This is a genomic window from Streptomyces sp. NPDC097107 (assembly GCF_044762405.1).
In the GTDB taxonomy this organism is placed as follows: domain Bacteria; phylum Actinomycetota; class Actinomycetes; order Streptomycetales; family Streptomycetaceae; genus Streptomyces; species Streptomyces thinghirensis.
Genome location: NZ_JBIWEF010000003.1, coordinates 112806 through 169740 on the forward strand (window position 1 = coordinate 112806; position 56935 = coordinate 169740).

Annotated in this window: 49 protein-coding genes and 2 pseudogenes (1 of these 51 running past the window's edge); 33 read left to right on the forward strand and 18 right to left on the reverse strand. The window is 72.5% G+C overall.

Annotation, left to right across the window (positions count from 1 at the left end):
• Positions 1–31: 31 nt before the first annotated feature.
• On the reverse strand, positions 32–1471 hold the full coding sequence (gene gndA, locus ACIQ1J_RS07660; protein ID WP_403555011.1) for an NADP-dependent phosphogluconate dehydrogenase: 1440 nt from the start codon (positions 1469–1471) through the stop codon (positions 32–34).
• A 337-nt stretch (positions 1472–1808) separates the two neighbouring features.
• On the opposite strand from gndA, the gene ACIQ1J_RS07665 reads away from it, so the two are divergent.
• A complete protein-coding gene (locus tag ACIQ1J_RS07665) occupies positions 1809–3071 on the forward strand; it encodes a transglycosylase family protein (protein WP_403555013.1) in 1263 nt (420 codons plus the stop codon).
• Here the strand turns inward: ACIQ1J_RS07665 and ACIQ1J_RS07670 are convergent.
• Entirely contained in the window at positions 3061–4275 is a 1215-nt protein-coding gene (locus ACIQ1J_RS07670) for a DMT family transporter (protein WP_403555015.1), read from the reverse strand. The two genes, ACIQ1J_RS07665 and ACIQ1J_RS07670, sit on opposite strands and share 11 nt — an antisense overlap.
• Before the next feature lie 240 nt (positions 4276–4515).
• On the opposite strand from ACIQ1J_RS07670, the gene ACIQ1J_RS07675 reads away from it, so the two are divergent.
• The 6 genes and pseudogenes from ACIQ1J_RS07675 to ACIQ1J_RS07700 all read left to right on the forward strand — a co-directional run bounded on the left by ACIQ1J_RS07675 (position 4516) and on the right by ACIQ1J_RS07700 (position 11302).
• Positions 4516–5298 (forward strand): (2Fe-2S)-binding protein, encoded by a 783-nt coding sequence (locus ACIQ1J_RS07675; protein ID WP_403555797.1) that lies wholly within the window; start codon positions 4516–4518, stop codon positions 5296–5298.
• 38 nt (positions 5299–5336) lie between these two features.
• Entirely contained in the window at positions 5337–6512 is a 1176-nt protein-coding gene (gene glgA / locus ACIQ1J_RS07680; protein WP_403555017.1) for a glycogen synthase, read from the forward strand.
• Between the two features lie 78 nt (positions 6513–6590).
• Entirely contained in the window at positions 6591–7811 is a 1221-nt protein-coding gene (gene glgC, locus ACIQ1J_RS07685; protein WP_403555019.1) for a glucose-1-phosphate adenylyltransferase, read from the forward strand.
• 97 nt (positions 7812–7908) lie between these two features.
• Positions 7909–8135: pseudogene (locus ACIQ1J_RS07690) on the forward strand (hypothetical protein); the annotation flags it as partial.
• 177 nt (positions 8136–8312) lie between these two features.
• Positions 8313–9653 carry a wax ester/triacylglycerol synthase family O-acyltransferase gene (locus ACIQ1J_RS07695; RefSeq protein ID WP_403555021.1) on the forward strand — a complete coding sequence of 447 codons (1341 nt, stop codon included), beginning with the start codon at positions 8313–8315 and terminating at the stop codon, positions 9651–9653.
• Between the two features lie 104 nt (positions 9654–9757).
• Positions 9758–11302, forward strand: a complete 1545-nt coding sequence (locus ACIQ1J_RS07700) for an SDR family NAD(P)-dependent oxidoreductase (protein WP_403555023.1) — start codon at positions 9758–9760, stop codon at positions 11300–11302.
• Between the two features lie 124 nt (positions 11303–11426).
• Here the strand turns inward: ACIQ1J_RS07700 and ACIQ1J_RS07705 are convergent, their stop codons facing one another.
• A complete protein-coding gene (locus ACIQ1J_RS07705; RefSeq protein WP_210962985.1) occupies positions 11427–11870 on the reverse strand; it encodes a hypothetical protein in 444 nt (147 codons plus the stop codon).
• A gap of 475 nt (positions 11871–12345) precedes the next feature.
• Here ACIQ1J_RS07705 and ACIQ1J_RS07710 point away from each other — a divergent pair, with 475 nt between their 5' ends.
• Together ACIQ1J_RS07710 and ACIQ1J_RS07715 are read left to right on the forward strand one after the other, a co-directional pair.
• Positions 12346–12522 carry a hypothetical protein gene (locus ACIQ1J_RS07710; protein ID WP_210962984.1) on the forward strand — a complete coding sequence of 59 codons (177 nt, stop codon included), beginning with the start codon at positions 12346–12348 and terminating at the stop codon, positions 12520–12522.
• Positions 12523–12566: 44 nt separating this feature from the next.
• Positions 12567–13049 carry a GNAT family N-acetyltransferase gene (locus ACIQ1J_RS07715; protein WP_403555026.1) on the forward strand — a complete coding sequence of 161 codons (483 nt, stop codon included), beginning with the start codon at positions 12567–12569 and terminating at the stop codon, positions 13047–13049.
• A gap of 8 nt (positions 13050–13057) precedes the next feature.
• On the opposite strand, the gene ACIQ1J_RS07720 is transcribed toward ACIQ1J_RS07715, so the two are convergent.
• Together ACIQ1J_RS07720 and ACIQ1J_RS07725 are read right to left on the reverse strand one after the other, a co-directional pair.
• Positions 13058–14413, reverse strand: coding sequence for an amidase (locus ACIQ1J_RS07720; protein WP_403555028.1), 1356 nt, complete (start codon positions 14411–14413; stop codon positions 13058–13060).
• A gap of 219 nt (positions 14414–14632) precedes the next feature.
• Entirely contained in the window at positions 14633–15688 is a 1056-nt protein-coding gene (locus ACIQ1J_RS07725) for a LacI family DNA-binding transcriptional regulator (protein WP_403555030.1), read from the reverse strand.
• A gap of 230 nt (positions 15689–15918) precedes the next feature.
• Between ACIQ1J_RS07725 and ACIQ1J_RS07730 the strand changes: the two genes are divergently transcribed.
• The 6 genes from ACIQ1J_RS07730 to ACIQ1J_RS07755 are packed head-to-tail and all read left to right on the forward strand — an operon-like array spanning position 15919 to position 25453.
• Positions 15919–17208: an extracellular solute-binding protein gene (locus ACIQ1J_RS07730; protein ID WP_403555032.1), complete on the forward strand. Its 1290-nt coding sequence runs from the start codon at positions 15919–15921 to the stop codon at positions 17206–17208.
• Positions 17209–17213: 5 nt separating this feature from the next.
• Complete coding sequence (locus ACIQ1J_RS07735) at positions 17214–18119, forward strand: carbohydrate ABC transporter permease (protein ID WP_403555034.1); 906 nt, start codon at positions 17214–17216, stop codon at positions 18117–18119.
• Positions 18116–19030 carry a carbohydrate ABC transporter permease gene (locus tag ACIQ1J_RS07740; protein WP_403555036.1) on the forward strand — a complete coding sequence of 305 codons (915 nt, stop codon included), beginning with the start codon at positions 18116–18118 and terminating at the stop codon, positions 19028–19030. The genes ACIQ1J_RS07735 and ACIQ1J_RS07740 overlap by 4 nt, the downstream gene beginning before the upstream one ends.
• 30 nt (positions 19031–19060) lie before the next feature.
• Positions 19061–20356: a glycosyl hydrolase gene (locus ACIQ1J_RS07745; RefSeq protein WP_403555038.1), complete on the forward strand. Its 1296-nt coding sequence runs from the start codon at positions 19061–19063 to the stop codon at positions 20354–20356.
• On the forward strand, positions 20353–22398 hold the full coding sequence (locus ACIQ1J_RS07750) for an endo-beta-N-acetylglucosaminidase (RefSeq protein ID WP_403555040.1): 2046 nt from the start codon (positions 20353–20355) through the stop codon (positions 22396–22398). Before ACIQ1J_RS07745 ends, ACIQ1J_RS07750 begins: the two co-directional genes overlap by 4 nt.
• A gap of 31 nt (positions 22399–22429) precedes the next feature.
• Complete coding sequence (locus ACIQ1J_RS07755) at positions 22430–25453, forward strand: alpha-mannosidase (RefSeq protein ID WP_403555042.1); 3024 nt, start codon at positions 22430–22432, stop codon at positions 25451–25453.
• A 48-nt stretch (positions 25454–25501) separates the two neighbouring features.
• Here the strand turns inward: ACIQ1J_RS07755 and ACIQ1J_RS07760 are convergent, their stop codons facing one another.
• Complete coding sequence (locus ACIQ1J_RS07760; RefSeq protein ID WP_403555044.1) at positions 25502–26923, reverse strand: lipase maturation factor family protein; 1422 nt, start codon at positions 26921–26923, stop codon at positions 25502–25504.
• Positions 26924–27073: 150 nt separating this feature from the next.
• On the opposite strand from ACIQ1J_RS07760, the gene ACIQ1J_RS07765 reads away from it, so the two are divergent.
• The 4 genes and pseudogenes from ACIQ1J_RS07765 to ACIQ1J_RS07780 form a co-directional block, all read left to right on the forward strand.
• Positions 27074–28171 carry a DUF6777 domain-containing protein gene (locus ACIQ1J_RS07765; protein ID WP_403555046.1) on the forward strand — a complete coding sequence of 366 codons (1098 nt, stop codon included), beginning with the start codon at positions 27074–27076 and terminating at the stop codon, positions 28169–28171.
• A gap of 58 nt (positions 28172–28229) precedes the next feature.
• Positions 28230–30320: a SpoIIE family protein phosphatase gene (locus tag ACIQ1J_RS07770; protein ID WP_403555048.1), complete on the forward strand. Its 2091-nt coding sequence runs from the start codon at positions 28230–28232 to the stop codon at positions 30318–30320.
• A 41-nt stretch (positions 30321–30361) separates the two neighbouring features.
• Positions 30362–31225, forward strand: coding sequence for an Fpg/Nei family DNA glycosylase (locus tag ACIQ1J_RS07775; protein WP_403555050.1), 864 nt, complete (start codon positions 30362–30364; stop codon positions 31223–31225).
• Positions 31226–31241: 16 nt separating this feature from the next.
• Positions 31242–31444: pseudogene (locus tag ACIQ1J_RS07780) on the forward strand (sigma-70 family RNA polymerase sigma factor); the annotation flags it as partial.
• A gap of 4 nt (positions 31445–31448) precedes the next feature.
• On the opposite strand, the gene ACIQ1J_RS07785 reads toward ACIQ1J_RS07780, so the two are convergent.
• The 3 genes from ACIQ1J_RS07785 to ACIQ1J_RS07795 all read right to left on the reverse strand — a co-directional run bounded on the left by ACIQ1J_RS07785 (position 31449) and on the right by ACIQ1J_RS07795 (position 33497).
• Positions 31449–32099: a zf-HC2 domain-containing protein gene (locus tag ACIQ1J_RS07785; RefSeq protein ID WP_403555052.1), complete on the reverse strand. Its 651-nt coding sequence runs from the start codon at positions 32097–32099 to the stop codon at positions 31449–31451.
• A gap of 189 nt (positions 32100–32288) precedes the next feature.
• Entirely contained in the window at positions 32289–32801 is a 513-nt protein-coding gene (locus tag ACIQ1J_RS07790) for a hypothetical protein (protein WP_210962971.1), read from the reverse strand.
• 141 nt (positions 32802–32942) lie between these two features.
• Positions 32943–33497 carry a sigma-70 family RNA polymerase sigma factor gene (locus tag ACIQ1J_RS07795; protein ID WP_055421597.1) on the reverse strand — a complete coding sequence of 185 codons (555 nt, stop codon included), beginning with the start codon at positions 33495–33497 and terminating at the stop codon, positions 32943–32945.
• A gap of 254 nt (positions 33498–33751) precedes the next feature.
• Between ACIQ1J_RS07795 and ACIQ1J_RS07800 the strand changes: the two genes are divergently transcribed.
• Positions 33752–34906 carry a CapA family protein gene (locus ACIQ1J_RS07800; RefSeq protein ID WP_403555055.1) on the forward strand — a complete coding sequence of 385 codons (1155 nt, stop codon included), beginning with the start codon at positions 33752–33754 and terminating at the stop codon, positions 34904–34906.
• Between the two features lie 188 nt (positions 34907–35094).
• Here the strand turns inward: ACIQ1J_RS07800 and ACIQ1J_RS07805 are convergent, their stop codons facing one another.
• Positions 35095–35556, reverse strand: a complete 462-nt coding sequence (locus ACIQ1J_RS07805) for a universal stress protein (protein WP_403555057.1) — start codon at positions 35554–35556, stop codon at positions 35095–35097.
• Between the two features lie 109 nt (positions 35557–35665).
• Here ACIQ1J_RS07805 and ACIQ1J_RS07810 point away from each other — a divergent pair, with 109 nt between their 5' ends.
• Complete coding sequence (locus ACIQ1J_RS07810; protein ID WP_403555059.1) at positions 35666–36502, forward strand: polysaccharide deacetylase family protein; 837 nt, start codon at positions 35666–35668, stop codon at positions 36500–36502.
• Between the two features lie 31 nt (positions 36503–36533).
• Here ACIQ1J_RS07810 and ACIQ1J_RS07815 read toward each other — a convergent pair whose 3' ends face one another.
• Entirely contained in the window at positions 36534–37199 is a 666-nt protein-coding gene (locus tag ACIQ1J_RS07815) for a class F sortase (protein WP_210962967.1), read from the reverse strand.
• A gap of 332 nt (positions 37200–37531) precedes the next feature.
• Between ACIQ1J_RS07815 and ACIQ1J_RS07820 the strand changes: the two genes are divergently transcribed.
• The gene (locus tag ACIQ1J_RS07820; RefSeq protein ID WP_210962966.1) at positions 37532–38026 is read left to right on the forward strand and encodes a hypothetical protein; all 495 of its coding nucleotides are present in this window, start codon (positions 37532–37534) and stop codon (positions 38024–38026) included.
• A 185-nt stretch (positions 38027–38211) separates the two neighbouring features.
• On the opposite strand, the gene ACIQ1J_RS07825 is transcribed toward ACIQ1J_RS07820, so the two are convergent.
• The 3 genes from ACIQ1J_RS07825 to ACIQ1J_RS07835 all read right to left on the reverse strand — a co-directional run bounded on the left by ACIQ1J_RS07825 (position 38212) and on the right by ACIQ1J_RS07835 (position 39879).
• A complete protein-coding gene (locus tag ACIQ1J_RS07825) occupies positions 38212–38742 on the reverse strand; it encodes a hypothetical protein (protein ID WP_403555062.1) in 531 nt (176 codons plus the stop codon).
• Between the two features lie 224 nt (positions 38743–38966).
• On the reverse strand, positions 38967–39731 hold the full coding sequence (locus ACIQ1J_RS07830) for a DUF4239 domain-containing protein (RefSeq protein WP_210962964.1): 765 nt from the start codon (positions 39729–39731) through the stop codon (positions 38967–38969).
• Positions 39732–39747: 16 nt separating this feature from the next.
• Positions 39748–39879: a hypothetical protein gene (locus tag ACIQ1J_RS07835; RefSeq protein WP_282107519.1), complete on the reverse strand. Its 132-nt coding sequence runs from the start codon at positions 39877–39879 to the stop codon at positions 39748–39750.
• A gap of 828 nt (positions 39880–40707) precedes the next feature.
• Between ACIQ1J_RS07835 and ACIQ1J_RS07840 the strand changes: the two genes are divergently transcribed.
• The 3 genes from ACIQ1J_RS07840 (at position 40708) to rmdA (ending at position 44834) form a co-directional block, all read left to right on the forward strand.
• Positions 40708–41655, forward strand: coding sequence for an SCO0930 family lipoprotein (locus ACIQ1J_RS07840; protein WP_403555799.1), 948 nt, complete (start codon positions 40708–40710; stop codon positions 41653–41655).
• A 225-nt stretch (positions 41656–41880) separates the two neighbouring features.
• The gene (locus tag ACIQ1J_RS07845) at positions 41881–42693 is read left to right on the forward strand and encodes an SAM-dependent methyltransferase (RefSeq protein ID WP_403555065.1); all 813 of its coding nucleotides are present in this window, start codon (positions 41881–41883) and stop codon (positions 42691–42693) included.
• Positions 42690–44834 (forward strand): cyclic Di-GMP phosphodiesterase RmdA, encoded by a 2145-nt coding sequence (gene rmdA / locus ACIQ1J_RS07850; protein WP_403555067.1) that lies wholly within the window; start codon positions 42690–42692, stop codon positions 44832–44834. The genes ACIQ1J_RS07845 and rmdA overlap by 4 nt, the downstream gene beginning before the upstream one ends.
• Before the next feature lie 169 nt (positions 44835–45003).
• On the opposite strand, the gene ACIQ1J_RS07855 is transcribed toward rmdA, so the two are convergent.
• Complete coding sequence (locus tag ACIQ1J_RS07855; RefSeq protein WP_310869804.1) at positions 45004–45888, reverse strand: LysR substrate-binding domain-containing protein; 885 nt, start codon at positions 45886–45888, stop codon at positions 45004–45006.
• Positions 45889–46019: 131 nt separating this feature from the next.
• On the opposite strand from ACIQ1J_RS07855, the gene ACIQ1J_RS07860 reads away from it, so the two are divergent.
• The 6 genes from ACIQ1J_RS07860 to ACIQ1J_RS07885 all read left to right on the forward strand — a co-directional run bounded on the left by ACIQ1J_RS07860 (position 46020) and on the right by ACIQ1J_RS07885 (position 52176).
• The gene (locus tag ACIQ1J_RS07860) at positions 46020–46691 is read left to right on the forward strand and encodes a succinate dehydrogenase (RefSeq protein ID WP_403555801.1); all 672 of its coding nucleotides are present in this window, start codon (positions 46020–46022) and stop codon (positions 46689–46691) included.
• Between the two features lies 1 nt (position 46692).
• A complete protein-coding gene (locus ACIQ1J_RS07865; RefSeq protein ID WP_403555069.1) occupies positions 46693–48642 on the forward strand; it encodes a fumarate reductase/succinate dehydrogenase flavoprotein subunit in 1950 nt (649 codons plus the stop codon).
• On the forward strand, positions 48639–49388 hold the full coding sequence (locus ACIQ1J_RS07870) for a succinate dehydrogenase/fumarate reductase iron-sulfur subunit (RefSeq protein WP_310869802.1): 750 nt from the start codon (positions 48639–48641) through the stop codon (positions 49386–49388). Before ACIQ1J_RS07865 ends, ACIQ1J_RS07870 begins: the two co-directional genes overlap by 4 nt.
• Positions 49389–49660: 272 nt before the next feature.
• Positions 49661–50431 (forward strand): GNAT family N-acetyltransferase, encoded by a 771-nt coding sequence (locus ACIQ1J_RS07875; RefSeq protein ID WP_210962957.1) that lies wholly within the window; start codon positions 49661–49663, stop codon positions 50429–50431.
• The gene (locus ACIQ1J_RS07880; RefSeq protein WP_210962956.1) at positions 50431–51231 is read left to right on the forward strand and encodes a 1-acyl-sn-glycerol-3-phosphate acyltransferase; all 801 of its coding nucleotides are present in this window, start codon (positions 50431–50433) and stop codon (positions 51229–51231) included. Before ACIQ1J_RS07875 ends, ACIQ1J_RS07880 begins: the two co-directional genes overlap by 1 nt.
• 72 nt (positions 51232–51303) lie before the next feature.
• Positions 51304–52176: a DUF2382 domain-containing protein gene (locus tag ACIQ1J_RS07885; protein WP_403555072.1), complete on the forward strand. Its 873-nt coding sequence runs from the start codon at positions 51304–51306 to the stop codon at positions 52174–52176.
• A gap of 45 nt (positions 52177–52221) precedes the next feature.
• Here ACIQ1J_RS07885 and ACIQ1J_RS07890 read toward each other — a convergent pair whose 3' ends face one another.
• Complete coding sequence (locus ACIQ1J_RS07890; protein WP_403555074.1) at positions 52222–54579, reverse strand: ATP-binding cassette domain-containing protein; 2358 nt, start codon at positions 54577–54579, stop codon at positions 52222–52224.
• Positions 54580–54642: 63 nt separating this feature from the next.
• Positions 54643–55662, reverse strand: coding sequence for an LLM class flavin-dependent oxidoreductase (locus ACIQ1J_RS07895; protein WP_403555076.1), 1020 nt, complete (start codon positions 55660–55662; stop codon positions 54643–54645).
• Between the two features lie 58 nt (positions 55663–55720).
• Between ACIQ1J_RS07895 and ACIQ1J_RS07900 the strand changes: the two genes are divergently transcribed.
• Positions 55721–56212: a hypothetical protein gene (locus ACIQ1J_RS07900; RefSeq protein ID WP_403555078.1), complete on the forward strand. Its 492-nt coding sequence runs from the start codon at positions 55721–55723 to the stop codon at positions 56210–56212.
• Positions 56213–56374: 162 nt separating this feature from the next.
• On the opposite strand, the gene ACIQ1J_RS07905 is transcribed toward ACIQ1J_RS07900, so the two are convergent.
• Positions 56375–56590, reverse strand: a complete 216-nt coding sequence (locus ACIQ1J_RS07905) for a dodecin (protein WP_121745613.1) — start codon at positions 56588–56590, stop codon at positions 56375–56377.
• A gap of 252 nt (positions 56591–56842) precedes the next feature.
• Between ACIQ1J_RS07905 and ACIQ1J_RS07910 the strand changes: the two genes are divergently transcribed.
• A protein-coding gene (locus ACIQ1J_RS07910) for an extracellular solute-binding protein (protein WP_403555081.1) crosses the window boundary here: on the forward strand, positions 56843–56935 show its 5' portion. The gene runs 1170 nt beyond the window's last position; the window shows 93 of its 1263 coding nt (coding positions 1–93); it begins with the start codon at positions 56843–56845; its stop codon lies off the right edge, out of view.

Genomic DNA, 56935 nt, shown 5'->3' on the forward strand with positions numbered 1-56935 from the left:
ACAGGGCCTAGGCACCACGCAACACGTACGACTACGCGGTGACCTCCGACCGGTCCCCGCCCCACAGCGTGTGGAAGGCGCCGTCCCGGTCGGCCCGCCGGTACGTGTGCGCCCCGAAGAAGTCCCGCTGCCCCTGCGTCAGCGCGGCCGGCAGCCGCTCGGCGCGCAGGGCGTCGTAGTAGGCCAGGGCCGCGGCGAAGCCGGGCGTCGGCACGCCCTGGCGGGTCGCGGCGACCAGGACCTCGCGCCAGTCGTCCTGCGCGTCGGCGATCTCCTGGGCGAACGTCTCGTCCGACAGCAGGCTCGGCAGATCCGCCCGGGCGTCGTAGGCGGCGCGAATGCGGTCCAGGAAGGCCGCGCGGATGATGCAGCCGCCGCGCCAGATCGCGGAGACCGCGCCCAGGTCGATGTCCCAGCCGTACTCCTCGCTGCCCGCCGCGATCTCGTGGAAGCCCTGCGTGTACGACACGATCTTCGACGCGTACAGCGCCTGCTCGACGCGGTCGGCGAAGGCGGCCGCCTCCGACTCGCCGAGTGCCGACGCCTTCGGCCCCGCCAGCCCGCGCGAGGCCTCCCGCAGCGCCGCGTGCCCGGACAGCGACCGGGCGAAGACGGCCTCCGCGATGCCGGACACCGGCACGCCCAGGTCCAGCGCGATCTGCACCGTCCAGCGGCCCGTGCCTTTCTGCTCCGCCTGGTCGACCACCACGTCGACGAACGGCCTGCCCGTCGCCGCGTCGACGTGCGACAGCACCTCGGCCGTGATCTCGATCAGGTAGGAGTCCAGGCGACCGGTGTTCCAGGTGCGGAAGATGTCGGCGATCTGCGCGGGGGAGTACCCGGCGACATCGCGCAGCAGCTGGTACGCCTCGCCGATCAGCTGCATGTCGGCGTACTCGATGCCGTTGTGGACCATCTTCACGAAGTGCCCGGCGCCGTCCGGGCCGACGTGCGTCACGCAGGGCGCCCCGTCCGCCGCCTTCGCGGAGATCTTCTCGAGCATCGGACCGAGCGAGTCGTACGACTCCTTCGAGCCGCCCGGCATGATGCTCGGGCCGTTCAGGGCCCCCTCCTCGCCGCCCGAGATGCCGGTGCCGACGAAGTGGATGCCCTGCTCGCGCAGTTCGCGTTCCCGGCGGCGGCTGTCCGCGAAGTGGGCGTTGCCCCCGTCGATGATCATGTCGCCGGGCTCCAGCAGCGGGGCGAACTCCTGGATCACCGCATCGGTCGGGTCACCGGCCTTCACCATGATCACCAGGCGCCGGGGCCGCTCCAGCGCCGCCACGAACTCCTTGGCGGTCTCGGTCGCGACGAAGTCGCCCTCGCTCCCGAACTCATCCACCAGCGCGTGCGTGCGGGACGCCGTCCGGTTGTGCACCGCGACCGTGTAGCCGTTGCGGGCGAAGTTGCGGGCGAGGTTGCGGCCCATGACCGCGAGACCCGTGACGCCGATCTGCGCTGTAGTGCTCATTGGGTTGGCTCCTAAGTGACCTTGATGTCTGTCTGGGGTGCCCTGTGTCCGTGGTGCCCTGTGTCCGTGGCGCCGGGGTGCCGTGGTGTCCGCCAGTATTGCCGGTCTGTCCGTTCGACCATCCTGACGTGCCGGTACTCGGGCCGCACTTTCTGGTCCGGCGGACTTCAGTACGCACCGGATGGGCCCGGTGCCTCAGCGTACGGACGTCCCATCCGGCCAACGGCCACCCGTTCTTGGCCACTTGGCGTGACCAACCGGCCGATTGCCGTCTTGTCATGGCCTGTTAGCGGCGCATACTTTTGCCACTCCTGACGCAATGTCGAGGGGGACCTCCATGGCCGTACGCGGCCGGCACCGCCGGTATCAGCCGAACAGGATCAACCGCGCGTCACTGACCGTCACCGCTGGTGGTGCGGGACTGGCGCTCCCGCTCATGGGTACCGGCACGGCGCAGGCGGCCGAAGTGGAGACCTGGGACAAGGTCGCCGCCTGCGAATCCACCAACGACTGGGACATCAACACCGGCAACGGCTACTACGGCGGGTTGCAGTTCACCCAGTCCACCTGGGAGGCGTTCGGCGGCACCGAGTACGCCCCGCGTGCGGATCTGGCCACCAAGGACCAGCAGATCGCCATCGCCGAGAAGGTGCTCGACGGGCAGGGCCCCGGCGCCTGGCCGGTGTGCTCGGAGCGCGCCGGACTGTCCCGGGGCGGTGACGCGCCGGACATCCGCCCGGCCGGGGGCGCGGAGACCGGGAAGAGTCCGGAACGGACCGCCAGGAAGTCCACCGAAAGGCCCGCCGGGAAGTCCGACTCGGTGAAGGACGTCCAGCCCCAGATCACCCCGCAGTCCCGGGCCGGCAAGGCCAGGATGTACACGGTGGTCACCGGCGACACCCTGTCCGGCATCGCCGACACCCAGCAGGCCCGGGGCGGCTGGCGAGGACTGTACGACGCCAACCGTGAAGCGATCGGAACGGACCCCGACCTGATCCTGCCGGGCCAGCGCCTGGCTGTGCGCGGCGAGGCGACGGCGACCGAGCCGAAGCAGAAGCAGCAGAAACAGAAGCAGGAGCAGCAGAAGAAGCCCGCCCCGGACAGCGGCAAGGAGAAGCAGGGCGGGCCGGGCGAGAAGGAGAAGGCGGACAGGGCCGACAAGGCGACGAGCAAGGCCGACAAGGCCACCACCCGCCAAGGCGTCGTCGCGCCCGTCGACGCCTCCACCGGCACGCCGTACCACCAGGCGGGCTCTTCCTGGTCGAAGGGCTATCACACCGGCGTCGACTTCCCCGTCCCCACCGGCACCTCGGTCAAGTCGGTCGCGGAGGGCCGCATCGTCAGCGCGGGCTGGGGTGGCTCCTACGGGTACGAGGTGGTCGTACGGCACAGCGACGGCCGCTACTCCCAGTACGCGCACCTCTCGGCGATCTCGGTGAAGGACGGTCAGTCGGTCGGCGCCGGCCAGCGCATCGGCCGCTCGGGCTCCACCGGCAACAGCACGGGCCCGCATCTGCACTTCGAGGTGCGGACGGGGCCCGGATTCGGTTCCGACGTCGACCCGGTGGCGTATCTGCGGGCCGGCGGCGTCAGGATCTGATCCGCACCCGTTTCCGGCTGAGAACGGGCTGCGGGGCGAACGGACCGCCGTGGAAGAGGCCGTAGGAGAGCGGCGTGTCGTCGCTCTCCGCCGGATACCGGTCCCCGTACCGGTCCCCGTACCTGTCCCTGTCCCTGTCCCCGTACCTGTCCTCGGCGGGGTCGCTGTCGGGGGTCGCCGGTGACATCGGGGAGGGCAGGAAGACCTTGTCGGGCAGCGGGGCGACCCGCGCCCCGTCTCCGTCCCGAATCTCCCGGGCGTCCCGAATCGCCTGGACCTCCCCGGCCTCCGGGACCAGCGTCTCCTCGACCGGCACCGCCGCGGACCCGGCGGACTCGGTCGCCGCCGCAACGGCCGCGACCTCCTCGGCGGACTCCCGGGCGATCCGCTCCGTCGTCAGCAGGATCAGCCCGCCCGCGGCCACCACACCGCAGCTCAGGGCCAGCGCGGTGCCCGCCGTCCCGTAGCGGAAGGTTTCGCCGAACATCGTGATGCCGACCACCGCGGCCACCACCGGGTTCACGACCGTCAACGTGGCCAGCGGGGCCGCGAGACCGGCTCCCCGGTAGGAGGCCTGCGACAGCAGCATGCCCGCCGTGGCGAGCACACCGATCACGGCGAGGGTGGGCAGGTCGGCGGCCGACATCCCGCCGGACCAGTCGACCGCGACCGTCTTGGTGAAGACCGAGGACATACCGAAGGCTATGCCGGACGCGGTCGCCAGCAGGATGCTGCGGACCGCCGGGTGCCGGTGCGCGGCCCGGCCGGCGATCATCAGCGCCACGACCACGGCGCCGGTGACGACGGCCGCCCCGACCCGCTGCCCCGTGTCCAGCGACTGCGCGTCGGACGCGCCGACCAGGGACAGCAGCCCCGCGAGACCGACCGTCGCCATGAGCGCGCCCCGCCATGCCGTCGCGCCGGCCTTGCGGCCCACGAACAGCGCCGCCATGGGCAGCGCGAACACGATGGTGAGCGCGCCCAGCGGCTGCACCAGGCTCAGCGGGCCGAGGGCGAGTGCCACCACGTGCAGCAGGCCGCCGAGGCCGTTGAGTCCGACCGCCGCCCACCAGCCGGGCCGGCGCAGTGGAGCGTACTGAGCACCCGGAGAGGACGCCGCGACCCGCTCCTGCACGATCGCTCCGCCCGCGTACGCCACGGCGGAGACGAGCGACAGCAGCACGGACAACGCGAGGGCGCTCATCGGCTGCTCCTCTGCGTGAGGCGGGGGCCCCGGGCCCGGCGCGGCGAACGGTCGTCTTCCATGGACAACACGATGCCGTCTCAGGGTCTTCCCGTCGTCGTCCCTGAGCACTCATTGGGTCCTACTGCCGATGGAGTATGACGGCGGTGCCGTCCTCCCCAGGGTGGGCGACCGAGGGACCGGACCCCTTACCCAGGCCCCTAGGGGGCCTTGATACTACTGCTCTCCGTGGACCCCGACGTGGACTTCGACCCCGGCCTCACCGCACTCCGCCCGCTCGGCGGTTTCTTCGTCCTGCGTGGCTCGCGGCCGTCGCCGCCCCGGCCCCTGCCCACCCTCGCACATGCCTGGGCACCGGTATACGGAGCTGCGACGCCGGACGTTCACGCACCGGCTCGGGAGGACCCGCTCGCCTTCCGCGTCCGGAAGGTCGCCGCCGCACTCCGCGCCCCCGAGATCCGCGTCGCCGCCTCAGTGGCCCACCAGGGGCTGGCGGCCCGCCTGTGGTCGGTGACGCTCGGATGCGCCGTCCTCTGCGGCGGCGTCCCCGACCTCGCTCCGCGCCTGCTGCGCTGGGACCCCGACGCGGCCGCCCCCGACGACCTGTGGCTCGCCGAGGTGCGGCCCCTCCCGGGCGACGCCGGCACGATCGCGGAGCTCGTGCTCGACGGCCACCTGGCACCGCTGACGGCGGCCCTGCACGCCCGGTACCGTGTCGCGACCGGTCTGTTGTGGGGCAACGCCGCCTCCGCGCTGGCGGGTGCCGCCCGGGAACTGGAGCGCTGGTCCCGGCGCCACGGCCGGGTCGACGCCGCCGCCCACGCCCGCTCGCTCACCGCCGCCCTGATGGCCCACCCCTTGCTGACCGGGACCGGCGCCCTCACCGGTAACGGCTTCCGGCGGCGCAGTTGCTGTCTGTACTACCGGGTGCCCGGCGCGGGTGTCTGCGGGGACTGCTGCTTCTCCCACCCTCCTCGATCCCCGCAGCTCCGGCGCTCTTCCCCAGGCGCCCCGTCTGAGTGACCATGAGGGGACCAGCCGCCGAGCACGGGAGGTTCCGGGTGCGTGTGGGACTGCTGACCCGGGAGTACCCGCCGGACGTGTACGGCGGCGCGGGCGTCCACGTCGAGTTCCTCGCCCGGGAACTCGCCCGTCTCGTCGACCTGGACGTGCACTGCTGGGGCGAGGGCCGCACCGACGGAGTGCTGCGCCACCGCCCCTGGACCGCGCTCGACGGCGCCAACGACGCGCTGCGCACCTTCTCCGTGGACCTCGCCATGGCCGCCGCCCTCGAAGGCCGCGAACTGGTCCACTCCCACACGTGGTACGCGGGTCTCGGCGGCCACCTCACCAAGCTGCTGCACGGCGTCCCGCATGTGGTGACCGCCCACTCCCTGGAGCCCCTGCGCCCCTGGAAGGCCGAGCAACTCGGTGGCGGTTACGCCCTGTCCGGCTGGGCCGAGCGCACCGCGGTCGAGTCCGCCGACGCGGTGATAGCCGTGTCCGCCGCCATGCGCGAGGACATCCTCGGCTGCTACCCGGCGCTGGACCCCTCCAGGGTCCACGTCGTGCACAACGGCATCGACACCACCCTCTACCGGCCCGACCCCGGCACCGACGCGCTGGACCGGATCGGCCTGGACCGCTCCCGCCCGTACGTCCTGTTCGTCGGTCGCATCACCCGCCAGAAGGGCGTGCCCCATCTGCTGCGCGCCGTACGGGACATCGACCCCGCCGCACAGGTCGTGCTGTGCGCCGGCGCCCCGGACACCCCCGAGATCGACCAGGAGTTCCGCGACCTCTTCGCCGGGCTGAGCCGCGCCCGCGAGGGCGTGCACTGGATCCCGCGCATGCTGCCGCGCCCGGAGGTGATCCAGTTGCTGACCCACGCCGCGGTCTTCGTCTGCCCCTCGGTGTACGAGCCCCTCGGCATCGTCAACCTGGAGGCGATGGCCTGCGGTACGCCCGTGGTCGCCTCCCGGGTCGGCGGCATTCCCGAGGTCGTGGCGGACGGCGCGACGGGGCTGCTCGTCCCCAAGGACGACGACGCGACCGGCAGCCGGGACGAGGGCTTCGAGGCGGGCCTCGCCCGGGCACTGGACTCCGTCCTCGGCGACCCGGAGACCGCCCGGCGGATGGGCGAGGCGGGCCGGAAACGCGCGGTGGACGAGTTCGGCTGGGACGCGGTCGCCCGCCGAACCGTCCGGCTCTACGAGGAGATTCTCGAGCAGGCGTAGGACGAGGAGCCCGTCAAGCAGGCTTGGGCCGCCCCGCTCCGGGGCAGCCGAGGGTGAACGAGGGGGAGGGGAGCGGCCATGCGTCGTGGAGGTCCTTCGGTGCTCGGGATCGTGCTGGCGGGCGGAGAGGGCAAACGCCTGATGCCCCTGACCGCGGACCGAGCCAAACCCGCGGTCACCTTCGGTGGCACGTACCGGCTGGTCGACTTCGTGCTGTCCAACCTGGTCAACGGCGACATCCTGCGGATCTGCGTGCTCACGCAGTACAAGTCGCACTCCCTGGACCGCCACATCACCACCACCTGGCGGATGTCCAGCCTGCTCGGCAACTACGTCACCCCCGTCCCCGCCCAGCAGCGCCTGGGCCCGCGCTGGTACCTGGGCAGCGCCGACGCGATCCTCCAGTCGCTGAACCTCGTGCACGACGAACGGCCCGAGTACGTCGCGGTCTTCGGCGCCGACCACGTGTACCGGATGGATCCGCGCCAGATGCTCACCCAGCACATCGAGTCCGGCGCGGGCGTGACCGTGGCGGGGATACGGGTCCCGCGCGCCGAGTCGCCGTCCTTCGGTGTGATCACCCCGGGCTCCGACGGCCGGACCGTCACCGGCTTCCTGGAGAAGCCCGCCGACCCGCCGGGGCTGGCCGACGACCCCGAGTGCGTCTTCGCCTCGATGGGCAACTACGTCTTCACCACCAAGGTCCTCATCGAGGCCCTGCACCGGGACGCCGAGGACGAGAACTCCGTGCACGACATGGGCGGCTCGATCCTTCCCCGGCTCACCGACCGGGGCGAGGCCGCGCTGTACGACTTCAGCGCCAACCACGTGCCGGGGGAGACCACCCGGGACCAGGGCTACTGGCGGGACGTCGGCACGCTCGACGCCTACTACGACGCCCACATGGACCTGATCGCCGAGCGGCCCGCCTTCAACCTCTACAACCGGGACTGGCCGATCTACACCCACTCCACCCAGCTCTCGCCCGCCCGCTTCAACGCCGGCGGCATCGCCGGCGAGTCGATCATCAGCGCGGGCTGCCTGATCCGCGGGCAGGTCACCCGGTCCGTGCTCTCGCCGGGCGTGGTGGTCGATCCGGGAGCCGTGGTGCAGGGTTCGGTGCTGCACCACAACGTGCACATCGGCCGGGGCGCGGTCGTGCGCGGGGCGGTGCTGGACAAGAACGTGGACGTGCCGCCGGGCGCGACGATCGGCGTCAACCCGGAGCGGGACGCCGAGCTGTACAGCGTCTCCAAGGGCGGCGTGATCGCGCTGGGGAAGGGGCAGCGGGTGCCGTGACGGGCGGGTGACGGCCCCGGGTCGCGCGGTGCGTCCGGGGTCGTGGTCATGTACGTGCTGACGCGAGCGCGGCCGCCGAGGACGCCGCGGAGATCCACGCGTCGGCCTGAGCCTGGACCGCCGGTACCACCCGCGCGGCTCTGGACCATCACGGCGCCCGGCACCTCGGACACCGGCCGCTACGTCCGGTCCACCCGCACGGAAGGCACGGCGTACGACCGGACCCGCCTGACGACCGACGCCCCGCGCTCCATCCGGCCGCTCGGGTTCACGGTCGGCCCGCACCCGTCCGGGTGGGGAACGTCACCGCAGGCTGCGCCACCTCCGCCGACCTGGGCACAGACGCCCCATGAGTCCCTGGAGTCCCGCCCTGCCGCCAGGGGCGGGACTTTAATCTGTTGTTAACTGTGCGTAGCGTGATCGTCCTTGACCGTAATCGGCGGAGGGCGATTGACTGCTTGTCCACCCGTCGTTCATGCGTCGTCCTTGCGAGGCAAGCCCTTGACTCCCGATCCGCTCGCTCCCCTCGACCTCGCGTTCTGGAACATCGAGTCCGCGGAGCACCCCATGCACCTCGGCGCGCTGGGGGTCTTCACGGCCGACTCGCCCACCGCGGGCGCCCACGCGGCCGACCTGCTCGCCGCCCGCGCCCCCGCGGTGCCCGGACTGCGGATGCGGATCCGGGACACCTGGCAGCCGCCGCTCGCCCTGCGCCGGCCGTTCTCCTTCGGCGGCGCGACCCGTGAGCCCGACCCCGCCTTCGACCCGCTCGACCACGTCCGGCTGCACGCCCCGACGACGGACTTCCACGCCCGGGCGGGCCTCCTCATGGGACGCCCGCTGGAGCGCGGCCGGCCGCCGTGGGAGGCGCACGTGCTGCCGGGCGCGGACGGCGGCTCGTTCGCCGTGCTGTTCAAGTTCCACCACGCCCTCGCCGACGGACTGCGGGCGCTGACCCTCGCGGCCGGGATCCTCGACCCGATGGACCTCCCCGCACCCCGGCGCCGGCCCGAGGAGCCTCCGCGAGGGCTTCTCCCGGACGTGCGCGGGCTACCGGGGAAGCTGCGCGGCGCGCTGTCCGACGCTGGCCGAGCCCTCGACATCGGCGCCGCCGCGGCCCTGTCCACCCTCGACGTGCGTTCCTCGACCGCGCTCACCGCCGAGTCCTCCGGCACCCGCCGCACGGCGGGCGTCGCCGTCGACCTCGACGACGTGCACCGCGTGCGCAAGACCGTCGGCGGCACCGTCAACGACGTCCTGATCGCGGTCGTCGCCGGCGCCCTGCGCCGCTGGCTGGACGAGCGCGGAGACGGCAGCGAGGGCGTCGCGCCCCGAGCCCTGATCCCCGTCTCCAAGCGCCGCCCGCGCGCCGCCCACCCGCAGGGCAACCGGCTCTCCGGTTACCTGATACGGCTTCCGGTCGGCGACCCCGACCCGCTGTCCCGCCTCGGCACGGTCCGCGCCGCCATGGACCGCAACAAGGACGCGGGGCCCGGCCGGGGCGCCGGTGCCGTCGCCCTGCTCGCCGATCACGTGCCCGCGCTCGGTCACCGGCTCGGCGGGCCCCTGGTCGGGCAGGCCGCCCGGCTCTGGTTCGACATCCTGGTCACCAGCGTCCCCCTGCCCAGCCCGGGCCTGCGGCTCGGCGGCCACCCGCTCACCGAGGTCTACCCGCTGGCGCCGCTGGCCCGCGGCCACTCCCTGGCGGTGGCCGTCTCGACGTACCGCGGACAGGTCCACTACGGCCTGGTCGCCGACGCGAAGGCGGTGCCGGACCTCGACCGGTTCGCCCTGGCCGTGGCGGAGGAGGTGGAGACTTTGCTCACCGCCTGCGGTCCCTGAGGCGAACGGGTTTGGCTCCGTGCCCCGGCGCTGAATAAAATCCGCTGTTCGAAAGCGGACGCGTCTCGGAGCGCCGCGACGGTGACCAGGGAACGGCAGCGGCGATGACGGTGACACAGGACGGTTCGGCGACCACGGACGAGGTGGTGCACGCGTCCGGTGACGAGGCGGCGGCGTACCCGTCCGGCGACGAGGCGGCGTACGGCCCCGGTATCGACCCGGAGCGGCTCGCCGTCTGCCTGAGCGTGCTGGAGGAGCTCGACGGGATCGACCTCGACCACCCGGACGCGATCCGGGTCCGCCGGGCCACCTCGCACATCTACCGGATGGTCAAGCAGCGCCGCCGCCAGGAGCGCCGCGCCGCCAAGACCGCCCACGACAAGGCCGTGACCGAGGCCACCGCCACCGGATCCGCCGAGCGCATCGACGACGAGACCGAAGGCATCCTGCCCTCCTCCCGCACCGAGGAGGGCAGCATCGCGGGGATACTCCAGCGCCCCCGCTCCTGCTACATCTGCAAGCAGCGGTACGTCGAGGTCGACTACTTCTACCACCAGCTCTGCCAGAGCTGCGCCGCCGAGAACCGGGCCCGCCGCGACGCCCGCGCCGACCTCACCGGCAAGCGGGCGCTGCTCACCGGCGGCCGCGCCAAGATCGGCATGTACATCGCGCTCAGGCTGCTGCGTGACGGCGCGCACACCACGATCACGACCCGCTTCCCCAAGGACGCCATCCGCCGCTTCAAGGCCATGGACGACTCCGCGGACTGGATCCACCGCCTGGAGGTCGTCGGCATCGACCTGCGCGACCCCGCGCAGGCCGTGGCCCTGGCCGACCAGGTCACCGAGCGGGGCCCGCTCGACATCCTGATCAACAACGCCACCCAGACCGTGCGCCGCCTGCCCTCCGCGTACGCCGCGCTCGTCGAGGGCGAGAGCGCCCCGCTGCCCGCCGGTGAACTGCCGCCCCACCACGTCATCGGCGCCTTCAACTCGGGCGCGGTGGACGGCCTGGCCGCGCTGCCCGTCGGTGCCACGGGGCTCGACGCGCAGAAGGTGGCCGACCTCGCGCTGGTGGCCGGCAACGCCAGTGTGGTGCGGCACCGCGACGGCACCGCCATCGACGCGGGCGGCCTGGTCCCCGACGTCGTCGACACCAACACCTGGGTCCAGACCATCGAGCAGATCTCCCCGGTCGAACTGCTCGAGACCCAGCTGTGCAACTACACGTCGCCGTTCATCCTCATCAGCGCGCTGCGGCCGGCGATGGCCGAGGCCGCGCGCAAGGCGCCCGCGGGGCGCGCCTACGTCGTCAACGTCTCGGCGATGGAGGGCGTTTTCGCCCGCGGCTACAAGGGCGCGGGCCACCCCAACACCAACGCGGCCAAGGCCGCCATGAACATGGTGACGCGGACCAGTGCCCAGGAGATGTTCGACACCGACGGCATCCTGATGACCTCGGTCGACACCGGCTGGATCACCGACGAGCGGCCCCACTACGACAAGCTGCGGCTGGCCGAGGCCGGCTTCCACGCCCCGCTCGACCTGGTCGACGGCGCCGCCCGCGTCTACGACCCGATCGTGCGCGGCGAGGCGGGCGAGGACCTGTACGGCGTCTTCCTCAAGGACTACGCGCCCGGTAAGTGGTGACGGCCCCCACCGGGCGGACGGCGGCAGGGCACGCCGGGCGTCAACGGCGGTAATCCGCTGGTCCGTCGGCGGGGCGCCGGCCTCCTCCGGGGCGAGCGCCGGTGTGCCCGGTGCGCCGGACGCCTCAGTCGACGGCGCCGAGCCGCGAGTTCCGCGCCGCCGTCAGCTCCAGCACCGTGCGCCAGTCCTCGAGGACCCCGGCGTCGAAGACGGCGGTGCGGGCCTCCTCGTCCGCCTGGCGCAGGCTGACCAGGTCGTCGTCGTGGGTCCAGGCGGCCGGGTGGGCGTGCCGGCGCAGCAGGCGGGCGACGCGCGCGCCGAGCAGCGGCCGCACCGCGTCGGCGGTCCGGCCGGCCGGATTGCCGGGCCACAGCAGCCGGCCCACGGGCGACACCAGACCGGCGACCTGGAGCTCCTTGTCGGCGGGGCGGCGCCGGCGCAGCAGCGCGGCGGTCCGCAGCGCGTGCCCGTGCAGGTCCCCGGGCCCGCTGCCGTGCTCGGCCGCCGCCCGTTCGCCCCGGCAGGCGTACAGCAGGTCCATCAGCTCCTCGACGCTGCGCAGTTCCATGCCTCGGTCCTCCCACGAGACAGCCGTTGCCGACCGGCAGCAGACCATGGCGAGCTTGCGCCGCAGCCAACGGCAACTTAACTGCGCTACCCGTCGCCGCCGACAATCGAAGGTACGGGCGGCGATGTGGGCCGAATGGGTGAGTTGCACACGGTGCAGAGGTGGGCGAACCCGGGCAGACTGGGCCCAACTGTGCGCGCAACGAAGGGCAATGGTTCTCCCATGTTTTGAGCCCCATAGAGCGCACCCCCGCTCATTTGGTTAATCTGGAGCGGACGGACGGCAGCACAGGGCACTACCCACACCCAAGGTCCGTCATGGGACAAGCCGGTTCACAACGGCCTGCTCTCGCACGAGTGACCGGCGCCACCGCGTCCGAACTGCATTTCGACTCACACCCGAGCGGGCGCCGGGCGCCGGACAGGAGACCGGCCCGACAGGCCCCGAGGGTGATCCGACACATAAGGAGTGCGCGGTGACACCGGAGACGACGACGAATCCAGAACAACGCCCGAAGGAACGCACCCAGCGTGCGGGCCGCCGGCCCGGAGAGATCGGCAGCCTCGACGTGTGGGCCCGGTCCGCCCCCATCCGTCTCGCGGGCTACGAGGACGACCTCGCCGAGCCCCACATCCTGCCCAGCGTGGACTGACCCGCCGAAGCCGCCGCGAGCATGGGCGTGCGAGACTCACGCCCATGCTGATCAGGGAAGCGACGGCCGACGACTGGCCGCAGATCTGGCCTTTCTGGCACCGCATCGTCGCCGCCGGCGAAACCTACGCCTGGGACCCGGACACGTCCGAGGAGGACGCCCGGGCCCTGTGGACGAACCCCGCCAAACGCGTCTACGTCACCGAGGACGACACCGGCACCGTCGTCGCCTCCGCCTACGTCACCCCCAACTACGGCGGCCCCGCCGCCCGTATCGCCAACGCCGGCTTCATGGTCGACCCCGGCCGGGCCGGCCGCGGCACCGGCCGGGCCCTCGCCGAACACATCCTGGCCGCCGCCAGGGCCGACGGATACCGCGGCATGGTCTTCAACGCCGTCGTCGAGACCAACCCGGCCGTGAAGCTGTGGACCTCCCTCGGCTTCACGATCCTGGGCACGGTGCCGGACGCCTTCGACCACCCGCGGCACGGGCGGGTCGGCCTGCACATCATGTACCGGACGCTGTAGAACGCGGTTCAGTCCCAAGGCGCCGTCCGCCGCCAGGGGCGCAGCGCCTCGATCCGCCCCGCCAGCTCCAGCAGGGCCGCCTCCGACCCCGGGCGCCCCACCAGTTGTACGGCGCAGGGGGCGCCCGAGGGCAGGGCGCCGACCGGCACCGTCATCGCGGGCCAGCCGGTCAGGTTCCACGGCGGTGTGAAGGGCGAGTACGCCGAGTTGGCCAGGATGTTGAGCAGCCAGCCCCGCTCGTGCCAGGGCCCGGCCTTGGGGGAGCGGCGGGCCAGCGCGGGGGTGAGCAGGACGTCGTGCTCGGCGAAGAACGGCTCCAGGCGTTCGCGCAGCCCGTTCTGGCCCTTTCCGGTGGCGACCGTGCCTACGAAGGGCCGCCCGAGGGCAGCGTGCACCCGCGTCCGCCTGGTCAGCAGCCGCCGGTCCAGTTCCCGCGCGTCCACGGACACTCCGGCCGTCCAGTGCGTCAGGGCGGTCAGGCCCAGCGACGCCGGATAGGGCGGGTCCGCCCGCCGCACCTGGTGCCCGGCCTTCATCAGCACCCCGGCCGCCTCGCGGACGGCGTCCGTGTAGGGGCGGGAGACCGTGACGCCGGCCAGGGGGCTGCGCAGGGAGGCGGCGACCCGGAGGGTGCCGGGCTCCGCGCGGCGCGGCGGCCCGCCGTCCGCGAGGTCGTCCGCCAGCACCGCCAGCATCAGTCGCGCGTCCTCGACCGTCGTGGCCAGCGGCCCGTTCTCCGACATGCCGAACCAGTCGCCCTCGCCGATCCCGGCCGGCACCACCCCGTGCCCCGGCTTGACGGTGACCAGACCGCAGTTGGCCGCCGGTATGCGCAGCGAACCCATGCCGTCGTTGCCCAGCGCGATCGGCACCATTCCGGCCGCGACCGCGGCGGCGCTCCCGCCCGAGGAGCCGCCCGCCGAACGAGCCGGGTCCCACGGGTTGCGGGCGGTGCCGTGCACGCCCTCGCTGGTGCCGAACACGCACAGCTCGGGCACGTTCGTCAGCCCCACCACCACCGCGCCGGCCGCCCGCAGCCGGGCCACGGTGACGTGGTCGTCCGCGGCGGGCGTGTCGGGCGTCGCGGCGGAGCCGTTGCGGGTGGACTCGCCGCGCACCGAGAGATTGTCCTTGACCGCCACCGGCACGCCGGCCAGCGGCAGTTCGCCCAAGTCGCCCCGGGCGCCGACCTCCTCGGCCTCGGCGAGCGCCGCCTCGGTGCGCACCGCGCGGAAGGCGCCGACGCGGCCGTCGAGCCGCTCGATCCGGGCCAGGTGCGCCGCCACCACTTCGCGGGGCGTGGCCCGCTTCTCCCGGACGGCGGCGGCGATCTCGGCGGCGGTGCGGCCGGCCCAATCGGTCACGGAGGGCTCCTAGGGTGGTGTCGGGGCGTCATTACTGGCGAGTACGCAGGAAGCACCCTGCCCGTCCGGCGCCCTCGCGTCGAGAGCCCGGACCCGCCGACCGCTCCCGCGTCCGGACCGATCGTCTCGTTCCCCTGTGCCGGCCGCCCCCGTGCCCCGGTCGATCGTCCCGTCCCCCCGTGCCGGCCGCCCGCGCCTCCGCTCGGGCCGACGTCCCGTTCATCCCGTTCCGGTCGACCGCGCCTGCCCCGTGCTGTCCCGTTCGATCAGCCGCGGCACCGGCACCCGCACCGTCCGCGCGGGGCCGCCGTCGAGCAGGGCGGTCAGTTCCGTCGCCGCCGTGCGGCCGAACTCCACGCTGTCCCGGGAGAGCGCGGACAGCCACGGCTTGACCATGCGGCACAGTGCCGAGTCCTCCCAGGCCACCACGGACACGTCCCCAGGTACCGAGAAACCGAGACCGGCCGCGGCGGCGACCCCGGCGACGGCCATCACGTCGTTGTCGTAGATCAGGGCGGTCGGCGGAGCGGGGGCCTCCAGGACCCGGCGGGTGACGGCGGCGCCCTCCGCGTCGGAGTAGTCCGTGGGCACCGACTGCACCTCTGTCAGGCCCCGGCGTCCCGCCTCGGCGCGCAGGGCGCGGATGCGGCGCTCGGTGTGCGCGAGGCCCGGCAGCCCGGCGATGTGCGCGATCCGCCGGTGGCCGAGCGCGTGCAACCCGTCCACCAGCGCGGCCATCGCGCCCGCGTCGTCCGCCCACACCGACGAGAGCCCCGGATGGCGCTGGCCGGGCGCCCCGCCGATCACCACGGCGGGCAGGCCGAGTTCGTCGAGCAGGTCCGGACGCGGGTCGTCGGTGCGCGGGTCGACCACCAGGACGCCGTCCACCCGGTGCTCGGCCCACCAGCGCCGGTAGACCGCGCACTCGTCGTCGACGTCCTGCGCCACCTGGAACAGCAGGCCGAGATGCCGCCGTGCCAGCACCTCCTGGATGCCGGAGACCAGTTGCAGGAAGAAGGAGTCCACGCCGAGGGTGTGCGCGGGCCGGGCCAGCACGAAGCCGACCGTCGCCGCGCCCTCACCGGACAGTGCGCGGGCCGCCGTACTGGGCCGCCAGCCGAGCTGCTCGGCCACCCGGCGCACCCGGTCCCGGGTGATCTCGGAGACCCCCGGCCGGTCGTTGAGCGCGAAGGAGACCGCGCTCTCGGAGACCCCGGCCCGCCGCGCGATGTCCTTCATCGTCGGCCGGCGCGCGGCAGGCCGCTTGGCCGGCATGTACGCCCCTTTCCCCAGTGCGTAAGTTGAAGCCCGAGCTAAAGCGCTTGAGCGGAATGATCCTAAAGCGCATTAGTAGCTCGTGCCAAGTCGCCTCTCACCCTCGCTGTGACCTGGACTGATGCCGCGCGTTTCGCTTTAGTTCCACTGAATCCATTGACTTTGCGGGAACTCGCCGTGCATGGTCGCTGGCATCCAGCCGCCGACGTCCTCCAGGGAGACGTGTCACCGTGCCCACATCGCGCAGAAGCTTCGCTGTCGCAGCCGTAGCCGCCCTCGTCCTGCCGCTCAGCGCCTGCGGGTCGGGAGGGGGCGGCGGCTCGTCCGACGCCTCCGGCAAGGTCGAGGGCGACATCACCTTCCAGACCTGGAACCTGCGGGCCAACTTCAAGCCGTACTTCGAGGGCCTGATCGCGGACTTCGAGGAGAAGTACCCCGGCACCCACGTCAAGTGGATCGACCAGCCCGCCGAGGGCTACGCCGACAAGATCAGCGCCGACGCCGCCGGCGGCACCCTGGCCGATGTCGTCAACGTCTCCCCGGACCTCGCCGCCCCGCTCGCCCAGGCCGGGCTCGCCCTCGATCTGGACAAGGCCGCGGGGCAGTACGAGAAGGAGTACCTGGAGGCTGCCTGGGCCAGCCAGCAGGTACCGGGCCTGGAAGGGACCTACGCGTTCCCCTGGTACCTCAACACCGGCCCGCTCTTCTACAACAAGTCCCTGTTCGAGAAGGCCGGTCTCGACGCCGGCAAGCCGCCGACGACCTACGACGAACTCTTCGGCACCGCGCTGCAGCTCGCCAGGAAGACCGACGGCGAGGTGGCCACGCTCGCCAACGTGCCCACCATCGAGGACTTCGGCCGCTACGGCGTCCCGCTCATGAACGACGAGGGCACGGCCTTCGCGTTCGACGGCGCCAAGGGCGTCGAACTCCTCACCCGCTACAAGGAGCTGTACGACGCCGGAGGCCTGGACTCGCAGGCGCTGACGGCCACGCCCGAGTCGTCCGGGAAGAAGTTCCTGACCGGCGCGGTCGCCATGAACCCCGGCAGCGCCCTCGATCTCGCCAACTTCAGGAAGCAGGCCCCGAGCCTGTACGAGAACATCGGCATCACCGACCAGATCACCAGCACCGGCCACGTCAACATGTACGTGATGGGCCTGCTGGTGAACTCGCAGAGCGAGCGCAAGCCCGCCGCGGTCGCCTTCGCCCGCTTCGTCACCGACGCCGCCCACCAGATGTCGTTCGCGAAGCAGGTCGCCGTCTTCCCCAGCAGTGCCGGCTCGCTGGACGACCCGTACTTCACCGAGGAGGACGGGACCGACGAGACCCGGGTCCGGGTGGCCGCCGCCAAGTCGCTGAAGACCGCGGTCAACTACACGCCGGTGCTCTTCAGTGAGCAGATGAAGACCGAGCTGCGCAACGAGGTCGCCAAGGCGCTCCAGGGCAAGCAGAGCCCCGAGGAAGCTCTTGACAACGCTGTCAAGGCGTGTGACCGGCTCCTGAAGCAGCAGGGCTGAGCGCCATGGCGAGCTCCACCGTGTCCGGTGGCACACGCCGGGTCCGGCGCCAACTGCTCACCAGCCCCTGGCTGTTCGCCGCCCCCGGACTGTTGGTCGCCGGCGCCTTCATCCTCTACCCGTTCGTCTCGACGCTGGTCAACTCCTTCACCGACCGCCGCACCCTGGTGCCCGGTGGGTTCGTGGGCCTCGCCAACTTCCGCGAGCTGCTCCACGACGACATGTTCTGGATCGGCCTGCGCAACAGCACCCTGTACGTCCTCGGGGTCGTACCGGCACTCGTCCTGCTGCCGCTGCTGCTCGCGATGCTGGTGCGGAAGGCCATCCCCGGCATCACCTTCTTCCGGTCCGCCTTCTACACCCCCGTCGTCGCCTCGATCGTCGTCGTCGGGCTGATCTGGGTGTGGCTGCTGGACGAACGCGGCCTGGTCAACTCGGTGCTGGAGACCATCGGCGTCGGCCGGATCGGCTTCCTCAGCGACCAGTGGCTGATCCTGCTCAGCGCCATGGCCGTCACGGTCTGGAAGGGCCTCGGCTACTACATGATCATCTACTTGGCGGCGCTGGCCAACGTGCCCCGCGAACTGCACGAGGCCGCGGCCGTCGACGGTGCGGGCGCCCTGCGCCGCTTCGTCACCGTCACCATGCCCGCCGTGCGCTCCACCATGGTCCTGGTCGCGGCCCTCGCCTCGGTCGCCGCGTTCAAGGTCTTCTCCGAGGTGTATTTGATGGCCGGCCCGGACGGCGGCCCGGCGGGCGAGGACACCACCCTCGTCATGCTCGTCCAGCGCACCGGCACCGGCCTGACCGGCCGCGTCGGCTACGCCTCGGCCATCTCCGTCGTCGTCTTCGTCGTCACCCTCGTCCTGATGCTGCTCGTACTGCGCGCCGACCGGAAGGAGGAGTCGTGAGCGTCCTGGACAAGGTCCGGGCCGGCCCCGAGCAGCCGGCTCCGGCCCCGGCCCGAGAGCCCCGGATCACCGACGAGCACGGCCGACGGGTACGCGTCTGGGAACTCGCCCTGCGCTACCTGCTGCTGCTCGGCGTACTCGCCCTGACCATCGGCCCGTTCGTGTGGCAGCTGTCGACCTCGCTGAAGGGCCCGACGGAGGACATCTTCAGCTCCCCGCCGAAGTTCCTGCCCTCCGATCCCACCCTGCACAACTACGAGCGGGTCGCCGAGACCATCCCCGTCTGGGACTACGCGCTGAACTCGCTGAAGGTCGCCGTCGCCAACGTGGTGACCAACTGCGTCGGCGCCGCGCTGGCGGGCTACGCGCTGGCCCGGCTGCGCTACCGCGGCCGCCGCGTCGCCACCCTGGTCTTCATCCTGACCATGCTCGTCCCGGTGGAGGGCATCATCATCGCCCAGTTCACCACCATGCGGGAGCTCGGCCTCAACAACACCCTCGTCGGCGTACTGCTGCCCGGCTGCATCAGCGCCCTCAACGTCCTGCTGATGCGCAACGCCTTCCGCAACCTCCCCTACGAGATCGAGGAGGCGGCCTACGTCGACGGCGCCAACGTCTGGCAGCGGTTCCTGCGCATCGCCCTGCCCGCCGTGAAGGGCACCCTGGCGGTCGTCGCGATCTTCGCCTTCATGGGCGCCTGGGACGACTTCCTGTGGCCGCTGATCGTGCTGAGCGACCCCTCCAACTTCACGCTCACCATCGGCCTCAACTACCTGCACGGCACCTTCGCCAACGACGAACGCCTCGTCGCCGCGGGCACGATCATCGCCGTGGCGCCGCTCATCATCCTCTTCGCCTGCCTCCAGCGGTACTTCTTCCGCGGGGTCGGCGAGGGCGCCGTCAAGGGCTGACCCACCGACTCCCCCTCACAAGGACACCGCATGCCTTCTGCCGTGCGCTTCGGCGTCAACTACACGCCCAGCGAAGGGTGGTTCCATTCCTGGCTCGACTTCGACCCGGACTCCGTACGCGCCGACCTCGACTCCATAGCCGCCCTGGACGTGGACCACATCCGGGTCTTCCCGCTGTGGCCCTACTTCCAGCCCAACCGCACCCTGATCCGCGACCGCGCGGTCGGGCACCTGGTGGAGCTGGTCGACGCGGCCGGCGAGCGCGGCCTCGACGTCAGCGTGGACGGCCTCCAGGGCCACCTGAGCAGCTTCGACCACCTGCCGGCCTGGACCCGTACCTGGCACCGCCGCAACCTGTTCACCGACCCCGAGGTCGTCGACGGCCAGGCCACCTACCTGCGCACCCTCGCCGCCGCCCTCGCCGGCCGGCCGAACTTCCTCGGCATGACCCTCGGCAACGAGGTCAACCAGTTCTCCGCCGGCCCCCACCCCGACCCGGACCGGGCGACCGCCGGCCAGATCGACGCCTGGCTGGAGCGGATGCTCGCCGCCTGCGAGGAGGGCGCCCCGGGCCGGATGCACCTGCACGCCGAGTACGACGCCACCTGGTACCAGGACGACCAGCCCTTCACCCCGGCCCAGGCCGCCCGCCGTGGCGCCGTGACGGCCGTGCACTCCTGGGTCTTCAACGGCACCGCCCAGCGCCACGGCCGCACCTCCGTGCCCAGCGAGCACCACGCCGCCTACCTGATCGAGCTGAGCAAGGCCTGGGCCGACGACCCGCACCGCCCGGTGTGGCTCCAGGAGGTCGGTGCCCCCGCACCCCTCGTCCCCGCCGAGCACGCCGCCGCCTTCACCGAGGCGACCGTCGCCAACGCCCTGGACTGCCCCGGCCTGTGGGGCGTCACCTGGTGGTGCTCGCACGACGTGTCGCGGGAGCTGGCCGACTTCCCCGAGCTGGAGTACGGGCTCGGTCTGCTGACCAACGACCGCCGCCCCAAGGACACGGCCCGGGCGCTGGCCCGCGCGGCCCGCGCGGCGCGCGAGGGAGGCCACCCCGCCCCCGCCCCGCGCACGACCGCGCTGGCCGTCCCGGCCGACCCGGCGGCGCGCTCGGCCTGCGCCCCCGGCGGCACGGTCTTCGACGCCTACTTCCGGCTGGTCGCCGACGGCGCCCGCCCGACCACCGTCCTCGACACGCGTGCCGCCGACACCGCGCACCTCGCGGCACGCGGCATCACCGAGGTCGTCACCCCCGACCAGGTACTCCCCACCCCGCACGGGCCCGTCGGATCCCCGGTTCGCCAAGGAGGCACCCGCTCGTGACCCCCACCCGACGCACCGTCCTGCTCGCCGGAGCCGCGGCCGCCCTGTGGCCCGCGCTGCCCGCGCACGCCGCCCCGAAAGGCCCCGGAAAGGCCGGCACAGCGCTCCAGCCGTACGCCTCCTACTGGTTCCCCGACTCGCTGCCCTCCGGCACGCCCGGCGACGGAATCACCTGGCGCAGCCTCAAGGCGTGGCGCGCGGCCGACGACCCCGACCTCGCCTTCAACAGCGCCGCCGTACCGCTCGCCGGACGCTTCACCCCGACGCCCGCCAGCACCACGGCCCGCGCCGGGCAGGCCCGCCTCCAGTCCCTGGTCTCCTTCGGACCCACCGCGAGCAACCCCTCGCAGGGCTCCGCCACCGCCGACTACTACGCCCTCACGCACTGGGCCTACGTCGACGAACTCGTCTTCTGGGGCGGCTCCTCGGGCGAGGGGCTGATCCTCGCCCCGAACGCGCCGGTCGTCGACGCCGCGCACCGGCACGGCGTACCCGTCCTCGGCAACGTCTTCCTGCCGCCCGCCGCCTACGGCGGACAACTGGACTGGACCCGCGACCTCGTGCAGAAGGACGCCGCCGGGCGTCACCCGCTCGCCGCGCGACTGGTCGCCGTCGCCGAGGCGTACGGCTTCGACGGCTGGTTCGTCAACGCCGAGACCGGCGGAGGCGACGCCGCGCTCGGCGCGGACATGCGGAGCTTCCTGCGCGAGCTGAAGTCCCTCGCCGCGGCCAAGGGACAGCGCGTGACCTGGTACGACTCGATGACCGTGGACGGGGCGGTGAGCTGGCAGGGGGCGCTCAACGACCGGAACGAGACCTTCTTCGAGGCCGCCGACGACATGTTCGTGGACTTCCGCTGGACGGCCGACCGCCTGGCCGGCTCCGGGGAGCGGGCCGAGCGGCTGGGCCGCAGCCGCTACGAGCTGTGGGCCGGCGTGGACGTGGAGAGCGACGGCTGGAACACCTCCGAGAACTGGGACGCGATCGTGCCGCGCGACACCGCGCACATCACGTCGATCGGCCTGTACCGGCCCGAGTGGACCCGCAACCACCTGCCCGAGGACCGCCGGACGCCCGGGGACTTCCACGCCGCCGACGACCGGTTCTGGACGGGCCCGTCGCTCGACCCGTCCCGCCCGGACGGCGGGGACGACGCGGACGGCTGGCGGGCGCCCGCCGTGTCGGTCGCCGACCGGTCGACGGTGACGTCGCTGCCGTTCGCGAGCGCGTTCAACACCGGGCACGGACTGCGGTGGTACGAGGAGGGCACCGTCACCTCCGAGGCACCCTGGAACCACCTCGGCCTCCAGGACCGGCTGCCGTCCCGGCGCTGGGTGGTGCGCACGGAGGGCGAGCGCCCGGCGGTCTCCTTCGACTTCGCGGACGCCTGGCGGGGCGGCAGCAGCGTCCTGGTCGACGGCGAACTCGACCGGCCGGCGGTCCTCGACCTGTACGCGACACGGCTGCCGCTGGGTGCCGACACGGTCGTCGAGCTGACGCACCGCACGGACGCGGGCGCGGTGGACATCGAACTCGCCCTGGCCACCGCCGAAGCCGGCGAGCCGGGCGAGGCACCGCCGTACCACTGGCTTCCCGTGACGGCCGCGCGGACCGTGAAGCCGGCCAACGGCTGGCAGACGGCCACCGTGCCGCTCACCGGCCTGTCCGGCACCCTGCACGCGATAGGCGTGCGGCTCACGGCGTCCGACGGGCCCGTGCGGTGGCGGGCGGGCGGACTCGCCGTCCGCACCGGCGCGGTGACGGCGCCCGCCGCTCCCACCGCCGCCAGGGTCACCGCCGCGAACGGCACAGACCTGCGGTTCGCCTGGAACCACCCCCACGGCGACGACGTACGGCACTACGCCCTGCACCGCGTGCTGCCCGACGGCACCCGCCGCTTCCTCGGCGGCACCTGCCAGCGGGCCTGGTTCGCCGGCGGCCTGCGCCGCGAGCAGGACGAGCGCGCCGCACGATTCGAGGTACGCGCCGTGGGGGAGCTGTACACCACGTCGGCCCCCGTCACCGTGACCCACCCCTGGTAACCAACCGCCCCACCGACCCCGGAGCACCCGCATGCATGACGACCGCAATCTGGTCGAAGCCCGCCTCAAGCGCGTCCTCGACGAGCGCCTCCGCCCCGCCGTGTACCCCGAGTCCGTGCCGCTGGACGTCGCGGTGTGGAACGCCCCCGGCGAGCCCGTGCCGGTCGCCGAGGGACTCGCGGCCGACCCCGAGCCCGTCGAGGTGGGCGCCCGCTGGGGCGCTCCCTGGGGCACCAGCTGGTTCCGCGTCACCGGCACCGTGCCGCAGGAGTGGGCCGGGAGGACCGTCGAGGCGATCCTCGACCTCGGCTTCGACGAGAACATGCCCGGCTTCCAGTGCGAGGGCCTGGTCTACCGCCCCGACGGCACACCGGTGAAGGGCCTCAACCCGCGCAACCAGTGGGTGCGCGTCGGCGCCCCCGCCGAGGGTGGCGAGGAGGTGCGCCTGCACATCGAGGCCGCCTCCAACCCCGTCATCCTCGACTACCACCCCTTCGTGCCCACGCGGCTCGGCGACAAGGACACCGCGGGCGGCGAGCCGCAGTACACGCTCACCCGTATGGATCTCGCGGTCCTCGACGAGACGGTCTGGCACCTCGTGCTCGACCTGGAGGTGCTCGGCGAGCTGATGGCCGAGCTTCCGGTGGAGTCGCCGCGCCGCTGGGAGATCCTGCGCGCCGTCGACAAGGCGCTGGACGCCGTCGATCTCCAGGACGTGAACGGCACGGCGGAGCAGGCCCGTGCCCGTCTCACCGGCGTCCTCTCCGCGCCCGCCGTGCCCTCCGCGCACCGCGTCAGCGCGATCGGGCACGCGCACATCGACTCGGCGTGGCTGTGGCCGCTGCGCGAGACCGTGCGCAAGGTGGCCCGCACCACCTCCAACATGACCGCCCTCCTGGAGGACGAGCCGGACTTCGTCTTCGCCATGTCGCAGGCCCAGCAGTGGGCGTGGGTGCGCGACCACCGGCCCGAGGTGTGGGCGCGGGTGAAGAAGGCCGTGGCGGACGGCCGTTTCGTGCCGGCCGGCGGCATGTGGGTGGAGTCCGACACCAACATGCCCGGCTCGGAGGCGATGGCCCGGCAGTTCGTGCACGGCAAGCGGTTCTTCCTGGACGAGTTCGGCGTCGAGAACGACGAGGCGTGGCTGCCGGACACCTTCGGCTTCGCGGCCGGACTGCCGCAGATCATCAAGGCGGCCGGCACCAAGTACCTGCTGACGCAGAAGATCTCCTGGTCGCAGACGAACAAGTTCCCGCACCACACTTTCCGCTGGGAGGGCATCGACGGAACCCGGATCTTCACCCACTTCCCACCGGTCGACACCTACAACTGCTCGATGAAGGGCAGCGAGATCGCGCACGCCGCCCGCAACTTCAAGGACAAGGGAGTCGCCAAGCACTCCCTCGCCCCGACCGGCTGGGGTGACGGAGGAGGCGGCACGACCCGCGAGATGGTCGCCAAGGCGGCCCGGCTGCGCGACCTCGAAGGCTCGGCGACGGTCGAGTGGGAGACCCCGCAGGCCTTCTTCGAGAAGGCGGAGGCCGAGAACCCCGAGCCGCCCGTCTGGGTCGGCGAGCTGTACCTCGAGCTCCACCGCGCCACCCTCACCAGCCAGGCCAGGACCAAGCAGGGCAACCGCCGCAGCGAACACCTGCTGCGGGAGGCCGAGCTGTGGGCGGCGACGGCGGCCGTGCGCGCCGGGTTCCCCTACCCGTACGACGACCTGGACCGCGTCTGGAAGACCGTCCTGCTGCACCAGTTCCACGACATCCTGCCCGGCTCGTCCATCGCCTGGGTGCACCGCGAGGCCCGCGCGACCTACGACCGGGTCGCCGACGAGCTGAACGGGATCATCGAAGCCGCCCAGCGCGCCCTGGCCGGCGAGGGCGACACCCCGCTGGTCTTCAACTCCGCCCCGCACACCCGGTCCGGCGTCCGGGCGGGCGCCGCCGCGGCGCCGGCCGCCGAGGGCCGCACCACCCTCACCGCGCGCCCCGGCGGCGGTCACGTGCTCGACAACGGCCTGTTGCGCGTCGGGATCGACGACCGGGGACTGGTCGTCTCGGCGTACGACACCGCCGCCGACCGCGAGACGATCGCGCCGGGCGGGGCGGGCAACCTGCTCCAACTCCACCCGGACTTCCCGAACATGTGGGACGCCTGGGACGTCGACGAGTTCTACCGCAACACGGTCACCGACCTCACCGACGCCGCCGAGGTCGTCCCCGGCGACGACGGCGCCTCGGTGCGGATCGTCCGCTCCTTCGGCTCCTCCCGCGTCACCCAGGTGCTGACGCTGGCGCCGGGAGAGCGGCGGCTGGAGGTGGACACCGAGGTCGACTGGCACGAGACGGAGAAGTTCCTCAAGCTCGCCTTCCCGCTCGACGTGCACGCCGAACGGTACGCGTCCGAGACGCAGTTCGGGCATTTCCACCGGCCCACGCACACCAACACCAGCTGGGAGGCGGCCAAGTTCGAGGCCTGCAACCACCGCTTCGTCCACCTGGAGGAGCCCGGCTGGGGCGTGGCCGTCGTCAACGACTCGACGTACGGCCACGACGTCACCCGTACGGTCCGTACGGACGGCGACGCCGGTACGACCACCACGGTCCGCCTCTCCCTGCTGCGCGCCCCGCGCTTCCCCGACCCCGAGACCGACCAGGGCGTGCACCGTTTCCGGCACGCGCTGGTGCCGGGCGCGGGCATCGGCGACGCCGTGCGCGAGGGCTGGCGGATCAACCTGCCCGAGCGGCGCGTGAAGGGCGCCCGGGAGGTCGTGCCGCTGGTGTCGGCCGACCGGGACGCGGTCGTGGTCACCGCCGTCAAGCTGGCCGACGACGGCAGCGGCGACGTGGTGGTCCGCTTCCACGAGGCCCACGGCGGCCGGGCACGGGCCACGCTGACGGCCGGTTTCCCGGTCGCGGGGGTGGCGGCCACCGACCTGTTGGAGCGTCCGCTCGCCGGGGAGGAGTCCGCGGTCGAGGCCGACGGCGACCGGATCGCCGTACGGCTGCGCCCGTTCCAGTTGATGACCCTGCGCCTGAAGCGCGCGTAGCGCGCGGGCCGGGCCGGGCCCGCCCGGCGGGCCGGGCCCGGCCGCCCGTCACGGTCGCGGTCCCGTGTCCACCAGCCGTGTCGGCGGCAGATACTCCCGCACGTACGTCCGCTCCCAGCACGCGCCCGTCTCGCGCAGTTCGCGCCATGTCGTGTACCGGTACCGGAACAGCCGGGCCCGGACGAAGCGCGGCGGCGCGTCGGGCGGGAACGGGGAGCGGCGCAGCAGCTTCAGCGTGGCCCGGTCGTTCTCGAGCAGCCGTTCCACCAGGGCGCCGAACCACGACCCGGCGTACGACGGCGACAGCGCGGCGAACCACATCAGCCAGTCCAGCCGCAGATGGTACGGCGCGAACTGGCGCGGCCAGCGCCGCGGATCACCGGGCTTGCCCTTGAACTCGTACTCCCGCCAGTCCCCGTCCTCGCGGGCCGCCTCGTCGGCGGTGCCCTCGATCACCACCTCGTAGCGGACCCGGCCGACGGTCCCGAAGGCGCCGTAGGTGTTGACCAGGTGGAGCGAGTCGAAGGAGCGGTTCATCACCTGGCGGCGGGAGAGCATGTTGCGGACCGGCCGGTGGCTCAGGAACACCAGCAGCGCCGCCACCGCGAGGACCACGGCCTCGTACCAGAGCGGCGCGTCGGACACGGACGGCGGATCGGCCGGGAACCGGACCGCCGACAGGGCCAGCACGATGGTGATCCAGTTCAGCCAGGAGAAGTTCCCCGACAGCACCAGCCACAGCTGGGTCAGGATCATCAGTGCCGCGGCGACCGTCGCGACGGGTTGCGGCGTGAACAGCAGGAAGGGCACGAAGAGCTGTGTGACGTGGTTCGCGGCCACCTCGACGCGGTGCAGGGGGCGGGGGAGGTGGTGGAAGAACCAGCTCAGCGGGCCCGGCATCGGCTGGGTCTCGTGGTGGTGGTCCAGGCAGGTCAGCTTCCGCCAGCACTCGTCGCCGCGCATCTTGATCAGTCCGGCCCCGAACTCGACCCGGAACAGCAGCCAGCGCAGCAGGAAGAGCACGACGATCGGCGGCGCCACCTCGTCATTGCCGAGGAACACGGCGACGAAGCCGGTCTCCAGCAGCAGCGACTCCCACCCGAACGAGTACCAGGTCTGTCCGACGTTGACGATCGACAGGTACAGCACCCACGGCACCAGCCACAGCAGCATCGCGCCCCACAGCGGCAGCAGCGAGTCCAGCCCCGCCGCCAGCGCCGCCGACACCGCGCAGCCCGCCCACGCGACGCCCGCGAAGAGACGGTCCGAGTAGCGCAGCTGGAACAGGCTCGGTGCCCGCTTGAACGGCACCCGCTCGACGAACCGGGGCACGGGCGTCAGGCCGCGCTCGCCCATCAGCGGGCGGAACTGCAGGGCCGCGGTCAGGAACGCGACCAGATACATGACGGCCAGGGCCCGCTGGAAGACCAGCCGGCTCAGCCAGTAGTCGGGTGCGGTGAACCACTCCACGGTGCTCCTAGCGTGCGTCACTCTCCGTACGACGTCGCTCCGGTTGCGTGACGTGAGCGAGCGAAGCAGACAATAGTGGTCGGCTGCCTGAATTGTTGATGTTTGTTCTTCCCGTGAATCCTCTTCCCTCTCGATCGACAGGAGCGCGCGGTGCGGACACCTCTCGGCCCCTTCGTCAGCGCCTGCCTGCTCTCGATGGCGCTGCTGGCCGCCGCCACCGGCTGCGGCGTCGCCGGTGCCGACGGCGACCCGGCCGCCGCCACGGACGGAGTGTTCCACCTCCAACCGGTCGCCACCCAGGGCCCCGACCCGTTCACGGACTCCACGGCCGTCTCGACGGCTACCCCGCCCCCGGCCGTCAGAACGCCGCGGCCCGTCTCCGCCGACGCCGCGTCCGTCGCGCTCGACGGGCTGCGCCCCCTCTCGGGCGGGACCCCCGGCCTCTACGGCGGCATCCGGCACGTCGGCAGCTGCGACGTCACCCGGCAGATCGGCCGGCTGGCCGCGCACCCGGCCCGGACACGCGCCTTCGCCGGGGTCGCCGGGGTCTCCGCGGCGGCGCTCCCCACCTACCTGCGGGGGCTCACCCCGGTCGTGCTCCGCGCCGACACCCGGGTCACCAACCACGGCTACCGGGACGGCCGGGCCGCCGGATACCAGGCGGTCCTCCAGTCGGGCACCGCCGTCCTCGTCGACGACCGGGGAGTGCCGCGCGTCCGCTGCGCCTGCGGCAACCCGCTGAAGGCGCCGGCCGCGGCCGGCGACGAGCCCGCCACCCGCGGCACGCCCTGGCCCGGTTACCGGCCCTCCGAGGTGATCGTGGTGACCCCGGCACCCCGGGCCATCACCGACCTGACCCTCGTCAGCACCGTGGACGACACCTGGATCGGGCGGCGGCTCGGCCACGACACCCGCCACGACCGGCCCGTACCCACGCCCGCGTGGGTCACCGGCGCACCGACCCCGGCACCGTCCTCGCCGCCCACCACCCCGCCGGCCGACACGCCCACCACCCCGCCGTCCTCGCCGCCCACCACCCCGCCGGCCGACACGCCCAGCGCCCCGCCGAGCCAGGGGGAGGAGAGCGAAGAGGTGTTCGAGGAGTCGTACGAAGTGCCGTACGAAGTGCCGTACGCCGACCCGTACGGAGGCCTGTACGAAGACCCGTACGGCGATTCGTACGAGGAGCCGTACGAAGAGCCGTACGAAGACCTGCCCGACGGCGGCGTTCCCGCGGATGTCGTCTGACGGCGCGAAGAAGCCGAACAAGTCGAAGAAACAGGCAAATCCTGGCAAGGTGGGGCCCATGGCTGATCGGGGTGCGAGTGCCCTGTCACTCCCGGACGACTGGCCCGCACACCCGGACCCGATCCTGGCGCTCAACCGGATGGGCAGCTTCGACTGGGACCTGGACACGGGACTGTTCCACATGGACGCCCAGGCCTACGAGGTGTTCGACCTGCGCCCGGAGGAGTACGACGGGCGCCCCGAGTCGCTGTCGGTGCGCGTACCGACCGCCGAGGGCCACCGCCTGGACGCCCTGGTCGCCCAGGCCATGAAGGACGGCAGCGAGAACTACGGCACCTACTTCCGGCTGCGCTGCCGCGACGGCACCCTGCGCTGGACCCGCACCCAGGGCTACATCCGCCGCGACGAGACCGGCCGTCCCCGCCGGATCATCGGCATCGTCCGCGACGCCACCCAGGAGGTCGGCGACATCGAGGCCCGCCGCGAGCAGGCCGCGCAGGACGAGGCCCGCCGCCGGCTCACCAACGTCGTCCAGCTCGCCACGGCCGCTCTCGCGCACGCCCGTACGGTGGACGACGTCATCGAGGTCCTGCGGGACACCCACGGCCTCACCCGCCTGGGCGCCACCAGCCTCGTGATGGGCCTGGTCGAGGCCGGCCGCATCCGGCTGGTCGCCGACGGCCCCTACAACAGCTTCGTCCCGGGCACCCGCGTCACCCGGATCGACGAGCCGTATCCGATGAGCGAGGCCGTACGGACCCTCAGCCCCCGCTTCATCGAGTCGCCGGAGGAGTTCGCGGAGCGCTATCCCCGTCTGTGGCAGAGCATCACCCACCTGAACATCACCGCGGCCGCCTACCTTCCGCTGATCGCCCAGGCCCGGCCGATCGGCGCGATCGGGCTGCTCTACAGCGACCGGCGCGGCTTCTCCGCCGAGGACCGCAACGTACTCGTGGCGCTGGGCAGCGGCATCGCGCAGAGCCTGCAGCGGGCCATGCTCTACGAGCAGGAGATGGACCTCGCCGAGGGCCTCCAGCAGGCCATGCTCCCGCGCAGCATCCCCAGCGTCCCCGGCTGCGACGTCGCCGTCCGCTACCGTGCGGCCACCATCGGCGGTGCCCTCGGGCGCGACATCGGCGGTGACTGGTACGACCTGATCCCGCTGCCCGGCGGCCGGGTGGGCGCCGTCATCGGTGACGTCCAGGGCCACGACACGCACGCCGCCGCCGTCATGGGCCAGCTGCGCATCGTGCTGCGTGCCTACGCCGCCGAGGGCCATCCCCCGGCCACGGTGATGGCGCGGGCCTCCGTCTTCCTCCACGAACTCGACACCGACCGCTTCGCGACCTGCCTGTACGCGGAGGCGGACCTGGGCACCGGAGTGGTCCAGGTGGTCCGCGCCGGGCACATCGACCCCCTGCTGCGACGCGGCGACAGAACCTGCCGCCGCGTCCCCGTCGAGGGCGGGCTGCCGCTCGGCCTGTCCGCCGAGTTCGGGCGCCTCGCCTACCCGGTCTCCACCGTCGAGCTGGATCCGGGCAACACCCTGCTGCTGTGCACCGACGGCCTGGTCGAGCAGCCCGGCGCCGACCTGGACGAGGGGATGGACGTGCTCACGGCGCTGGTCGCCTCCGGCCCGCAGGACGTACGGGACCTGGCCGACCGGCTCATCGACGTGGCCGAGGAGCGTGGCGGCGACGACGACGTGGCGCTGCTCCTGCTGCGTCGCCACGGGGTGAACACTCCCCGGACCTTCGGCCGGGTCCAGCAGCACGTGTCCCCGGGCGACCCCGAGGCCCTCACCGAGGCCCGGCACATGATCCGCGCCGCCGTCCGCGCCTGGGGCGCCGCGGGCCAGAGCGACGAGATCGAGCTGGTCGCCGACGAACTGGTCACCAACGCCCTCATGCACACCGAGGGCTCCGCCGTCGTCACCCTGCGGCTGCTGACCGGCACCGACCGCCGGCTGCGGGTCGAGGTCGAGGACTCCTCGAGCGCCCTGCCGCGCCGCCGCGACGCCGGGGACGCCGGTGTCTCCGGACGCGGGCTGCTCCTGGTCGAGACCCTCGCCGACGAGTGGGGCGTGGAGGCGCGCGGCGGCGGCAAGTGCGTGTGGTCCGAGTTCGTGGTGTCCCACCGCGCGGGCTGAGTCGCACTGGCACTGCCGGTCCGCGGTGGCACTCTGGACGTATGCCCGAACTGCCCGAGGTCGAGGCGCTCAGGGACTTCCTGACCGAGCACCTCACCGGCCGAGAGATCGTCCGCGTCCTGCCCGTGGCGATCAGCGTCCTGAAGACGTACGACCCTCCGCTCACCGCTCTGGAGGGCCACCAGGTGACCGCGGTGCACCGCCACGGCAAGTTCCTCGACGTCGAGACCGCCGACGGCCCGCATCTGGTGACCCATCTGGCCCGCGCGGGCTGGCTGCACTGGAAGGACAGCCTCCCCAGCGGCCTTCCCCGCCCCGGCAAGGGCCCGCTCGCCCTGCGCGTCGCCCTGGAGACCGGCGCCGGCTTCGACCTGACGGAGGCGGGCACGCAGAAGCGGCTCGCCGTGTACGTCGTGGCCGACCCGCGGCAGGTGCCCGGCGTGGCCCGTCTTGGCCCCGACCCGCTCGCCGACGACTTCGACGAGGCGCGTTTCGCCGCTCTCCTCGAAGGCGAGCGGCGGCAGCTCAAGGGCGCCCTGCGCGACCAGAGCCTGATCGCGGGGGTGGGAAACGCGTACAGCGACGAGATCCTGCACGCGGCGAGGATGTCCCCCTTCAAACTGGCCGCGTCGCTCACCGACGAGGAGACGGCACGGTTGTACGCCGCGCTGCGCGGCACGCTCACCGAGGCGGTCGAACGCTCCCGGGGCATCGCCGCCGGCCGGCTCAAAGCCGAGAAGAAGAGCGGGCTGCGGGTGCACGGCCGCACCGGCGAACCCTGTCCGGTGTGCGGCGACACCGTTCGCGAGGTCTCCTTCAGCGACTCCTCGCTCCAGTACTGCCCGGCCTGCCAGACCGGCGGCAAGCCGCTGGCGGACCGGAGGCTGTCCCGGCTGCTCAAGTAGCGCCGCCCGGTTCAGTGAGCTGGTGGTCGACCGGGAGAGCGTCAAGGAGGCGGTGCGCCGGCTGCCGTCACGGGAACGCGCCATCCTCTACCTGCGCTTCTTCGAGGACTGGCGCAGAGCCGCATCGCGGAACGCATGGGCATCTCCCAGATGCACGTCTCCCGGCGGCTCGGCCAGACCCGCGCCCGGCCGCGGCGCGAGACGCTCGACCGACGGTGACCACTCAGCCGGCGGGAAGCGTCACCAGGTGTTCCCCGTCCGCGGTGCGCACCTCGTAGCGGTCGATCTGGTCGGGACGCAGGGCGGCGCCGCCGTGCATGGTGTTCGGCCGGGCGTCGTGCCCGGGGACGTTCCAACTCGTGACCGTCTGCTCCGTGCCGTCGAGTCCGACGGCGACCAGCCGGCAGGAGCGCGGCCCCGCCCCGTCCTTGACCTCGAGCTCCACATCGGTGCCCCAGGCCTCGTCCTCGGTGGTGACCCGCGCCCATACCCCGGACCGCTCGTCGGTCGCGGTGATCCGCGCCGCCGGGTCGGCCTGTCCCGCGTAGATGACGACGCCGGGACCGGCCACGGCGCACACCACCGCGGCGGCCACGGCGTACAGCACCCGCCTGCGGCCGGCCCTTCGGCGCGTGGTCACCTCGGACAGCAGGCGGTCCAGCAGTCTCGGCCCGGGCCTGGCCATGGGGTGGACGAGGCGTGGCGTCGCTCGCCGGTAGAGCATCAACTGCCGGGTGGCGGGGCCGAATTCGGTCACCTGCGCCGCGCACCGGGGGCACTCCATGAGGTGGTCCTCGAAGCGGAACGCTTCCGCCTCGTCCAGCACGCCGAGCGCGTAGGCGCCGACGTCACGATGCCTTTCCAGGGACCTCATGCCGAATCCTCGTGCCGTTGGGTGTGGGTGGGGTCACTCCTTGCTCCCACCCGTACGCACCGGACAGCCGAATCACTCAAGCCACGGACAGAATCGCAACCAAGGGGTTCGGAGCGGCCCGGCCCGTGGATTGGTCCGTCCGTGGAAAAGTTCGGGAAATCGGTTTCCCCCGGGAAACCGGCCCGCCTCCTAGAAGAGATGGATGGCCAGGTGACCGAGCGGCAGCCCCAGCTGCCACGCCGGGGTCCACACCTTCGGCCCCTCGTCCTCCCCGGTCACCGCCCCGCCCGGGACCGCGTTCAGGTCCGGGGCGAGCAGCTCGGTGTCCTGGAGCCAGCGCCAGGCGTCCCGCGCCAGCTCCAGGTCCGGCGAGTGCCGGCCGGCGGCGATCGCGTCGGCCGTGACCTCGGCCAGCCGCACCCGCACCCACTCGTGCCACGGCTGGTCGTACGCGGTCAGCGACAGCCAGGTCTCCAGCCGGGTGATGACCCGGATGCCGCCCAGCTCGTCATCGGTGTCGGACAGGAAGACGGTCAGCGCCAGGGCGTCGCGCCCGGCGCGGAACTCGAAGGACGTCGGCGGCATCAGGTCGCCGGTCCGCAGCAGCTCGTCGGCGATGTACTCGGCGTACAACCACGCCATGGGAACGGTCAGTTCGCCCCCACCGGTGCCGTCCGTGCTCTCTTGACCTCTGTGCAGCATTCCTTCCTGCCTTCCTCCGGTGCGTACGCGTCGCCCGACCCGGGTCATGGGCCCCCGTCCGGAACACGGATGGGGACAGCCGATTACTCAACCGGGGTCCAGGGCAAGGCGCTTTACGGAGGCTTGACCATAGGGTCGGTTTCACCGCAGGTCGGCGGCGTATCCCGGTAGCACCCTGCGCAGGGCTCGCAGCGCGTAGTACGCGCGGGACTTCACGGTACCGGGCGGGATGCCCAGGGCTGCCGCGGCTTCCGCCACACTCGCCCCCTGGAAGTACACCAGCACCAGGACTTCACGGTGCTCCGGAGTGAGTGTCTTCACAGCCTCGCGCACGTCCAGGGCCGCCGCGGCCCGTTCGGCGTGATCGGCACAGACCCGCGCGTTCTCCAGCACGGCGTCGCCGACCTCCGCGGGCCGCGCCTGCCGGGCCCGGCGCGCGTCGATCGCGAGTCGCCGGGCCACGGTGAGCAGCCAGGGCCGTACGGAGTCGAAGTCGTCGGCGCGCAGCGCCTCGGGATGCTGCCAGGCGCGGACCAGGGTCTCCTGCACGAGGTCCTCGGCGCGCTGCCGGTCGCCGTCGCTGAGCCGCAGCAGCAACGCGAAGAGCGGCCGGCCGTGCTCGCGCTGCAGTGCGGCGAGCTCGTGCTCGGCGGTCGTCCCGTTCGTTCTGTCCGTCAGGGTGATTCCGGCCGTCATGGCCGTATGGCATCGCAGGCCGCCGCCCGGGGACAGGGCGCGCGCACGGGTGTGCGACGGACGGTCGATCGCGTCGACGAACGGTTCGACGAACGGTCGGCGCCCCCCGTTCGACCGGCCGGTGCACCCCGTTCGCGCCCGCCGGACGGGCTAATGGGCGTGTCGGAGCCGCCCGGGACACCGTGAGCATCATTACCTGTTTGTAAGTAAATGTGACTATTCATCGGTGTGTGCGACCCCAGCGGAGTGAACGGATGATCACACGCAGTCGGCAGGTGGCCCTGGCCCTGACCGCCCTTCTCACGGTGGGCGCGGCCTGCCAGGCCCGCGACCACGAACCGCCGAAACGGCCGGCCCCGGCCCCGTCCGCCGCGGACACCGGCGTCTTCACCCTGGTCGCCTCCGGCGACGTACTCCCGCACGACTCGATCATCGAACGGGCCCGCTTCGACGCGGGCGGCACCGGCTACGACTTCCGCCCCATGCTCGCCGGCGCCGAACCGGTCGTCTCGCGCGCCGACCTCGCCCTGTGTCACATGGAGACCGTGTACGGCGCGAACGGCGACTACAGCGGCTACCCCCTCTTCAAGTCCCCGCCCCAGGTGGCCGAGGCGCTGGCCGCCACCGGCTACGACGGCTGCTCCACCGCCTCCAACCACAGCGTCGACGACGGCGCCGACGGTATCCGCCGCACCCTGGACGCCCTCGACCGCGCCGGTGTCCGGCACGCCGGTACGGCCCGCACCGAGGCCGAGGCGCGCACCACGACGGTCCTGCGCGCGGGCCGCGCCGACGTCGCCCACCTCGCCTACACCCTGCACACCAACGGCCACCCGGTTCCCGAGGAGCAGCCCTGGGCGGTCGGCCTGATCGACGAGGAGCAGATCGTCACGGACTCCCGGGCCGCCCGGGAGTCCGGCGCGGACATCGTCGTGGTCTCCCTGCACTGGGGCACCGAATGGCAGGACGAGCCCGACGAGGACCAGTTGACCCTGGCCCGGAGCCTGACCGCCGCCCGGACCGGCGACCGCCCCGACATCGACCTGATCCTCGGCACCCACGCCCACGTCCCGCAGGCGTACGAGAAGGTGAACGGCACCTGGGTGATCTACGGGATGGGCGACCAGATCGCGGGCGAGATGATCAACGACGAGGGTGCCCGGGACCCGCGCGGCAACCAGTCGGCCATCGGCCGCTTCACCTTCGCCCCGCCCGTCCGGCCCGGTGAACGCTGGCGGGTGACCCGGGCCGAGTTCGTCCCGCAGCTGTTCGACGTGGACGCCGGCCGGGTGGTGAACCTCAACCGCGCGCTGGAGCAGGGCGCCGACCTGCGTGCCGTGCGCGACCGGATCCGCGACGTCGTGTTCAGCCGGGGCGCGGCCGAGGACGGGCTGGTGATGGGGGAGTAGGCCGGGCTGACGGCGCGCCAGCTCCGACCTCCGGTACGAGTACCCGAAGTGGATCACCGGCCCCAGCGCGCACCACACGGCGAACCGCGCCCACGTCTGTTGTGAATGGCAAACGGCTGACGGTGGATCATGATGACTCACACCCGCCCGCGACAAAGGCCACGACGCACGCACCGCACCCTCCGGAGCTACGGCACCACTGTCACGGGCCAGCGCCCCGCCTTCACCAGCCGCACCGCGACGGAACCGACGATCCGGTGTCCGGCCTGCTCGGAGGCGCCCACCACCACGGCGTCGGCCTTCAGTTCGTCGGCCGCGCTGACCAGCCCGTTGTAGGGGTCGCCGCGGAAGGTGTGGAACTCCCAGCGCACGTCGAATATGCCCTTGGACCGCTCGGTGGCCTCCCGGATCTGGGCCACCAGGTCCTCGGCGATCTCGTCGGTCGTCTCCGCCACCGGCGCCCCGAGCGCCGCGCCCGACGCCAGCACCGGCTGCACGTACACCACGGCGAGCAGCGCGCGCTGCCGCCGGGCCAGGCCACCGGCGTAGGCCGCCGCCCGGAGCGAGGAGTCGGAGCCGTCCACCCCGGCCACGATGACCTTCGGCCCGTCCGTGCCCCGTTCGAACCGCTGGGAGTGCTGTTCCGTCACGCGGTGAGGTTATCCGGTCGCTCGTGATCTTGGGCCGTGCGGGTGGTTCCGTGCCGCCGCACCGGTGTTGCTCAGGTGCGCCGGACCGTGGCCGGGCGACTGATGAGTCATGAAGAAGGATCAGTTGCTGACACGACGCCGCGCACTGCTGGCCGGCGCCGCGGCCGTGGGAGCGGCGGGCACCGCCGGCGCGCTCGCGGTTGCCCTGGGGGACGGACCGGCCCGGCCGCTCGCCCCCGCCCCGGGCCCCCCGGCGCACCGCCCGCTCAAGCCCTCCGCGTACCGCCTTCAGCCCTTGACCGGATACGGTGCGCCACGTGCCGCGCCCGCGCGGACCCCGGTGCGCAGCGAGCCGATCCTGCGCGTGTCGGGCCGGGGCCGCACCATGCTGCTCACTTTCGACGACGGGCCCGACCCCCGCTACACCCCGGACATCCTGGACACACTGGCGAAGTACGACGTGCGCGCGACGTTCTTCGTGTGCGGCGAGATGGCGGACTACAACAGGGACCTGCTGTCCCGGATGGCCGACGAAGGGCACGTCGTCGGCAACCACACCTGGTCCCACCCGCTGCTGACCAGCCTCGGCCGGCGCCGTATCCGTTCCGAGATGGAGCGCACGAGCGAGGTCGTCGAGGAGGCCTACGGCGAGCCGCCCCGGTGGTTCCGGGCCCCGTACGGAGCGTGGAACCGCGCCGCCTTCCAACTCGGTGCCGAACTCGGCATGGAACCGCTCGCCTGGACCGTGGACACCCTCGACTGGACCACCCCCGGCACCGGCACCATCGTCGACCGGGTCGAGGACGGCGCCGCCCCCGGCGTCGTGGTGCTCTCGCACGACGCCGGGGGCGACCGCTCGCAGAGTGTCCGCGCCCTGCGCTCCTACCTGCCAAAGCTGCTGGACTCCGGCTACCACCTCACCGTCCCCCGGCGGCGCCACGTCTGACGCCCGCGACGCCCGCCCGGCCGGGGCACGCTCAGCGGATCCCGGTCATGCGGGCGAAGGCGACGACGTTCCCCTCGTATCCGTTCTGCTTCGAGAAACCGCCGCCGCAGGTGATGACCCGCAACTCCGGGCTGCCCTTGGAGGCGTACACCCGGTCGCCGGGGAAATCGTCCTTCTCGAAAACCTCGATGCCGTAGATCTCGAATACCGCCGTCTTTCCGTCCTGGCGGTGCACGTCGACCTTGTTTCCCTTTTTCAGCGCCCCGAGCCCGTAGAAGACGGCGGGACCCTGTTGGTTGTCGACATGGCCCACGACGACCGCGGTGCCCTTTTCCCCGGGGGAGACCGCGCCGGTGAACCAGCCGGCCAGATTCGGATCCTCGGGCGGCGGCGCGCCGACCCAGCCTTCCGCGTCGAGACCGACCGGCATCATCGGCGCGTCCACCTGGATGGCGGGAATGCCGACCCGGTCGGGCACCGAGTACGGCAGCGGCGTGAGGCCCGCGGCGACGCCGTCGTCCCCTGCGACGCGGGTGTCCGAGGCGGCGGCCGACGCCGGCTGCGGCGGGCCCGCGTCGAATTCCCCCGAACCGTTCCGGATGAGCGCGAGCCCGGTCAGCAGAACAAGCGCTATCACGCCCCAGGGAGCGCGCTTCCGGGTCCGCTCCTCCTCTTCGGCCAACTCGGACGCATACATTCGCCATCCCCTCTCGACGCGGCCGTCGCCGTGTCATTCGCGCATACGAGCACGCTAAGCGCCGTGCGCCCGACCGGCGACGGGGCGGCGGCGAACGGGTGGCACGCACGCCCTTCCATGAGCCATCCGGGATTTCCCCGGCAGGAAATTTCTGACGGTCCGTGACCTGCGGCGATATCCACTCTCACGGCACCGGTCCGGTACGCCCCCTCACCAGGACGGACCATTCCCGAAATGCGGCTCCGCGCAGGTCAACTGAGGGTCTTTCTGGGAGGCGCTTTCTCGCCGATCGACCGGGGACGGGACCCGGGGCGTCTTCCGCGGAGGATCACATGCGTAACACTCGTGCCCTCGCGGCAGCCGGCGCCGCGGTCGCTGTCCTCGGGCTGGCCGCCCCCACGGCCACCGCCGGCGGCGACCACAACCAGCCGTCCAACATCGTCGCGCTGCCCAGTGTGATCGCCCGCGGCGGTCAGATGACCGTCACGGTCGACGGCTGCCCGCAGGGCGGCACGATGACCTCGGACGCGTTCCGGACGACCCACCTGACCCCGGTCAAGGGTGCCAACGAGACTTCCAAGGGCACCGCCACCATCAGGGAGGACGCCCGGCCGGGCTCTTACGACATCACCGTCAACTGCTCGGGCAGGCGGCTGACGCGTCCGGCGGCCTTCACCGTCATCGGCGGCGTCCGCGGCGGCGTGGGCGGCAGCAGCTCCAGCGGGGCGACTCCGACCGACATCGCGATCGGCGGCGGGCTCGTCGCCGCGGCCGTCGCCGGTGGTGGCCTGTTCTGGATGCGCCGCCGTGCCGAGCGGCGTATCTGAACCGTCCCCGTCCGCTTTGCCGGCACCGTACGGGCTCGCCTGCACAGGCGGGTCCGTACGCCCCCCTCGGGCCGCGCGCCGGCGTCGCACGGGCCGGACCGAACGTCGCACGTCGACAGGGCTTCGCCCCGGACCCGATGTGGATCCGGGGCGAAGCCCTGTCCGGCACGCGGGACAGGGAGATGTCAGGCGCCGTCCCCGGCGGAGCGGCGGCGCGAGAGGTGGTAGGCCGCGCCGACCGAGCCCGCGATGAGCAGGGCGCCGAGCCCGATCTCCTTCACGTCGAGCCCGGCGGCGCTGCCGCCCTCGCCGGCGTGCACGCCCTTGGAGGGGTGGCGGGGTTCGTGCGTGGGGTGGTCGGAGTGGTGGCCCGCGATGGTCAGGTTCACGGTGCCGGTCGTCTTGGCGCAGGCGAACGTCACCTGGTAGACCGCCCCACGTCCGGCGTCCCGGTCGACCCGTGCCGTCGCGGACGACTCGTGCCGCGGGATGGTGACCGTGTCGAACACCGCCGACGAGACCGTGACGCGTCCCCGGCAGCCGTCGGCACCGCGGCCCACCCCCAGCGTGACCTCGCCGCCCGGCGCGACCGTGGCGGGGTGGACGGTGAAGCCGAACGTCGAACTGCCGCCCCCTACGGCAGCCCCGGCCGGTACGCAGGCGGAAAGGGCGGCGACGCCCAGCAGAGCGACCGAGGCGGCGGGTATCGCGCGCATGGTGAATCCTCCGGGTCCCCGAGGAGCAGCGGCGGACCTGTTCCGCTCGCGCCAGAAATGAACCTCGATGTCCGAAACGGTAGGAAACCGTGCACGTGGACGCGATCGCAGTCGCGCGAATGGGGCAAGGGTGTGGGCCGCTCAGGGGACGGTGCCGGTGTGTCGGGCGCCCCCGGCGGGTGCCCCGGTGCAGGGGCCGCCGGGGGCGCCCGTCCGTGGGTGCCTCAGTCCTTGGCCTCCGGGAACAGGCTCAGGAACGGATCCGTCGACGCCGCCACGCCGCGGCTGAACGGTGCGTCGAAGTCCCAGATCAGGAAGAGCAGGAAGGCGATCAGCGCCGAGAACAGTCCGGCGAGGATCAGTTCGCGCGCCGTACGCCGGATCTGCAGGGCGAAGACCATGCCGACCGTGACGACGCCTCCTGTGACGAGCCCGAACCACACCACACCCGGCATGGTCGCCCCGGTCGACTCGGCACGGGCGATACGCGCCTGGTCCGCCGCGGTCACCTGGTCGACGAGCGGCTGGTACGCCTGGGCCTCGAAGTCGGACCTCGGCTCGTAGTCGGTGACGTCCGCGCGGACGCGGTCGAGGAGTTCGGTACCGCGCTCGGTCACCTCGCCGCGGTCGGCCATGGCCTTCCACTCGGTGGTGACGACGTGTCCGACATAGGCGTTGACATCCTCCCGGATGCGGTCACGGACGTCGGGCGGATAGACCCGGACGCGTTCCGTGATCTCGTGCAGCGCGACCGCCTCCGCCTGTACGTGGTCCTGGGCGGCGCTGCGTGCCTCCCAGACACCGGCGATGGCCAGGCCCAGGACGATGGCGTACACCACGCCGATCCACATCGTCATGTACTCGATGACGTCCGGGGTCTCGGTGATGTCCTCGTCGTCGGACGCCCGGCGGTGCCGTAGGAGGGTGATGATGACGACCACGACACAGGCCGCCAGCATCGCGAGGGTGAGAACAAGCCATTCCGGCAAGAGAGGCTCCAGAAGATCAGCGCGCACGGAGCGCGGCGACGGCGACCACCGCGGGCACCGTGATGAGCAGGACGAAGACGAGCGGCGACGTGGCCCCGCGCGGGGACCGCTGCTGCGGCCGGGCGGCGCGATAGCGGGGGTAGTGCACCGGGCTCAGCGACGGCCGCGGCGTGGGCGTGGCCGATGACGGGGCGGGCGCGGGAGGCGCGGGACGGGTCGGCGCAGGGGTGGGGCTGGGGGGCGGTGCCGGTGCGGGCCGGGCCGGCGCAGGGGCCGGCGCAGGGGGCGGCGGAGGCGGCGGCTCGGGCTTCGGGTCGGGCGGCGTCGGCCGGGGAGGCTTCGGCGCGGGGGGCGGCGGGGGAGTGGGTTCCGGCGGCGGCGGCGGAGGAGGCGGAGGCGGCGGCGGTGGCGGCTTGGGGGGCGGGGTCGGCGTCGGTGAGGGCTTGGGGCACGGCGGGAAGGTGGGCCAGGAGTCGCTCCCGGCGACGGCAACCGCGTCGATGCCGCCCGGTCCGGTCGACGCGTACGCGCAGGCGTCGGCCTGCGCCGGGCCGACCGGTACGCCGACGAGTGTGAACGTCAGCGTCACCAGGGCCAACACCCGTCCGGCAGAAGCGGATCGGGTCGGTTCGGGTCCATGCACGACGCAGATCATGGAGCCTGGCGGGCCGGGCCGCGCCCGATTACCGGACGATTGCCCCGAAGGAGGGAAACGGGGCGGCTGGAGGTTTGACCGGCGCACACCTCTGCCCCCAAGGAAGCGTACGTGTGTACGAGGAGGGGCCTGGCGGGCGCGGGTCGCAGGTCGAGGCGGGCCCGCCGCTCGTCGGGCGACACCGTGGTGGTCGCCGTGGTGGTCCGGCCGGGAAAGAAAACCGCGGCCCGGTTGAACACAACCGGCTGCGCCATGCGTACCCAGTGTCGTGCGGCGGCGCAGCGGCCGCCCCAACACCTTCGTGACGATCGGGGATTGACGATGAAGACCTCCTGGCGGAGCGCCTCACTCGTGGCGAGCGCTGCGGTGGTGCTGGCGCTGACCACGGCGTGCGGCCAGGACGGCGGCGGCGCCACCGGCAGCCAGAACGTGGGCGCCACGGCCGCGCCCGGCGACGTCGGCGACATCGGGGCAGGGGCCGGCGACGGACTGGCGAGCGGCACCGGCGGCGCGCAGGCGTCGGCGAGCCCGCCGGAGTCCGCGGGCAAGCTGTCCGTCTCCACCAACGCGGAGATCGGCGCGTTGGTGACCGACGGAGCGGGCCGCACCCTCTACCGCTTCGACGCGGACACCGCCAAGCCGCCCAAGACGACGTGCGAGAACGACTGCGCCACCGCCTGGCCGCCCGTGGCCGCCGACGACGCCCTCGCCGGCGAGGGCATCGACAAGGCGCTGCTCGGCGAGGTCGCCCGCCCCGACGGCACCAAGCAGCTGACCATCGGCGGCTGGCCTGCGTACCGCTACGCCAAGGACACCGCCGCCGGTGACGTCAAGGGCCAGGGCGTCGGCGGCAAGTGGTACGCGCTGGCCGCCGACGGCAAGAAGGCCAAGGCCGAGGAGGCGCCCGGACTCTCCACCCGCAACGACGCGAAGCTCGGCGAGATCGTCGTCGACAAGAACGGCATGACCGTCTACCGCTTCATGAAGGACGAGGCCTGGCCGAAGCCGGTGTCGGCCTGCACCGGCGCCTGCCTGGAGAAGTGGCCGGTCGTCGCGCCCGTGGAGCCCAACGACACCGAGGGCGTCGTCAAGAAGGACCTGATGACCTTCACCCGGCCCGACGGCGCCGAGCAGCAGACGGTCGACTGCTGGCCGATCTACACCTTCGCCGGTGACAAGAAGGCCGGCGACACCAACGGCCAGGGCGTCGGCGGCACCTGGTACGCCGTCTCGCCCGACGGAAAGCCGGTCGGCGCGCCGAAGAAGTAGCGGCCTCCCGCCCGCCGCCCCCGGCGCGCGACCCGCGGACCGTGCCCTCCGTACCCAGGCGGAGGGGACGGTCCCGTTCGCGCGCTTTGGTGTGCCTTGGCGCGCGGCACGTGCCGCAGGCAGTGACCGGGAACGGACGGTCAATTTCCGTTTGGGCTCGCCCGTTTGGCAGGCGATCAGTAGCCTCAGCTCGAACACCGGATCGCCAATGCCTTGGAGAGCTAGATGGAGCGTCCCGCCTGGGCCCCTCGCAGCATCGACATCTCGGTGCCCAGCGTGTCCCGGATCTACGACTTCTACCTGGGCGGTTCGCACAACTTCGAGGTCGACCGGGAAGCGGCCCGCAGGGCCATGGAGTTCATGCCGGGCCTCCCCAAGATCATGCAGGCGAACCGGGCGTTCATGCGCCGCGCCGTGCGCTTCGCGGCCGACGAGGGCATCGACCAGTTCCTGGACGTCGGTTCCGGCATCCCCACCTTCGGCAACGTCCACGAGGTGGCCGCACGCAGCCGCCCCGGCGCCCGCGTCGTGTACGTCGACCACGACCCGGTGGCGGTCGCGCACAGCGAGGCCGTACTGGCGGGCAACGACGACGCGGACGTCGTGGCCGCCGACCTCCTCAAGCCGCGGGAGATCCTCGCCAGCCCCCGGGTGGAGCGGCTGATCGACCTGAATCGGCCGGTGGCCCTGCTGCTGGTTGCCATACTGCACTTCGTGGAAGACGCGGACGACCCGTATGCGGCGGTGGCCGAGCTGAGCGACGCGCTCGCGCCCGGCAGCCTGCTCGTGCTCACGCACGCCTCGTACGAGGGGATCCCGCTGCCCGCCGAGCGGGCCGGGGACGCGGTGGACGTGTACAAGGACATCCGCAATCCGCTGATCATGCGTTCGCGCGAGGAGATCGCGCGGTTCTTCGAGGGGTACGACATGGTGGAGCCCGGTCTGGTTCCGATGCCGCGCTGGCGGCCCGAGGAGGCGCCGGAGGACGAGGACCCGTATACGTTCTCCGGGTTCGCCGGCGTGGGGCGTACGGCGTGATCGCGGAGCCGGACGGGCCGGAGGACAGACTGCGCCGGTTCGCGACGATCTGGAGCCGGGCGGTGTTCCCGGTGACCTCGACATCGTCGACCCGGCCCGAGTTCGAGGAGCAACTGCTGCCGCTGGCCCGCCGGCTGAGCGAGGTGCTGCGGGCGCGGAGCTTCGACGCGGACGAGGCCAGGGCGGTCGGCGCCGCGCTCGTCGACTCCCACTGCACCGACCCCGAGGCGCTCGCCCGGACGCTGGACTGCGTCGACGCCTACTTCGTGCTCTACTGCGGCGAGGAGGGCGACCCCGAGGCCATGCGGGCCCGTTCGGCACGGATGCAGCACGCCATGGCGGCCGGTTTCGCCGCGGCGCTGCGCGCCCGGACCCTCGCCGAACAGGAGGCCATCGCGCAGGCCGCCCTGCGGGCGCAGGGGGTGGTGGCCGAGGCCCTGCACGACAGCGAGGCCCGCTTCCGCGCGGTCTTCGAGGGCGCCGCCATAGGCATCGGCATCGCCGACCTGGACGGAAACGTCCTCCAGGTGAACGGGGCCCTGATGCGCATGTTCGGCATCGCCGACCCGAGGCTGCGCGGTCGCAACGTCAGGGAGTGGTCGCACCCCGACGACGCCCCCCAGACCTGGCGGCTCTACGACGAACTGGTGCGCGGCGAGCGCGAGGCCTACCACCTGGAGAAGGCCTTCTACCGGCCCGACGGAACGGTCCTGTGGACCAACCTGACCGTCTCCCTCCTGCGCGACGCCGACGGCACCCCGCAGTACCAGCTCGCGCTGATGGAGGACACCACCGAACGCCGGCTGCTCAATCTGCGGCTGCGCTACGAGGCCACGCACGACGCGCTCACCGGCCTGCCCAACCGCAGCTTCTTCTTCGAACGTCTGGAGAAGGCCCTCAACGCGGGCCCGGGCCAGCGCTTCGGCCTGTGCTACCTGGACCTCGACGGCTTCAAGACCGTCAACGACAGCCTCGGCCACGCGGCCGGCGACCGGCTGCTCGTGGAGGTCGCCGACCGCCTGCAGTCCTGTGCCACCGCGCCCGGCGAGATGGTCGCCCGGCTCGGCGGCGACGAATTCGTCGCGCTGACCACGGGCCCGGGCACCCGGCACGAGGTCGACGAACTCGCCGGGCGGATCATGAACGCGCTGCTCGCCCCGATCAGCGTCGACGGCCGCGAGCTGACCATGCGCGGCAGCATCGGCATCGTCGAGGGCCCGGCGGGGGAGCGCAGCCCGGCCGAGGTACTGCGCAGCGCCGACATCACCATGTACCGGGCCAAGTCGGCGGGCGGCAACCGCTACGAGCTGGCCGACCCGGAGGCCGACGCCCGCGTCATCACCCGGCACGGCCTGACGACCGCGCTGCCGGCGGCCCTGGAGCGGGGCGAGTTCTTCATCGAGTACCAGCCGCTGGTGCACCTCGGCGACGGCAGCGTGCGCGGCGCCGAGGCCCTGGTGCGCTGGCTGCACCCGCAGCACGGGGTGCTCGGCCCGGACCGGTTCATCCCGCTCGCCGAACACACCGGACTGATCGTGCCGCTGGGCCGCTGGGTGCTGGAGCAGTCGGTGCGCCAGGCCCGCGTCTGGCGGGAGCGGTACGGCGAGGCGACCGCCGCCGGCCCGCTGCGCATCAACGTCAACCTCTCGCCCTGCCAGCTCACCCACCCCGGCCTGGTCCAGGACACCGTCGACATCCTGGAGCGGACCGGGGTGGCGCCCGACGCGCTGTGCCTGGAGGTCACGGAGTCGGCGCTGATCGGCGCCGACGACGACCTGCTCAAGCCGCTGCGCCGGCTGGCCGAGATGGGCGTCGACATCGCCCTGGACGACTTCGGCACGGGCTACTCCAACCTCGCCAACCTGCGCCGCCTCCCGGTGAGCGTCCTCAAGCTCGACCGCTCCTTCACCCAGAGCATGCAGCAGTTCCCGGCCGACCCCGTCGACCTCAAGATCGTCGAGGGCATCGTCGCCCTGGCCCACAGCCTGGACCTGGCGGTCACCGTGGAGGGCGTGGAGACCGGCGCCCAGGCCGAGCAACTGCGCATACTCGGCTGCGACACGGCCCAGGGCTGGTACTACGCCCGCCCGGGCCCACCGGAGCGCCTGCACGACCTGGCTCTGGTGGACGCGACGGCCTGAATCCCCTGGCGCCTTGTCACCGGCGCCGGGGGAGCGGCACACCTCTTCAGGGGCGCGGGACTGTTCCGAAGTGCGGCTCCGCCGCGTGGGCGCGAGCAACCACGACGAGCCCGCAGGCCCGGACAGCGCTGAACGGCAACGGCGCCTCCGGGCCCCCGCGCAGTGATCGTCACCGTTCGAGCAGCATCCGCTGCAACTCCCGAGCCGCCCGGGGCGGAGCCACATCGCTGCGATGGGCCAGCGCGATCGTCCGGTACAACCCCGGCCGAGCCAGCGGAGTGACCCGCAGCCCCCGCCCCGACCGTGCCGCCACCATCCGGGGCACGACCGCCATGCCCAGCCCCGCCCGCACGAACCCCAGCACCGCGTCCATCTCCCCGCCCTCGACCGCGAAGTCCGGCTCGAAGCCCTCCGCGCGGCACGCGGCCACGGTCAGCTCCCGCAGGTCGTACCCGTGCCGGAACATCACCAGCCGCTCGCCCTCCAGGTCGGCGATGCGCACCGCCCGCCGCCCACCGCCCGGCCGGGGCGACTCCGGGGACGACACCACCACCAGGTCCTCCCGCAGCAGCTCCACCGTGGTCAGCGCCGGCGACGCGGTGGGCAGCGGCAGCACCACCAGCGCCAGGTCGAGCGCTCCGCGCGCCAGCTCCCGCACCAGGTCGTGCGAGCCGCCCTCCTCGATCATGAGCTGGATGCCGGGATACCGGTCGTGGAACGCGCGCAGCACGTCCGGCAGCAGGCCGGTGCACAGACTCGGCGTGGCGCCCAGCCGCACCCGCCCGCGTCGCAGCTGCACCAGCTCCAGCACCTCGTGGCGGGCCGTGTCCGCGTCGGCCAGGATGCGCCGGGCCAGCGGCAGCAGGGCCTCCCCGGCGTCGGTGAGCGTGATGTTGCCCCGCGCCCGCAGGAACAGGTCGGCGCCCAGCTCCCGCTCCAGCGCCTTGATCTGCTGGGACAACGACGGCTGGGCCACGTGGACCGTCTCCGCGGCCCGGGTGAAGTGCCGGGTCTCGGCGACCGCCACGAAGTACTGGAGCTGCTGCAACTGCATACCGCGAGCATACGCCGTGGATAGCCACAGCCTATGGAAACGAACCAGACCATGTCTTGGACCGATTGCCCCTTCGCCCCGTAGCGTCCTGTGCCATGGCTCTGGCAACGCGGACGGACCGACGGCCGTCCCTGGCGCGCACCGTGTGGGACTCGACCGTCGGCAAGAAGACAGTGATGGCGATCAGTGGTCTCGTCATGCTGCTCTACCTGGTCGCCCACATGATCGGGAACCTGAAGATCTTCTTCGGGACGAGCGAGTTCAACGAGTACGCCCACTGGCTGCGCACGGTCGGCGAACCGTTCATGCACTACGAGTGGACGCTGTGGCTGATCCGCGTCGTGCTGGTCGTCGCCGTCGTCGCCCACGCCGTCTCCGCGTACCAGCTCAGCCGCCGCGACATCAAGGCGCGGCCCAGCAGGTACGTGCACAAGAAGCCGCGCTCCAGCTACGCGACGCGCACCATGCGCTGGGGCGGGATCATCCTGGCCCTGTTCATCGTCTGGCACATCCTGGACCTGACCACCGGCACCGTGCACTCCGGCGGCTTCGAGACGGGCAAGCCCTACCAGAACGTCGTGGACACCTTCTCCACCTGGTACGGCAACGTCATCTACATCGTCGCGGTGCTCGCCGTCGGCATGCACATCCGGCACGGCTTCTGGAGTGCCGCCCAGACCCTCGGCGCCGGCAGCCGCACCCGCGACCGCGCGCTGAAGACCGTCGCCAACGTCCTCGCGCTGCTGCTCACGGTCGGTTTCGTCGCCGTACCCGTGGGCGTCATGACCGGAGTGGTGAGCTGACATGACAACCTACGCCGACTACACGACCGGTGAGCCGGTCGCCGACACCAAGGCCCCCGCCGGACCCGTCAACGAGCGCTGGGACACCCGCCGTTTCGAGGCCAGGCTGGTCAACCCCGCCAACCGGCGCAAGCAGACGGTCATCGTCGTCGGCACCGGGCTCGCGGGCGGCTCCGCCGGCGCGACCCTCGCCGAACAGGGCTACCGTGTCGTCCAGTTCTGCTACCAGGACTCCCCGCGCCGGGCCCACTCCATCGCCGCGCAGGGCGGCATCAACGCCGCGAAGAACTACCGCAACGACGGCGACTCCATCCACCGCCTGTTCTACGACACCGTCAAGGGCGGCGACTTCCGCTCCCGCGAGTCCAACGTGCACCGCCTCGCCCAGATCTCGGTCGAGATCATCGACCAGTGCGTGGCCCAGGGCGTGCCCTTCGCCCGCGAGTACGGCGGCCTGCTCGACACCCGCTCCTTCGGCGGCGTCCAGGTCTCCCGCACGTTCTACGCCCGGGGCCAGACGGGGCAGCAGTTGCTGCTCGGTGCCTACCAGGCCCTCAGCAGGCAGATCGCGGCCGGCAACATCGAGATGCACCCGCGCACCGAGATGCTCGACCTGATCGTCGTGCACGGCCGGGCGCGCGGCATCGTCGCCCGGGACCTGGTCACCGGGAAGATCGACACGTACTTCGCGGACGCGGTCGTCCTCGCCAGCGGTGGTTACGGCAACGTCTTCTACCTCTCCACCAACGCCATGAACTCCAACGCGACCGCCGTGTGGCGGGCGCACCGGCGCGGCGCCTACTTCGCCAACCCCTGCTTCACGCAGATCCACCCCACCTGCATCCCGCGTACCGGCGACCACCAGTCCAAGCTGACGCTGATGAGCGAGTCGCTCCGCAACGACGGCCGGATCTGGGTGCCGAAGGCCAAGGGCGACGACCGGTCGCCGAACAGGATCCCCGAGGACGAGCGCGACTACTACCTGGAGCGCATCTACCCGTCCTTCGGCAACCTGGTGCCCCGTGACATCGCCTCCCGCGCCGCCAAGAACGTCTGCGACGAGGGCCGGGGCGTCGGCCCCGGCGGCCAGGGCGTGTACCTGGACTTCGCCGACGCCATCAAGCGCATGGGCCGGGGGGCCGTCGAGGCCAAGTACGGCAACCTCTTCGACATGTACCAGCGGATCACCGACGAGGACCCGTACCAGGTACCCATGCGGATCTACCCGGCCGTGCACTACACGATGGGCGGGCTGTGGGTCGACTACGACCTCCAGACCACCGTCCCCGGCCTGTTCGCCGTCGGCGAGGCCAACTTCTCCGACCACGGCGCCAACCGGCTCGGCGCCTCCGCGCTGATGCAGGGCCTGGCCGACGGCTACTTCGTCCTCCCGGCCACCATCAACGACTACCTCGCCCGCAACCCGCACAAGGACGCGGTGGACGACGGCCACCCGGTCGTGCAGGAGGTGCTGGCCGAGACCGAGGACCGGCTCAACCTGCTCCTCTCCGTCGACGGCGACCGCACCCCCGACTCGTTCCACCGGGAACTCGGCGAGCTGATGTGGGAGTTCTGCGGCATGGCCCGTACCGACACCGGGCTCCGCAAGGCCCTGGAGCGCATCCCCCAGATCCGCGAGGAGTTCTGGCGGCGCATCAAGGTCCCCGGCACCGGCGAGGAGTTCAACCAGTCCCTGGAAAAGGCCAACCGCATCGTCGACTACCTGGAACTCGCCGAGCTGATGTGCCTCGACGCGCTGCACCGGGCCGAGTCCTGCGGCGGTCACTTCCGCGAGGAGTCCCAGACTCCCGACGGCGAGGCGGCCCGCCGGGACGACGAGTTCGGGTACGCCGCCGCCTGGGAGTTCACGGGCACGGGCGAGGCCCCGGCCCTGCACAAGGAAGACCTGGTCTTCGAGTACGTCCACCCCACTCAGCGGAGCTACGCATGAAGCTCACCCTGCGCGTCTGGCGGCAGAAGAACGCGGACGCCGACGGCGCCATGTCCACGTACGAGGTGGACGGCATCTCCCGCGACATGTCCTTCTTGGAGATGCTCGACACCCTCAACGAGGAGCTCATCCTCAAGGGCGAGGACCCGGTCGCCTTCGACCACGACTGCCGCGAGGGCATCTGCGGCGCCTGCTCACTGGTCATCAACGGCGACGCCCACGGCCCCGAGCGCACCACCACCTGCCAGCTGCACATGCGGTCCTTCCAGGACGGCGACACCATCGACATCGAGCCGTGGCGGGCGTCCGCCTTCCCGGTCGTGAAGGACCTGGTCGTCGACCGCTCGGCCTTCGACCGGATCATCCAGGCCGGCGGCTACATCAGCGCGCCGACCGGCGCCGCGCCGGAAGCCCACGCCGCCCCGGTGCCCAAGCCGGACGCCGACTTCGCCTTCGAGCACGCCGAGTGCATCGGCTGCGGCGCCTGTGTGGCGGCCTGCCCGAACGGGGCGGCGATGCTGTTCACGTCGGCGAAGGTGAATCACCTGAACGTCCTGCCGCAGGGGGCGCCCGAGCGGGAGACCCGGGTGCTGGACATGGTCGCGCAGATGGACGACGAGGGCTTCGGCGGCTGCACCCTCGCCGGCGAGTGCGCGACGGCGTGCCCCAAGGGCATCCCGCTCTTCTCCATCACCAGCATGAACAAGGAATGGCTGCGGGCCACGCGCAAGGTGGCGAAGCGCTAAGTCCTGTCGTCGCGAGGCAGACGGGAGTTTGACGACAGGGCCTTAGTTCAGGCGGGCCCGGCCGAACGTTCGCCGAGAGGTGCGGACGGACGGGGCCGGGGGAGGTGCTCCCCCCGGCCCCGTCTCGCTTTCGCCCCTGGCATTCAACAGCCCAACATCCACTCTCCCGGCCCAGGTCACGCACCGGCCAACCGGCAGCGGAAGAACAGGTGCGGCGGACCGTACACCGACGGCCCGCCGTCGCCGCCCCTGCCCGTGACCAGGAGAGTGCCATGACCGGCGTACTGACCGCAGACCGCCCCCCGAAGCCCGCCGCACCCCACCGCTACACCGTCGCCCTCGCCCGCGACGAGGAGGACGTGCGGGCCGCGCAGCGGCTGCGGCACGACGTCTTCGCCGGGGAGATGGGCGCCCTGCTGGCGAGCCCACAGCCCGGGAGCGACGTCGACCCCTTCGACGCCTACTGCGACCACCTGCTGGTGCGGGAGGAGACGACCGGGCAGGTCGTCGGCACCTACCGGCTGCTGCCGCCGGAGCGCGCGGCGGTCGCCGGGCGGCTGTACGCGGAGAGCGAGTTCGACCTCGCGGCGCTGGACGCGATCCGTCCCGGGCTCGTCGAGGTCGGCCGCTCCTGTGTGCACCCCGACCACCGCGACGGTGCCGTCATCGGGCTCATCTGGGCCGGCATAGCCCGCTACATGACCGACCACGGCCACGAGTGGCTGGCGGGCTGCTGCTCGATCCCGCTCGCCGACGGCGGCACCCTGGCCGCGGGCACCTGGAACCGGGTGCGGGCCAAGCACCTGGCGCCCGAGGAGTTCCGGGTACGGCCGCTGCTCCCGTGGACCCCGCGCAGCGCGGCGCCCGCCGCCCGCACCGAACTGCCGGCCCTGCTCCGCGGCTACCTGCGCCTCGGTGCCTGGGTCTGCGGGGAACCCGCGCACGACGTGGACTTCGGCGTCGCCGACCTCTACGTGCTGCTGCCGATGAGCCGGGTCGACCCGCGCTATCTGCGGCACTTCCTCTCGCTCGTCCCGGCCTGATGGGCGCCTGGCTGCCCGCCGCGCCCTGCACCCCCGGGGCGTGCGTGGAGCCGTCCCGGGCCGCGGTCGCCGTACCGCGCGCCGTGCTGCGGCTGACCGCGGTCGCCGTTCTGCTGCTGGCGGGCATCGCGCTCGTGCTGACGCCGCTCGGCAGACAGGTGCCCGCGGCGGTGGTGCGACGCTGGTGCCGGTGGATCGTACGGGCCGCGGGCGTCCGGGTCCGCGTCACGGGCGCCGCCTCGCCCGCCGGCGGGCTGCTCCTCGTCGCCAACCACATCTCCTGGCTCGACATCCCGCTGCTCGCCGCCGTGCGCCCCGCGCGGATGCTGGCCAAGAGCGAGATCCGGCGGTGGCCGGTGGCGGGGTCCCTCGCCGCGCGCGGCGGGGTTCTGTTCATCGAGCGGAACCGGCTGCGGGCCCTGCCGGACACGGTCGCCGTGATCGCGCGGGCCCTGCGTGCGGGCGCCGCGGTCGCCGCCTTCCCCGAGGGCAGCACCTGGTGCGGGCGCGCTCAGGGGCCCTTCCGCCGGGCCGTCTTCCAGGCCGCCCTGGACGCCGGGGTGCCCGTCCAGCCGGTCCACATCCGGTACCGGGCCGGGGAGCGGGCGGTGAGCACGGCGCCCGCGTTCGTCGGGGAGGACACCCTGCTCGCCTCCCTGTGGCGGGTGGCGTCGGCGCGCGGGCTGACCGCGGAGGTGGAGGTACGGCCGGTCATCGGGCCGGGCGGCCACGCCGGCCGCCGCTCGCTCGCCCACGCTGCTCAGGGGAAAGCGCCTTCGAAAAGTATGTGGCATTTGTGACGTATGCTCCGTTTTCGCATCTCTGATGCGGACATTCGGAAGGCAGGCACTCCGGAAGGAGGGTGATGCCAGATGATCACCCGTGAAGAGATCGCCAACGTCCTGGACCATCCGGTCTACGACGGTGACGGCAACAAGATCGGCGACGCCAAGCACGTCTTCTTCGACGACATGACCGGTCGCCCCGAGTGGGTGAGCGTGAAGACGGGCATGCTCGGTTCCAACGAGTCCTTCGTGCCCATCCGCGACGCCGCGCTGGTGCAGGACCACCTTGAGGTCCCTTACCGCAAGGACATGGTCAAGGGCGCCCCCAGCGTGGACGTCGACGCGGGCGGACATCTGTCGGAGACCGAGGAGCACCGGCTCTACGACTACTACGGCATCAACTGGGACAGCGTGCTCTCCGAGGCCGAGCGGACCGACGACGGCCGCTGGGCCGCAGGGCCGGGTCCGGCCGGGACGGCCGGAGCCGCCGGAGCCGGCGGTGCTGCCGGTGCGGCCGGTATGGCCGGCAGGCAGGGCGCGGGGGACCGGACGGACATGCGCGCCGACGACGCCATGACCCGCTCCGAGGAGCAGATGCACGTCGGCGTCGAACGGCGCGAGAGCGGCCGGGCCCGGCTGCGCAAGTACGTGGTCACGGAGGAGGTCCAGCAGACCGTTCCGGTGACCCACGAGGAAGTGCGGGTGGAGCGCGAGCCCATCACGGACGCCAACCGCGGCGAGGCGCTCGCCGGTCCGGAGATCAGCGAGGACGAGCACGAGGTCACGCTGCACGAGGAACGACCCGTCGTGGAGACCGAGACGGTGCCGGTCGAGCGCGTCCGGATGACCACCGAGGAGCACACCGAGAACGAGACCGTGCGGGGCCGGGTCCGCAAGGAGCGGATCGAGGCCGAGACGGAGGAGTACACCGACGACGACCTGCGCAAGGGCCGCGAGTAGCCGCCCTGGGTCGTCACCAGGAGGGTCCGCGCCGGTGAAGCGCCGTCACCGGCGCGGGCCGCCGTCCACGGCGCCGTCCAGGGCCCTGGACAGGTACGGCGCGGTGGCGCTCCCGCTCGCCCGCGCCACCTCGGCCGGCGGCCCCGCGGCGACGATCCGCCCGCCCGCCTCGCCGCCGCCCGGCCCCAGGTCGATCACCAGGTCGGCGCCCGCGACCACGGCCATGTCGTGCTCCACGACGACCACCGTGTGCCCGGCGTCGACCAGACCGTGCAACTGGCGCATCAGCACCTCGACATCGGCCGGATGCAGACCGGTCGTCGGCTCGTCGAGGAGATACAGGGTGTGCCGGCGGCGCCCGCGCTGCAACTCGCTCGCCAGCTTGACGCGCTGCGCCTCGCCGCCGGACAGCTCGGTCGCCGGCTGGCCGAGCCGCAGATGGCCCAGCCCGACATCGAGCAGCGCGGCCAGGCTGCGCGCCACCGCCGGCGTGTCCGCGAAGAACCCCGCCGCCTCCTCCACCGTCAGGTCCAGCACACCGGCGATGTTCCGTCCCCGGTACGCCACTTCGAGAGTCTCTGGGTGGTAGCGCGCCCCGCCGCAGTCCGGGCACGGCGCGTACGTACTCGGCAGGAACAGCAGCTCGACGCTGACGAACCCCTCGCCCTGGCAGGTCTCGCAGCGTCCACCGGGGACGTTGAAGGAGAAGCGGCCGACGCCGTAGCCCCTCTTCCGCGCCTCGTCGGTGGCCGCGAACACCTTGCGTACGACGTCGAAGAGGCCCGTGTAAGTGGCCAGGTTGGAACGCGGGGTGCGTCCGATCGGCCGCTGGTCGACGGAGACCAGACGACCCACTCCCGGCAGGTCCTCGGTGATCGCGCCGACGAGCGTCGACTTCCCCGAACCGGACACGCCCGTCACCGCGGTGAGCACACCGAGCGGGAACTCGGCCGTCACCCCGCGCAGGTTGTGCCGGGTGACCGGACCGACCGTCAGTGCGCCCCGCGGGGTCCGGACCTCACGGACCGGAGCGGGGGAGCGGTCGAAGAGGTGGCGGGCCGTGGCGGACTCCCCGACGTCGGCCAGCCCGGGGACCGGGCCGCTGTACAGCACCCGCCCGCCGTGCTCGCCCGCCCGCGGGCCCACGTCCACGATCCAGTCGGCGCCGCGCACCACGCCGAGGTGGTGCTCCACCACGAACACCGAGTTGCCGGCCGCCTTCAGCCGTTCCAGCACCGTCAGCAGCGCCTCGGTGTCCGCCGGGTGCAGCCCCGCGGACGGCTCGTCCAGGACGTACACGACCCCGAACAGCCCGGAGCGCAGCTGTGTCGCCAGCCGCAGCCGCTGCAGCTCGCCCGCCGACAGGGTGGGCGCCGGGCGGTCGAGGCTCAGGTAGCCGAGCCCCAGCTCGGCGACGGGCGCGATGCGGGAGGTGAGGTCCCCGGTGAGTACCCGGGCCGTCTCGCCGCCGGTCGGCAGCGCGTCCACCAGTTCCGTGAGCGGGAGTGCGGCCAGCTCGGCGATGGTGCGACCGCCGACGGTCACCGCCATGGCCTCGGGCCGCAGCCTGCCACCGCCGCAGACCGGGCAGGGCGCACTGGTGAGGAAGCGCTCCGCCTTCGCCCGCAGCGTCGCGCTCCTGGAGTCCGAGAACGTTTTCATCACATACCGCCGGGCGCTCGTGTACGTGCCCTGGTACGGCCGCTGGATGCGGCCGGCGTCCCGCACGGGGTGCACCGTGACCACCGGCTGCTCGTCCGTGAACAGGATCCACTCCCGCTGCCCGGCCGGCAGCTCGCGCCAGGGACGGTCCACGTCGTACCCCAGCGCGTCGAGGACGTCCCGCAGGTTCTTGCCCTGCCAGGCGCCCGGCCACGCCGAGATCGCGCCGTCCCGGATCGAGAGGGACGGGTCCGGAACCAGCAGCTCCTCGGTCGTGCGGTGCACCCGGCCGAGCCCGTGGCACTCCGGGCAGGCCCCTGCCGCCGTGTTCGGTGAGAAGGCGTCGGAGTCGAGCCGCGGCGCGCCCGGCGGGTAGTCGCCGGCCCGGGAGAACAGCATTCGCAGGGAGTTGGAGAGGTTGGTGACCGTGCCGACCGAGGAACGGGACGTGGGTGCCGAGCGGCGCTGCTGGAGCGACACGGCGGGCGGCAGCCCGGTGATCTCGCCGACCTTCGGGGCGCCGACCTGGTGGATGAGCCTCCGGGCGTACGGCGCGACCGACTCGAAGTAGCGCCGCTGCGCCTCCGCGTAGAGCGTCCCGAACGCGAGTGACGACTTCCCCGACCCCGACACACCGGTGAACACGGCCACCACGTCGCGCGGAATGTCCACGTCCACGCTCTTGAGGTTGTGCTCACGGGCGTCGCGCACCCGGACGTACGGGTCGTGGGGGCTGTGCATCGCGGGGAACTCCGTACGGTCTTCGACGACGGCCGGTGGGCCGGTGGGACAAACCCCGCGATTCTACGCCGGAGCGGTGGCCGCCCCGGCGCCGACGACGCGGGCGAGCCGCCCGTAGGAGTCCAGCAGCGCCTCGCGGTCGTACGTGCTCGTGGTCACCAGGACCTCCTGTGCGCCCGTGTCCGCGAGGAGCGACTCCAGCTCGTCGGCGACCTGTTCCTCGGTGCCCGCGATGTGGCCGGTGAGACCGGAGTCGTAGAGATCCCGTTCCTTGGCCGTCATCGTCCGGGCCTCGACCTCCTCGGCCGGGGGCAGGGGAGGGAAGGAGCCCCGGGTGCGGGCGTGGGTCATGGACCAGGCCTCCGGGACCAGGAGCCGCCGGGCCGCCTCGGGCGTGCCGGCCACGGCGACGGTGCCGGAGACCACGACGTAGGGCTCCCGGCTCCACTCGGAGGGGCGGAACCGGGCGCGGTAGCGGTCGATGCCGCGGCGCATCCGGTCGCGGTCGCGCAGGTCCCCGATGACCATCGGCAGGCCCGCCCGGGCGGCGACGGCCGCGCCCTCGCCCATGGCCAGCACGAACGGCGGGACGGCCAGCCCCTCCGCCGGGCGGGCGTGCGCTCCGGTCGGCGAGGTGCCCCGGAACCAGCCCAGCAGCTCCGCCAGTTGGGCGTCGAAGTCCTCGGCGTCGTCCTTGTCCCGGCCCAGCGCCCTGCGTACGCCGTCGGTGAAGCCGACCGAGCGGCCGAGTCCCATGTCTATCCGGCCGGGGAAGAGCGACTCCAGGACGCCGAACTGCTCGGCGACGACCAGGGGCCGGTGGTTGGGGAGCATCACGCCGCCGGTGCCGACCCGGATGCGCCGGGTGGCACCGGCGACGGCGGCGGCCAGCACGGTCGGCGCCGAGCCGGCCACTCCGGGCACGCCGTGGTGCTCCGACACCCAGAACCGGTGGTAGCCGAGCCGCTCGGCCTCCCGCGCCAGCTCCACGGTGTCGTGAAGAGCCTGCGCGCCGGTGTGGCCCTCGCGGATGCGGGAGCGGTCGAGGACGGAGAAGCGGGTCTTCGCGATCACTGGGCTCACACCGTCTTCAACGCCCGGGAGGCGTCAGGATTCCCGGCACGGCGCTTAGGGTGGGCGGGTGACCGACAGCAGGAAGCCCGCGGTGGCCGTCTTCGACCTGGACAACACCCTCGCCGACACCGCGCACCGGCAGCGGTTCCTGGAGCGGCGGCCGCGCGACTGGGACGCCTTCTTCGCCGCCGCGCCGCACGATCCGCCGCTCACGGAGGGCATCGCACTGGTGCGGGAGAGCGCCGAGGAGTGCACGATCGTCTACCTGACCGGGCGGCCGGAGCGCTGCCGGCGCGACACGCTCGACTGGCTGACCGCCCACGGCCTGCCCGACGGGCCCGTGCACATGCGCGGCAACGCCGACCGCCGGCCCGCCCGGCGCACCAAGCTGGAGATCCTGCGGCGGCTCGCCCGTACCCACGAGGTCCGGGTCCTCGTGGACGACGACGAGCTGGTGTGCGACGACGCCGAAGGGGCCGGATTCACCGTCGTCCGGGCACGCTGGGCGGCCCGGTCGGCCGAGCTGCGCGAGGCGCAGGAGCGCGAAGGGCGTACCTGACCGTCATGGCGAGCCTCTGACCCCTGACCCCTGAGCCCTGGCCCCTGACCCCTGGCCCCTGACCCCTGGCCCCTGACCCCTGACCCCTGGCCCCTGAGCCCTGAGCCCTGGCCCTTGAGCCCTGGCCCCTGAGCCCCTCGGCCCTGTGGGCTCCCGGGGCCGTCAGTCGGACTCCTCCAGGCGGAAGCCGAGCTTGAGGCCGACCTGCCAGTGCGCGACCTCCCCTTCCTCGATCTGGCCGCGCACCTGGGTCACCTCGAACCAGTCCAGGTTGCGCAGGGTCTGCGAGGCGCGGGTGATGCCGTTGCGGACGGCCTGGTCGACGCCGTCGGGCGAGGTGCCGACGATCTCGGTGACCCGGTAGGTGTGGTTCGACATGCGGGTGCTCCCTTCCGCGGGGCAGCGGTGTGTCGTGCGTCACTCCACCGTGCCCCAGGCCGCGGCGGAGCGCGAGGCGTCGGGGGTCCGGCAGGGTAACCGCCCGTCACCCCTTGACCTCCGCATTGGTCCATACCAAAATCCCAGACACCCGTTCGAGCTTCGAGCTCGTCCCCCACGTCGGGTCTCCCTTCGCGTGCGCAGGACCTCCCTGTCCGCTCCGCCCCTGTCCGTCAGACAGAAGGACCCCTCGTGAGACGTCGCCTGCTCGCCCTTGTCTGTGTGTCCGCCTCCCTGCTCAGCGGCTGCGGCCTGATCTCGCAGGACGGCGGGGCAGAGCGGCGC

Coding starts and splice junctions, on each gene's coding strand:
- gndA (WP_403555011.1), bottom strand. CDS start 1,471: ATGAGCACTACAGCGCAGATCGGCGTCACGGGTCTCGCGGTCATGGGC.
- ACIQ1J_RS07665 (WP_403555013.1), top strand. CDS start 1,809: ATGGCCGTACGCGGCCGGCACCGCCGGTATCAGCCGAACAGGATCAAC.
- ACIQ1J_RS07670 (WP_403555015.1), bottom strand. CDS start 4,275: ATGAGCGCCCTCGCGTTGTCCGTGCTGCTGTCGCTCGTCTCCGCCGTG.
- glgC (WP_403555019.1), top strand. CDS start 6,591: ATGCGTCGTGGAGGTCCTTCGGTGCTCGGGATCGTGCTGGCGGGCGGA.
- ACIQ1J_RS07700 (WP_403555023.1), top strand. CDS start 9,758: ATGACGGTGACACAGGACGGTTCGGCGACCACGGACGAGGTGGTGCAC.
- ACIQ1J_RS07705 (WP_210962985.1), bottom strand. CDS start 11,870: ATGGAACTGCGCAGCGTCGAGGAGCTGATGGACCTGCTGTACGCCTGC.
- ACIQ1J_RS07715 (WP_403555026.1), top strand. CDS start 12,567: ATGCTGATCAGGGAAGCGACGGCCGACGACTGGCCGCAGATCTGGCCT.
- ACIQ1J_RS07725 (WP_403555030.1), bottom strand. CDS start 15,688: ATGCCGGCCAAGCGGCCTGCCGCGCGCCGGCCGACGATGAAGGACATC.
- ACIQ1J_RS07735 (WP_403555034.1), top strand. CDS start 17,214: ATGGCGAGCTCCACCGTGTCCGGTGGCACACGCCGGGTCCGGCGCCAA.
- ACIQ1J_RS07745 (WP_403555038.1), top strand. CDS start 19,061: ATGCCTTCTGCCGTGCGCTTCGGCGTCAACTACACGCCCAGCGAAGGG.
- ACIQ1J_RS07755 (WP_403555042.1), top strand. CDS start 22,430: ATGCATGACGACCGCAATCTGGTCGAAGCCCGCCTCAAGCGCGTCCTC.
- ACIQ1J_RS07770 (WP_403555048.1), top strand. CDS start 28,230: ATGGCTGATCGGGGTGCGAGTGCCCTGTCACTCCCGGACGACTGGCCC.
- ACIQ1J_RS07775 (WP_403555050.1), top strand. CDS start 30,362: ATGCCCGAACTGCCCGAGGTCGAGGCGCTCAGGGACTTCCTGACCGAG.
- ACIQ1J_RS07785 (WP_403555052.1), bottom strand. CDS start 32,099: ATGAGGTCCCTGGAAAGGCATCGTGACGTCGGCGCCTACGCGCTCGGC.
- ACIQ1J_RS07790 (WP_210962971.1), bottom strand. CDS start 32,801: ATGCTGCACAGAGGTCAAGAGAGCACGGACGGCACCGGTGGGGGCGAA.
- ACIQ1J_RS07795 (WP_055421597.1), bottom strand. CDS start 33,497: ATGACGGCCGGAATCACCCTGACGGACAGAACGAACGGGACGACCGCC.
- ACIQ1J_RS07800 (WP_403555055.1), top strand. CDS start 33,752: ATGATCACACGCAGTCGGCAGGTGGCCCTGGCCCTGACCGCCCTTCTC.
- ACIQ1J_RS07810 (WP_403555059.1), top strand. CDS start 35,666: ATGAAGAAGGATCAGTTGCTGACACGACGCCGCGCACTGCTGGCCGGC.
- ACIQ1J_RS07815 (WP_210962967.1), bottom strand. CDS start 37,199: ATGTATGCGTCCGAGTTGGCCGAAGAGGAGGAGCGGACCCGGAAGCGC.
- ACIQ1J_RS07820 (WP_210962966.1), top strand. CDS start 37,532: ATGCGTAACACTCGTGCCCTCGCGGCAGCCGGCGCCGCGGTCGCTGTC.
- ACIQ1J_RS07825 (WP_403555062.1), bottom strand. CDS start 38,742: ATGCGCGCGATACCCGCCGCCTCGGTCGCTCTGCTGGGCGTCGCCGCC.
- ACIQ1J_RS07840 (WP_403555799.1), top strand. CDS start 40,708: ATGAAGACCTCCTGGCGGAGCGCCTCACTCGTGGCGAGCGCTGCGGTG.
- ACIQ1J_RS07845 (WP_403555065.1), top strand. CDS start 41,881: ATGGAGCGTCCCGCCTGGGCCCCTCGCAGCATCGACATCTCGGTGCCC.
- ACIQ1J_RS07855 (WP_310869804.1), bottom strand. CDS start 45,888: ATGCAGTTGCAGCAGCTCCAGTACTTCGTGGCGGTCGCCGAGACCCGG.
- ACIQ1J_RS07865 (WP_403555069.1), top strand. CDS start 46,693: ATGACAACCTACGCCGACTACACGACCGGTGAGCCGGTCGCCGACACC.
- ACIQ1J_RS07870 (WP_310869802.1), top strand. CDS start 48,639: ATGAAGCTCACCCTGCGCGTCTGGCGGCAGAAGAACGCGGACGCCGAC.
- ACIQ1J_RS07875 (WP_210962957.1), top strand. CDS start 49,661: ATGACCGGCGTACTGACCGCAGACCGCCCCCCGAAGCCCGCCGCACCC.
- ACIQ1J_RS07880 (WP_210962956.1), top strand. CDS start 50,431: ATGGGCGCCTGGCTGCCCGCCGCGCCCTGCACCCCCGGGGCGTGCGTG.
- ACIQ1J_RS07885 (WP_403555072.1), top strand. CDS start 51,304: ATGATCACCCGTGAAGAGATCGCCAACGTCCTGGACCATCCGGTCTAC.
- ACIQ1J_RS07890 (WP_403555074.1), bottom strand. CDS start 54,579: ATGCACAGCCCCCACGACCCGTACGTCCGGGTGCGCGACGCCCGTGAG.
- ACIQ1J_RS07905 (WP_121745613.1), bottom strand. CDS start 56,590: ATGTCGAACCACACCTACCGGGTCACCGAGATCGTCGGCACCTCGCCC.